The sequence below is a fragment of the Carboxylicivirga marina genome (genome assembly GCF_016612505.1).
Lineage (GTDB): Bacteria > Bacteroidota > Bacteroidia > Bacteroidales > Marinilabiliaceae > Carboxylicivirga > Carboxylicivirga marina.
This window is the reverse complement of sequence record NZ_JAENRR010000027.1, coordinates 1-57,671: the sequence shown is the minus strand read 5'-3', so window position 1 is coordinate 57,671 and position 57,671 is coordinate 1. Positions and strand designations below refer to the sequence as shown.

Sequence of the window (57,671 nt, the reverse complement as noted above, 5' to 3'; positions counted from 1 at the left end):
CTCATACTTATTAAGGATAAAGCCATTAATAGAAGCAATGATCCCCAGCAACAACATAATGCCTGCACTTCCGCGCCATACACGCTCATCTACCACTTTGTATCCTAAATCGTCTTTATACTCACCAAAACTAAAAAATGCCATATCTTATTTATTGTAATTTAGATGCCAAAAATAATAACATTCAATTATTATCAGTGTTAATAGATTGTAAATTTCTTTTCTAAAAAGGCTGATAGTTATTTCTCAAGCACGGATGTCATCGCTCAGAGCGATGACATCCGTTACTTTGAATATATCTTTTTGGTACAAACATATAGTTAGTTTACAAACGTCATGCTGACGATTGGCATTTCCCCATGTTTTCACGCAACGTCATGATGACGATTGAACAAACACGTGCGTTTTACGAATCGTCATCATGATTATTGCCAAAACATTGCCGCGGGGCCATTCGTCATGGTGACGATTGATAAAACGCTGACGTTTCTCCAATCGTCATCATGATCCTACGAAAAACAGTTTTTTCCAGGATCATGGTGATCTGACACAAAATATAATTTGTAAGGATTTAGAGCGATGACATCCATGCTACATCTTAACCAAATCTTTTAACTGACCTTTAATGGTGGAGAGTAAATCATCAATCTCTATTTCTATAATCTGTCCTTTTTTACCACCACTCACAATCATTTTTCCCAACTCTTCTGAGCTTAACTCCAGAAATGTAGGGTATTGCTTTTTCATACCAATCGGCGAGCAGCCCCCCTTGATATAACCGGTGTATTTCAATAGTTCTTTATGAGGTAACATCTCTATCTTTTTCTCGCCTGCTGCCAGGGCTGCCTTTTTCAAATCCAATTCTTTATTTATGGGAATAACAAAGACATACAGTTCATTTTTTACACTTTTGGCAACCAATGTTTTATGCACAAGATTAGTATCACGATTATTCATACGTGCTACGAGCGTACCATCCGTATTTTCTTCGTCGGTAAAATATTGAAATGAGGCGTACTCCACCTTGTTACGGTCGAGAATACGCATGGCGTTGGTCTTTGTTTGTTTTGGCATATCGATTTATTTGCACGCGGATGTCATCGCTTAGAGCGATGACATCCGTTTTAAGCACAAATTTAAGTTTCCTTTTTGTATTTTTGAATCCTCAAAATGAAATTTACATGAGCGGATATCCTCCATTGGCCGAACGCATGCGGCCAACAAATCTGGAACAATATATTGGTCAGAAACACCTGGTTGGTGAAGGTGCTGTACTGCGAAAGATGATTGATCGTAAAGTGATTTCATCCATCATATTATGGGGGCCTCCGGGAGTAGGTAAAACCACACTGGCCAAAATCATTTCTAAGCAGTTGGAGCGACCGTTCTTTGTGCTGTCGGCCATTAATTCGGGAGTGAAAGATGTGCGTGAAGCCATTGAGAAAGCAAGAAAAGCACGCTTTTTCAGTTCGCCCTCTCCCATTTTATTTATCGATGAGATACACCGTTTTAGCAAGTCACAGCAGGATAGCTTATTGGGCGCTGTTGAAGAAGGTGTTATTACCTTGATTGGCGCTACTACTGAGAATCCATCTTTTGAGGTTATTTCGCCTTTATTGTCCCGCTGCCAGGTATATGTATTAAAGTCATTAGAGCAAGAGGATTTACTCGATTTAGTAAATAAAGTACTTTCGACAGACATCTTACTAAAAGAGAAATCAATTGAAATAAAAGAAGATACAGCATTGTTACGCTATTCTGGTGGTGATGCTCGTAAACTATTGAATATACTGGAGCTGGTTACTAATGCCGAAATAAGTAGCGATAAAATTGAGATTACCGATAAGCTGGTGACCACCCATTTGCAGCAGAACCCTGCCCAATACGATAAAAATGGTGAGCTGCACTATGATATCATCTCAGCATTTATCAAATCCATACGTGGAAGCGACCCCGATGCAGCAGTCTACTGGTTAGCCCGAATGGTGGAAGGTGGCGAGGACCCCAAGTTCATTGCCCGCCGACTGATCATTTCGGCCTCAGAAGATATCGGCCTGGCCAACCCAAATGCCTTGTTACTGGCAACCAATTGTTTCGAAGCGATTAAAACAGTTGGCTGGCCCGAGTCGCGCATTATCCTATCGCAAGTCACCATTTATCTGGCCACCAGCCCTAAGAGCAACTCGGCCTATCAGGCTATTAAAGATGCACAGGTAATGGTCAAGCAAACTGGTAATCTACCTGTTCCTCTTCACTTGCGAAATGCTCCTACTAAATTGATGAAGGAATTAAACTATGGCAAAGAATACCTTTATTCACATAGTTATCCCAACAATTTTGTAGAGCAGGATTATATGCCGGATGAATTACAAGACCAACGCATTTATCACCCACAAAACAACCCACAGGAAAGCAAGGTGGATGAACGCATGAAGTTTTTGTGGAAAGACAGGTTTAAGTAAGAAAAGAGATACAAGACAAAAGGTGCAAGTATCAAGATTGATTATTACTTTTGTAAATCAATATAAAACAACGGATTTCGAACTACCGGACTTCGGATTAATTTACGACTATGGATATCAATAAAATACCAAAGATTAAACATACCAATAGCGGCAATTTCTTTTTATTAGCCGGTCCTTGCGCCATCGAAGGTGAAGAAATGGCATTACGCATTGCCGAAAGAGCTGTTGAAATCACTAATAAGCTGGAGATTCCATACATTTTTAAAGGCTCATACCGCAAAGCTAACCGCTCGCGCATTGATTCCTTTAGCGGCATTGGTGATGAAAAAGCATTAAAGATTCTTCGTAAAGTAAGCGAAACATTTGATGTGCCTACTGTAACCGACATACATGCAGCTAATGAAGCAGCCATGGCAGCCGAATATGTTGATGTTTTACAAATACCTGCCTTTTTATGTCGCCAAACAGATTTGTTAGTGGCTGCAGCCAAAACCGGCAAAGTGGTGAATATTAAAAAAGGACAGTTCTTAAGTGCCGAAGCCATGCAATTTGCAGTGAAAAAAGTGCGCGATATGGGTAATGACGAAGTTATTCTAACCGAGCGTGGTAATATGTTTGGCTATCAGGATATGATTGTTGATTATCGGGGTATTCCGACCATGAAACAATTTGATGTACCAGTGGTGTTGGATATTACCCACTCGTTACAACAGCCCAATCAATCAAGTGGCGTAACTGGTGGCAAACCAGAATTAATTGAAACTGTTGCCAGGGCAGGTATTGCAGTTGGAGCCGATGGTTTATTTATCGAGACTCATTTTGACCCGGCTAATGCTAAATCAGATGGTGCCAATATGCTTCAATTGGATTTACTGGAAGGGTTGATGAGCCGCTTGGTAGAAATAAGAAAAGTAGTGAATAAGTTTTAAAGAAAATAAAGCGCCGTGTTAATCGGTGCTTTTTTCTTTTTCACCCTTGGGTAGGTGAATTTTGAATTCGGTGCCTTTGCCAACTTCGCTTTCCACTTCAATAAAGCCACCGTTTTTCTCAACCATATCTTTGGAAAGGTGGAGCCCCAATCCTGTTCCTTTTTCTTCAGCAGTACCAGAAGTGCTGATATAGCCATTAATATCAAATAACACATCCAGTTTCTCTGGTTTGATGCCAATACCCGTATCACGAATGGATAAAACAACAAAATTATCCACCTCAAAGGTTGAACTTCTCACCTCACCATTGGGATTGGAAAATTTTATTCCATTATGTATTAAATTTCTAATCACAAACTTCATCATATCAATATCGGCATACACCACAGCCTGTTGGTTGATATCATTCGACAGATGAATCTTTTTATTTCTAGCCTGTACATCGTAATTTTCTATGGCTTCATCCACCAAATTCTTTGGCCTGAAATACTGTGATTTGACTATCATCTGCCCTAACTGACTTTTGCCCCAAATCAATAAATCATCCAGTAATTTATACACATTTTCACTACTGATTGCTATCTGTTCGATATAAGCTTTAATTTCCTCTTTACTATACAGTTCAAGGTTATTTTTAAGCAGACTGGCAAATCCTAAAATACTATTAAACGGATTTTTAATATCATGAGCAATAATGGAAAACAACTTGTCTTTAGTTGCATTTAACTCCTTCAATTTGAACTCGCGTTCCTTTAGTTGTAATTCAATTTCTTTCTTACTACTTATATCAGTAACAATACCTATTATCTCAATGATTTTTCCATTTACATCCTTTATAGGTGATACATGCAAATCGCCCCAAAATGTACTTCCATCTTTCTTTAAAAATTGACATTCAAGATTGTAATCATTTACCTCACCAACCAGCAGTTGAGAGAAATGTAGCTCAGCTTCGTGCTGCCACATTGGGTGAATCACCTGTAAATGGGTGAATGAATACATATCCTCTTTACTATCAAAACCCAATAGCTTTTGCATTCGCTCATTCACCAACACAAAACGCCCTTTAGGAGTCACAACTCCAATGCCTGCAATGGTGCTGTTTACAACTGCATCAAGTTTATTTCGGTGTTGTATTAATTCAACTTCAGTTTGCTTCAATGGTGTCAAATCCATACCTACCGACTGGTACTCAAAAATATTTCCTGCCGAGTCAACCAAGGCCCTGTCAAGCCAACGCATCCATTTTATTTTGCCACTCTTAAGCACAAGTTGGTGCTCAACCACACTAATTGGGTTATGTACAGTTAAGGATTTTATTGTTCGTTTTGCACGTTCTTTTTCATCATCCGGAAACCAATCAAATATTGAACTCCCTACTAATGCGCTACGCTCAACTTCAAAGGCTTTGCAATATTGCTCGTTGGCATAAATAAGCACTCCATCTTTATCAAAACGGCTAATTAGAGCCGGTGCATCTTCCACTAAGGAAAAATAACGTTCCTCACTGGCCTCAAGCGCTTCAATTGTTTGGCGATAAGGCGATACATCATAAAAGAACAGACAGATATTGTCTTTGCCAAATGGGAAAGAACGATAACGAACGTATTTTCCTAACTCTTTAAAATGAGTCTCAAACGAAGATTTTCGATTTAAAATCAATTGGGATCGACGCTTAGTTATCTCGAATTCTGGTAATATTTCACTTATTTTTAAACCAACAATACCAAGTCGACCAACTACATTACCTGCCGATGGATTGGCCCTCACAATCATAAAATCAAGCACTTCACCCTCAATATTGTACAATGGCTGAAGAATCGCTATACCAATTGGTGAATTATCAAATAATTCATCTAAAAACTGACTATCATGATCTAATTGGACTTCCAACTCACGTTGGCGGGTTATGTCTTCTTTTACAGCAATGTAACCCGTTAATTCATCATTTATAATAACCGGGCTGATGATGGCTTTCTCCCAGATATAAACCCCTGACTTGGTTCTATTCTTGAAAATCCCGCGCCATGTTTCTCCATTTCTTATGGTGGTCCATAAGTTTTCATAGTATTGGGCATCGTGATAATCACTTTTAAACAATCGAGGGTTTTCACCCACTACTTCACTCTGGGTATAACCATACTTTTTCTCAAAGCTTTTATTGGCATACCTTATCGTTCCCCGTTCATCCGTTAATATAACAATGCTTTCAGAAAAGTCCAGCGCTTGAATTAATTCATCCCGTATATCCATTTTCCCCGATTGACTATCTGCAAATAAGTAAAAATGAAAGTAAAACGCAAAAATAAAGTCGATTATGTGATTAACGATTGAATGTTAGCGACACCCTGAAAGAATGCTTACTAAACATGTCAAAACTCACATTCTAATATACGGGATTTTATATATTTGTGTCAGAAGAAACATTTTCACTTTAATATTATTTGATATGATGAAAAAAATATTGGCATTAATGGGAGTTGCAGCAATGTTGCTACAAATATCGCCTGCTAATGCTTGTACCAATGTATTGGTTACTAAAAATGCATCTGTTGATGGCTCTACCTTAATTTCTTATGCCGCTGATTCGCATGACTTATATGGTGAATTATATTTTTGGCCAGCAGCTACATATGAAGCTGGTTCAATGTTAAAAGTATATGAATGGGATACTGGAAAATACTTAGGCGAAATTGAACAAGCTGCTCAAACGTATACCGTTATTGGTAACATGAACGAGCACCAGTTAACGATTGCAGAAACAACTTTTGGTGGGCGATCTGAATTAAGAGATCCAGAAGGATTAATTGATTATGGCAGTTTAATATATATTACACTTCAACGTGCCAAAACAGCTCGTGAAGCCATTAAAACAATGACTGAACTTGTTGAGAATTATGGTTATTACAGCTCAGGTGAATCATTTTCGATTGCTGATGCCAATGAAGTATGGGTAATGGAAATGATTGGAAAAGGTGAAGGTAATAAAGGTGCAGTTTGGGTTGCTGTTAAAATTCCTGATGGATATGTTTCAGCTCATGCTAACCAGGCGCGAATTACCTCTTTCCCATTAAAAGATAAAGAGAATTGCTTGTACTCCGAAGATGTTATCTCATTTGCTCGCGAGAAAGGCTATTTCAATGGTAAAAACAAAAACTTCAGTTTTGCTGATGCTTATGCCCCACTTGACTTTGGTGCAGTTCGTTTTTGTGATGCACGTGTTTGGTCTGCCTTCAATATTATGAACCCGGCTGATATGGGTCAATATGAAGCATATGCTTTAGGTAATTCTACTGAAAGAATGCCTTTATACATTAAGCCTGATCGTAAAATTTCACACCGCGATGTTATGAATATCATGCGTGACCACTATGAGGGTACTGCACTTGATATGACTAAAGATGCCGGAGCTGGTCCATTTAGCAAGCCATACCGTTTCCGTCCATTAACTTGGGAAGTAGATGGCGAGAAATACTTCAACGAACGTGCTATTGGTACGCAGCAAACAGGTTTCTCGTTTGTAGCTCAAATGCGCAGTTGGTTACCAGCTCACATTGGTGGTATTCTTTGGTTTGGGGTTGATGCTGCTGCTACAAGTGTATACATGCCTATGTATGCAGGTATGACGGCTGTTCCTAATTGTGTAGCTCAAGGTAATGGTGATTTATTAAATTACTCAGACAATTCGGCTTTCTGGGCATTTACAACTGTAAGTAATCGTGCATACGGTCGGTATAGCCACATGATTGAAGACATCAAAAAAGTGCAAACTGAGTTGGAAGATAACTTAACTTCATTTACAACAGCTATTGACCAATCGGCCAAAGCCTTATATGACCAAAATCCGGATTTAGCTCGTCAGTTCTTAACTGATTTCTCAATAAATCAGGCTGAATTAGTGACTGAAAGATGGAAGCGATTAGGTGAATTCTTATTAGTAAAATACAATGATGGTAACCTACATGAAGAAGTAGATGGTGAATTCTTGCTTAATGAGCACGGAAATCCAAAGCACGCTAAATTCCCTGGTTATTCTAACGAATACTATAAAACGATTGTTAAAGATACCGGTGATCACCTTAAGATAAGAGAATTGCCTGCTGAAAAGTAGATTTGTGAAACAGAATAATAACTGTACACACTATTGATGATATTTAAAACCTCGCTTTAGCGAGGTTTTTTTGTATTAACCCGAGTTCCCTTGGCTTTGCAAACCTAAGGGAACTCGGGTTATTAAATATTTTAGATAATCGAACTGAAAGGAATGTACCATACAGGAACCAACTACGGGTCTGAAACGGATCAACCTCGCTAAGAGCGTGGTTAAGCCGAAGATGCCTCATAGAAGACCCGATGGAAACCCGAAGAAGACCAATAACTAATCGAAAGAAATCCCGAGAGAAGCTATTAACCTGAGTCTGTATACCTAAAAATTAAACTTAAGGTAGTCTTGATAGTGGTACCCGATTAGCCCAACCAAATAGATTTTTGCCAAGGAGTATATAATTAAAAGAAGCTGCCCTGGTCAGGACAGCTTCTTTATGCATAGTATGTTACGATTAACTATTTCATTAGATAATTCTCATTACGACAAACCTGTAATGACCCCATTGTCGTCAATATCCATTCCTTCAGAAGCAGGAACTGATGGTAAGCCAGGCATACGCATCATTTTGCCTAAAATAGGAATAATAAAGCCAGCGCCTGCCGCTATTTCAAACTCACGAACAGTCACTTTAAACCCTTCTGGTCGTCCAATCAACTTTTCATTGTCAGAAAATGACTTTTGCGTTTTTGCCATACAAATTGGCAATTTATCCAACTCAAGTCCTTCAATCTTTTTAATGTCGGCCAACGCTTGTTTTGAGAAATCAACGCCATCGGCACCATAAATCTCACGCGCAATGGTTTTAATTTTATCTTTTACACCTAGGTTATGATCATACAACTGTTTAAAGTTGTTTTCACCATTTTCTACCTCTTCAACCACTGCCTGAGCCAATGACATGGCTCCGTCGCCTCCCATTGCCCATGCCTGAGTAGCAACGGCCTTTACACCTAATTCGGCACACATCGCTTTTACTAATTCAACCTCTTCTTCGGTATCTGAAATAAAGTTATTGATAGAAACAACCGGATTCAAACCAAACTTTTGCGCATTTTCGATGTGCTTAGCCAGGTTTGCGAATCCAACTTTAACTCTTTCTTTATTTGCTGTATTCAACTCATCCTTGCCAGCTCCTCCGTGGTGACGTAAAGCACGAATTGTAGCTACAATAACCATGGCCTTGGGTTTTAAACCTCCGGCCACACATTTTATATTCAAAAATTTCTCAGCTCCTAAATCGGCTCCAAAACCGGCTTCAGTTACCACATAATCCGATAATGAAAGCCCCATTTTTGTGGCGATAATTGTATTTGTTCCCTGTGCAATATTGGCAAACGGGCCACCATGGATTATAGCCGGATTACCTTCAAGTGTTTGCACCAGGTTTGGCTTTACAGCATCTTTTAATAATAATGCCATCGCACCCTGTGCATTTAAATCGCGGGCATAAACTGGTTTCTTCTCATATGTAAAACCAACAAAGATGTTTCCTAAGCGGCGCTTTAAGTCTGCAATATCATTTGACATACAAAGAATAGCCATAATTTCGGACGCCGCCGTAATATTGAAACCATCCTGACGCGGAATACCATTAGGCGTACCACCCAGACCAACAACAATATCACGAAGTGTGCGGTCATTCATATCAATCACACGTTTCCAGATAACTGTTCGTGGATCAATATTTAAGCTACGCGTTTTACTTTGAATATTATTATCAATTAATGCCGCTAAAAGATTATTAGCCTTTTCGATAGCTGAAAAATCACCTGTAAAATGCAGGTTAATATCTTCCATTGGAACAACCTGAGCATTACCACCTCCGGCAGCTCCTCCTTTTATTCCAAACACAGGGCCTAAAGAAGGCTCACGAAGAACAGCTGTTGCCTGCTTACCAATTTTATTGAGGCCTTCGGTTAATCCAATTGAAATGGTTGTTTTTCCCTCACCAGCGGGTGTAGGTGTAAGGGCTGTTACCAAAATCAGGTTGTTGTCTTCAACTTTATTGTCATCAATTAATTCCAAAGGCAGCTTGGCTTTGTACTTACCGTACATTTCCAAATCATCCTGAGGAATATTAAGTTTTGATGCAATTTTAGAAATGTGCTGCATTTGTGCAGCCTGGGCGATTTCTAAATCACTTTTAACTTCGAGGGTATTGTTCACTGGGTTACACATAAAACTAATATTTTATTACTTGCATAGCCTAACAAAATGCAGGCCATAAAAACAAGTCGCAAAAATAGAAAATTTGATGGAAGTATAATAGGATATTTCTCTCTCCCAGAAACAAATAATTTTATTGTTAGCTATTGACTAATCGCTTATTGACAACCTCCTTAAAAGACTTACCAATTGGAATGTATTTGTCAACATTATCGAGCTTTAGCTGGTTACCATAAAAGGCTGCTATTCGTTCAATATTCACAATGTATGACTTGTGAACACGCATAAAACCATGGCTTTCAAGTTGCTGCTCGAGGTTTCGTAACGATTCTAGTGAAACAATCTTTTCATTTACACAAAAGAAGGTAACATATTCACGTAATCCCTCAATATATAAAATGTCTTTAAACTTTACCCGATAAATTTTGTGGTCGGCCTTAACCATCATAAAGTTTTTGGTTTCAGCCTTTGGTGGAAGTGATTGAAAGTCACTCACTACATTTTTATAAGAAAGCCTATCGCCCACTTTATTAATAGCATGCATAAACCGTTCAAACGAAAATGGTTTAACCAAATAGTCAAGTACATCTAACTTGTAACTCTCAACGGCATACTCCTCATACGCTGTGGTAAATATCACTAAGGGCTTTTTGGTTAATGTTTTCAGAAAATCGATACCGGTGATATCAGGCATTTGGATATCCAGAAACATTAAATCGACTTCTTCCTTTTGAATTACCTCCATCGCATCGAGCGGTGACTTAAAGCTTCCAAGCAATTCTAAATGAGCAAATTTAGCGATGAAACTTTGTAATAATTCCCTTGCTGGAAATTCATCATCAACAATAATACATTTCACTTTCATCAGACCGATATTTTAAGTTGTAGGTTGTACTTCTTTTCATTCATTGCAATGTCCACACTATGCTTTTCAGGATACAGATATTTCAAGCGACGTTTTACATTTTCAACGCCGATACCACTATTTTTATCTGCCGCAACTTTTTTACTGGGCACACTATTAGACACTTCAAAGATGATACTATTTCCTTCAGTGGTCAAAGTCATCGAAATCCAACCGTTTTCTGTGTCCTCAATTTTACTGTGCTTAAAGCTATTTTCAACAAATGGTATAAGCAACATGGGTTCAATCATTTTCATTCGATCGGCCCTATCGATATCCACATGAATATTAGGAATGCCTTCTATTTTAATGCGTTGAAATTCAATAAAATTCTTGATGTAATCTACTTCTTTACCAAGCTTAACTTTTACATCTTCTGACTCATATAAAACATATCTGAGCATGGCCGAAAGTTTAAGCACCATCTCAGGCGTTTTAATAGAATGTAACATCGACAAACTGTAGATATTGTTGAGTGCATTGAATAGAAAATGCGGGTTCATTTGCGACTTGAGAAACTTCATCTCATTCACCAGGTTTTGATTAACCAAACTCAATTCGTGTTGTTTTCGCAACCTTGAATCACTATAAATCCAATAAAGTGTACTTATAAATAACATGGCAATAAACGATGGTACACCCATCATATTCATCCCCAACAATCGCCTTTCTTTTAGTTTTGGATGATTTGGTTTGAAAATCAATTCCTTATTTTCACTCAGAAAGCGATCACTATCGATCATCTGTTCCCACTTTCCATCATCAGGTCTAAATGGCCGATGCTTAGCCCCATTATACCCATTTATACGATGATAAACATATCCTGTAACTAAAAGCGTTATTAAGATACCAATCAGGTATTTGATGTAGGAGCCTTTAGCAATAAACCTTGGCAACAAAAAATATGCATTGATATAAAAAATAATGATACTAGCTATCAACGTACGCAATACAAAAACAATAGCATCTCCGGTATCCATTACAATTAAAGGAAAATACGACAAGAGGAGGCCATAACCAAACCACCATGCGGTATGTACCAATACTTCTTTCCGTTTAACACCTGTCCAATTAATCATGTTACAAAATTACCTGATTTTCCATTATTGAATTTTCTTTTCAATGAATGGATGCTTTTTATCTACCAACGGTAAAAATATCGATTCTTTGAAGGTCAGCTCTAATTTGTAGAGTATTATTAATAGAAGATTGAATAGTTTTCTCTTGCTTACTGCCATTCACCACCTTTGTTTTAGAAATTTTAAAAACACAACAATATGGAACCCAATCGTCCTCCGCCTGATTAAACATCTCTCCAAATTCCAAGTGGATATTTTTTGATTACCCGATAAACGGGTCCTTGCTTTGTTATTATGCTTTCATAAAGAGTAAAAGCATCAACCTTTAAGCTTTCCGTCTTTATCTCCTTCTTCAACTCCCTATTTAGTAATTCCTTTTCTTGCCTTTCTAATTGCTGATGCTTTTTTATTCGTGCTAAAGTTATGTGTGGATGATATGCTTTTTTAATGACGCCTTCTCCTTCAATTGCTTCGCACACTTTACTTTGTAATATATTTAATTGATTCGATTCTTGTACGCCACACCAAATTACTTTTTGACTATAAGAAGTAAATGTTCCCAAACGATTCACAGAAAGCGTAAAAGGCTTAACATTAGCTAAAATTAACCTTTCCACAAGAGTTTCAAGTTTATTCTGCTCAACGTCGCCAATAAACTTAAGCGTTAAATGGAAACTTTGTGTAAAACGAGCCTTCAGAGGATAAAATGGCTTTTGCTGTCCTGTCAGGTGAGCTTTAAGCTCAGAACAATCAATGGCAACAAATAATCTCATACTTCATTCTTATCTTGTTCATCCACTTCCCAATACGGATAATCATATTCTTCATCCGGCCATTCCTTGACAGGCTTTTGCGGTCCTCTTTTTCGATAAAGAATAGCGAGCAGGCCTCCTGCAACAGTCCCCCATAAGTGCGACTCCCACGAATAAGGCACATCCCATTTTAGTGGAAAAATACCCCAAATCATGCCTCCATATAAGAATATGACCATTAATGATATGGCCATGAGAGGTATATAGTTACGAATAAAACCACCAACTATTAAATAAGCTGCCAGACCATATATGACACCGCTGGCCCCAATGTGCCAGGCATCGCGAGCACCTAGCCACACCCATATACCAGTCAATAGGTAGATATAAACAAATACCTTAAAAGAAATACCCCGATAAAAATAGAACAGTGAGGTTCCTAACACAAACAGTGGCACTGCATTAGCAAAAAAGTGTTCCCAATCGGAGTGAATAAGCGGCGCCAAGAGAATGCCTGGCAAACCAATTATAGACAAGGGTTTAATACCCAATTCTACAAATGAAAAACCCTCTAGTGTTTCAATTAGCTTGAGCGAGAACGTAAATAATAGAAAGAAAAATGGTACAACAAGTGCTGTTTTTATCTTCTTCAATTCTATGTCTGATAGCTTTGTCAACCTATTGAATTAAATCTTTTAAAATACTTGTAAATTGAGCAATATCGGCTTCAGTAGTATCAAAGGAAGTCATCCACCTAACTTCACACCGATGCTCGTCCCATACATAAAAGAAGAATTCATTTTGTAGAGGCTCAATTACATCTTTCGGAATAATCGCAAACACCCCGTTTGATTCCACTTCCTGTGTTAATTGAACGTTTTTTATCTTAGACACTTCACTTCCAAGTAATTTAGCCATTTTGTTGGCATGCATGGCATTCTGTAACCATAGTTCACCCTCAAGCAAAGCCATAAATTGTGCTGAAATATATCGCATTTTAGAATGAAGTTGCGTTGACTGCTTACGTATATATTTCACATTTTCTGCGAGTTTGGCATTGGCAAAAACGATGGCTTCTCCAAACATAAGACCATTCTTTGTCCCGCCAAAAGATAACACATCTACACCTGCTTTTATTGAGGTATCGGCTAAAGTACAACCGAGAGCCGCCGCTGCATTGGCGATTCGTGCTCCATCCATGTGTAGATACAAACCAATACTATGTACATAATCGGCAATTATCTTAATTTCATCAATGGAGTATATTGTACCTAACTCGGAGGCTTGCGTAATAGAGATTACTTTAGGTTGAGCATGGTGTTCAAAGCCAAATCCATGCATATATTTTTTGATTTGCTCAACTGTTATCTTTCCATTATTGGTATCAATAGGTAGTAATTTACATCCAGAAAGTTTCTCTGGAGCGCCACATTCATCCACATTAATATGAGCCGTATTGGCACATACAACAGCATTATATGACTGAGCCAGTGCCTGAATGGCTATGACATTAGCTCCGGTTCCATTGTATACAAAAAAGGTTTCTGTTTCTTTGCCAAAATGATTCTTAAAAACTGATTGTGCCTGTTCTGTAATAACATCTCCACCGTAACCAATTGCATGACCAACATTTGCATTGCTAATTGCGTTCATTATTTCGGGATGAACACTTGCATTATTATCACTGGCAAAACCTCTTAGTTGCTTCATTTATTTGTCTTTATTTTTTTTCTATACTTTTTTATCGAAAACTCATATACATCTCGTGAAATGCACCTATAACCTATTTCAGCCTGATCAATAAAGTAAAAATGACCACCCCAACTATGTTTTACAGATAAGAATACCCGACGCTGTTCGCCATAGATAAAAATTGTTCGTTTAATGTTACGATTAGTCAATTCGAACTCCTCAACTGTTTCTCCATGCTCATATTTGCTTTTTAAAGGTGGTGCTCCTGTAATTTCCTCAAAGCTTATAAGTAGTTCTTCATTCGTTGTTTTATCAATGTTACCCAAAGTAGTTTTAACTTCACTTGGTTGGACAATTGCTTTTTTCTCTGCAATTTTTGGAGAAGGTAATTCGTTTACAATCGACTCAGGAATGACACCATCTTCTCGCATTTTATCGATGCGGTATTTAATTTTCATTGAATAATCAATATCATGCTCAAAATCACCAAGCTCACTATCATATCGTATTTTTGCAATTGGATTTCTAAAAAAAACGGTATCAACACCTTCAAAAGTTTTAAATAGCCGAACCGGCATATGGTAAGGCTCGATGGAACCTACCTCTTTTCCTTTCGGCAGTTTAGTTGAAAATTCGATAACCTTAGTGACGTAACCTTCTTTTCGAAATTTAAACAGGTATATTTCATTCCAGTCTAATGAGGTGCTAAAATGACCATGAGCAGTAACATTTATTTGTCGCGATTTTGAGTCATTTTTTAATTCTATAATAACATTACCAAACTGGTAATTGACATCAAGAATTTCACCACTCACGGCATACTGAGCAGTGGCCTGTATAAAAAGCAGAAAGCCAGCTATGCAAAAGCCGGCTCTTAAATATGATTTTGTAATTCTATTCACTTTTTCAGGCAATTGTTATGCCTAAAAGTAAGAAATTAATCATTAAATACTAACAAAGGCGTGGTTGAATGGAACAACATTTTCTTTGCCAGATTAGGGTTAATAATTTTACTAATCAAGTTTCTTCTTCGTCTGGTAAAAGAAAGCATATCGATTGAATTATCGCGCACATAGCTTTCAATACCAACAAATAAATCTTCATGTTCAATAAGGTCACATTTGACTAACTCCTCATTATAATTCGATTTAATATGCTCTTTCAGGCCAGCCATACGTACTTCATCCCATTGCGAATGCTCTTTAGAACTTACATGACCACAAGTTACTTCCATATTGAGTGGGCGAATTAAGAGCTCTAGTTTTTCGAGTGACCGAAAGTCAGCCTCCTGGAAATCTGTTGCATACAGCACCTTTTTCAATCCACCCAACCCAGAATACTCAAAATTCTCAGGAATAGCCAAGACAGGAACTTTTGCAGCTTCCATAACTTCAGCTGTAACACTACCAATAAGATCTGTTGCTTTTCGATCAGCACCTCTCGTACCCATAATAATTACTAATGGACGATACACCTTACTATATTTAACAATCTCATCCTCAGCAATACCTTTAACCAATTCCATTTTAATCGACACCGGATTATCTAGTTGCTCATTTATCTTGTTTAAATAAGCTTTCATCTCCTCCATACCTTCACCTGCCTTTTCTTCCAGTTCCATTGCCATTTCTTCAGTATTAACCTCATAAGCAAAGGTATCTGAGAAAGGCATTGTACTTATTATCGGATTAAAATAAGTGTGAAAAACGGTTAGCTCAGCTTCAAGCTCTTGCGCCCAATCTAAGGCAAATTGTGCAGCTTTTTTGGAATACTCTGAGAAGTCGATAGGTAGTAGTATTCGAGGCGGTATATTTTCCACCTCTACCGGTTCAAGCTCTTCCTGCATCATACTTTCCAGTACAGGCATGGCTTTTTCTAAGTGAATTTCGGATATATTCACTTTTACACCCGTTGAAACAGCTCCCTGAATTAGATTGGTGTTTTCAAGAAAACATTCAATGCCTTCAGCTTCCAGTAATGATTTTAAGATATGAGCCTTTTCGAAGGATAAAACGACTAAAGTGATAATTTTTTCTTCCATGGCTGTAAAGTTTAGATTGTCAGACACGTTTTGAAAAAAGTTAATCCAAAAAGAAGAAAAAATCAACCTTTATTTGCTATTTATTCAGCTTCCAACCCTTGAAACTGAATACACCCCTTTTACGTTTTTAATTTTCTTAATAAGTATCGAAAGACTCTTTGTATTATCAACAAAAACAGTCATGTTTCCTTCGAAAATACCTTCATGCGAATCAATGGACATGGAGCGAATTTTCACCTTCATCTCTTTAGAAATAACTTGAGATATATTTGTGACAATACCAATATCATCTACACCTGTAATTTTTAATGTTGCCTGATAGCTTACATCGGCACCTGATGTCCATTGGGCTTTAACAATTCGGTAACCAAATTTGGTTTTCATATCAACCGCATTGGGGCACGTTTTTCGATGTATTTTGATACCTCCCATTGCCGCTACAAAACCAAAAATATCATCACCAAAAATAGGATTACAACATTTTGCCAGCTTATAGTCTACATTGGTCAGGCTTTTATCAATCATCAAGACATCATCATCGGGCAAACTATCATTAGTCGTAATAAAATTCTCAGCACTACGCTCTTTATCCAGCTCTACATTATCCTCATCCTTTTTTTCTGATTGAATAATGAAATCTTTTATGCGGCTAAAATCGATTTTATCAATAGCAATAGCGCGCATAAAATCCTGAACTGTTTTATAAGCAAAGTACTTAACTAATTGATTAAGTAACTGATCATTTAAATCATATTTCCAGTTCTTTAAGCGCCTCACAAGCATTTCGCGACCTATTTCGGCCTCTTTGTATTCTATATCGCGTAAAGCCTGTTTTAATTTCGATTTAGCTTTGGAAGTAACTACAACATTAAGCCAATCTTGTTTGGGTTCCTGATTGCTGGCTGTCTGAATATCTACATGATCACCATTCTTCAGTGCATACCTGATGGACACGTTTTTATTATTCACCTTTCCACCAACACATTTTTTTCCGACTTCTGAGTGTATTTCAAAAGCAAAATCCAAAACTGTAGCTCCCTTTTTTAATCGACGCAAATCACCTTTAGGTGTAAACACAAATACTTCCTCATCATACAAATCGAGCTTGAAGTCATCGATAAAATCAACAGCATTAAGTTCCGGATTTTCAAGTATTTCTCGCACATTAGACAACCACTCATCCATTCCTTTTTCACCCTTATGGCCTTTATATTTCCAGTGAGCTGCTAATCCTTTTTCGGCCACCTCATTCATACGTTCGGTTCGTATTTGAACTTCCACCCATTTTTTATCAGGCCCTAATACCGTCGTATGTAACGACTCATAACCATTCGATTTTGGAACAGATATCCAATCACGTAAGCGGCTTGGATTGGGTTGATATTTATCCGTCACAACCGAATAAACCTGCCAACATTCAGCCTTCTCTTTACTTAAATCGCTATCTAAGATAACACGGATAGCAAATAAATCATATACATTTTCAAATTCTGTATTTTGCTTTTTAAGTTTATTAAATATGGAATGAATGGTTTTAGTTCGCCCTTTAATCTCAAATTTTAAGCCTTGCTGGCCTAGCTGATGCTCAAGTGGTTCAATAAACTCTTTGATATATTTATCGCGAGCACGTTTGGTTTCATTCAGTTTTCGGGCAATAAAGGAATACATATCCCGATTGGTGAATTTCATCACCAAATCTTCCATCTCCGATTTAATATTATATAAACCCAGGCGATGTGCCATAGGCGCATATAAATATCCAACTTCGCTACTGATTCGTTGCTGATCCTCTTCGTTATACAAAGCAAGACTTCGCATCGTACGAAGGCGATTTGCAATAATTAATAAGACAACACGAATATCTTCTGCAAATGTTAATAGCAGCTTTCTGAAGTTTTCATTTTTGATGGAAGTATTTTTACTGTAAAGTTCTCCTACTTTAACCAGGCCACGTGTGATGATGGCGACTTGTTTCCCAAAACTCTTCTCTACTTCCGCTTCAGTGATTGTTCCATCAAGAACAGCATCATATAATAGAGCGCCAACTACTGCAACGCGACTTAAGCCTAACTCCCTAACAACAATTAAAGCGACCTCAAGAGCTTCTTTAATTTTTAATTCACCAGCCCCATTTCGTGCTATTTCTCCATCATTTAAAGAAGTTATTTTTAACGCTTTTCGAATTAGCTCTATATCTCCATCTTCCATCATCGGTTGGCAAACAGACAATAGCTGTTTGTACGTCAACTTCACCTCTTTTCTTTCGGTATCTGAAATAGCGTTGTTTCTCATTTTCCTTAACGACTTTTAATTAATCATAAGCACGAATGTGTCTGTAAAGTTATAACTTTATCAAAAAAACTGATTACAGACAGACACTAGAAATCATTAAGGTGTGATAACTTAACGCTAAACGTCCATTAACTAACGTTTTTGCTCCACCAAATAAATTGACATATTAATTAAGCTTTTGTACCTTATTAACTTTAATAACCAATAAAATAAAGGCCATGAAGTATACTGGATTATTTTTAGGAGGTTTGTTGACCGGAGCAGCTCTGGGGGCCTCAATTGCGTTACTTTACGCTCCTCAAAAAGGTAGCGAAACTCGTGAACAAGTAAAAGCGAAGCTTAAAGAAATGGAAGCTGAACTTCAGCAACTACGAGAAAAAGTGAAAGTGAAAGGTGGAGAATTGAAGGAAGAAATGAAGGTGAAGATGAATGATTTGGAACAGAAAATTGAAAACCTTATTAAAGAATACAAACAAAACCTTGAACCAACTCATGGAGCCAATTAAGGCCAATCAAACGTATTTAACCTGATATCCCGAAAATTAACTTTTTCGGGGTATTTTCTTAACACACATCATGAAAGAAAAACTATCTGAAGAAATTAATGAAGTTAAAGATGACTTTGAAGAGTACATTAATGCACGCCTTGATCTAACAAAGCTTCATGCTGCCGAAAATCTCTCTCGCTTCTTTTCTGGCATGCTCATTAAAATGGGCTTATTTTATCTATTTTTCTTTGTATTGCTTTTTATCTCTTTAGCAATCGCATTTTGGCTTAACCACATTTTTGAAGGAGAAGGAATTGGCTTTTTCATGGTTGCCAGTTTTTACCTGCTTATTGCCATCATATTTTTTGGCTTACGCAAGGTGCTTATCCAAAAGCCAATCATTCAATCCTTTATTCAATTATTCTTCCCTAAATACACTGATTACGATGAATCTAAGTAGAAACTCATACAACCATATCAAATCATTTGAAGACTTTGAGAATGAAAAGATGAAGCTTTATTATCAAGTCAAACTCTCTGAGAAAAAACTTGAATTAAGGTACATTGAGTTAGCTTCCTTTCTAAATCCTATGCGATTTGTCCCCTTTTTAGTTAGTAGTTGGATAACTCCGCTGGCGCTATCGCTTAAAAATTTGATTATTAATTTCTTCTCGAAAGAGGATAAACAGAATACCAGTAACTCATCAAATGACGAAAAAAGCGAATAAATACAGGAAAATGAAGCCGAAAGTTTTTCATTATTAAGTTATATTCACTATTTTTGCAGCCGATTTACGCAACCTCTTATTGAACGAGGGAGTCACGTAATGTTGCGTGGATAAAGTTTAATCCAATAAAAAATTCCAAAGATGGATTTAATTAAAGTTGCCGAAGCTGCCTTTGAAGGTGGAGTTGAAATGCCTGATTTCGGACCGGGTGATAACATCGCGGTATCGTACAAAATTAAAGAGGGTAACAAAGAACGTATTCAGGTATTTAAAGGCGTTGTTATCCAAATTAAAGGACAGGGAAACAACAAACGCTTTACTGTTAGAAAGATTTCTAACAACGTAGGTGTTGAACGTATTTTCCCATTTAACTCTCCTTTCATTGAAAAAGTTGAGTTACTACGTCAGGGTAAAGTTCGTCGTGCTAAGTTGTTTTACTTACGTGGACTTACTGGTAAAAAAGCTCGTATTAAAGAGAAAAGAAGCTAAACCATTATATAATGGTATTAAAAATCCCGGTTTTCACCGGGATTTTTTTTTGCTTATAATTCTTTCAAAACCTGTTCGCTATACACATCATACAAGGCGAAGTATGACAGCCAGTATGTACTTGTACTTGTTGTTGACATCACTGGCTCAACACTTCTTTTACTCAAGGCCTTGTAACATCCACCTGAATTAATATCAAACAAACTACGGCCAAGTGTATTATCGCCCAAATACCAACTATGAGCTGAAAATGCTAATTTAGCATATCGCGTATTTGAGGTTAGTGCGAATAATTTGGCATAAACTTTTGTTATCAGATATGTATCTGCCGACTCTTGTATAGTGTCTTTCACCTCAATACTCTGTTCCCTACTTCGTCCAATGGCCGTCGGTAGAAAACGAGTATCCACAAATAAGAATCGTTCGATAAAACGCATGGCTCGCTTGACAATTGACAATATCTCATCCTCCTGAAGTAACTCATAGGCACTTAACATACCCAGGAGAACCAAGCCCACCTGTGACTGAATCTCTTTCTCATGCCATTGCCACCCTTGGTATGCATCCGTTGGAAATTGCTTCTTAAGGTTAGCAAGCGCCCCCCTTAATCTATCAATTAAATCCGAATTACTTTGGTCGTTCTTTAACACCTCAGATACACCTAAAAGCACCAAAGCACTTGCGTCATTTGAATTAAAATCATTTTCATTAAACAATTGCAACATCATACTGTAGGCTACATCTTTAATACCTTCCTCCTTACAGGATGAATAGACAACACCCAAAGACCAAACAGCATAGGCTAAATCGATTTCTTGCCCAACGCCAATCACTTGTCCTTCATAGCTTAATGAGCTCCCCCATCCTCCATCATCTTTTCTCATTAGTTTAATCAGCCCCAGCAATTGTTGTATGACACATACATGCTGTTGATCATGCTTAAACTTATTAACCTTAGCAAAAACCTGCAAGGCCATTGCATTACCTCGTAAGGTGTACCCTGATTTAAAATCAGGCACACCAAATAATGACTCTTCAATAAATCCAGCATTAGCCCTTAAGGATAATAATTGTTGCAAATTAAGCTCTGGCATGTCAGCCGGATAAAACAAACTCTCTTTAACTTCAACATCAAACGATGATGATGAGCTATTAATAATTTCTCTTACTCTTTTAATAAGAACAGACCAGGAGTTTTGTGCACCATAAAGTGATGCATTAGCCCTAAATAGTTGCACTTCACTATTATTTCGAAGTACCTGCAGCAACTCGGAAGATAATTCGCTAATGGATTTAAATGCAAATAAACTCCCTTTTTGATCATCAAGTAACTCTTTTGCATACCAACTAGGTGTTGATATAACGGCAGTGCCACTTCCTACCGCGATACTTAAAAAAGCATCTTCCAATTTTTTGTCATTAATATTGGAAGAAACATAGGCATCAGCAGAATTAAACAATTGCCCTATATCACCTCCAACATTCTCATAATCAATGATAGTCAATTGATCTTTAACACCTCGCTGCGCAGATAATCGTTTCAGCACCTTCTTATACTCTCGAGTATTTGAATCGGGTGTGCTTGTGTTTACGATTATCAAACCCACGTTTGAATACGTTTTTTGTATCGAGGGCAAAGCATTAATTATGGTTTCAAAACCACTACTTGGGCACATATCACCACATGCCATAATTACCTTTTCAGAATTTACCCCAATGGCCTTTTCTCGTTCGATAAGCGATAAGGGTTCAAACATAGAAACACCGTAATCCGTTCTGAATATTTTATCGCGACTAACTTTATAATAGTGTTCCAAAAATTCGATGGCCAATTGACTAAAAGCCAGAACAGCCATGGATTTATTTGCCAGATAATTCGTTATGCGTTTTTCACGTTCCTGTGGCTCACTTGATACAAAATGAAAAATACTGAGAAGGGGTATTTGAACCTGTGAGACCAGTGATAAAATAAAATCGCCATCTGCGCCTCCAAAGCCATCAGGATGAAACTGTAAAATACAGGCATCGTATTTATTAATGGTGCTTACAGCCTCTTGATAATCATCTAAAACATACTTATCAAAAGTGCACAATCCACCGTCAACTTCTTCTCCAAATGATATTAAATCAACTTTCTCACCGTCCTCTGCCAAATGTTTTAAGCATGAAAACAGTTGAGTTGTGTATAAATTTACACTTCGATATTCAGGTGATGATGGTGCTACAATAAGTATATTCATCTCAATTTAGTTTTCAATTATCTTTCCCCTTTGAACTAACTTTAACACTAATTAAAAGCTTATGGAATGAAAATAAAAATTGATTCCATTAACGTCACTAATTCGTTTGTAAACGTATATATGAGCAAGGTTTGATTAAAATCCCTTCAAGAAATTATTCAATAATTTCTCTCCTTCTTTCTTTAAATCCTTCTCTACTTGCTTACGTGCTTTATCTAATCCAAAACTCAATTGAGGCTCCTGAACCGTACCTTTCACCAAAACATCCACTATTAAGTCATCGCCCGAAGTTGGTATGCTAAAACCAAATGAACCCGCCATCTTTGCTACTTCTTTGCGGCTTACAGGCATGGTAATTTTATAATTAATACTTTGATCAATCCCTTGAGTGCCCTGCACTTCAACCACTTTACCTCCAACTTTTGTTTTGAATGGCTTAACTATGACATTTCCTTTATCAAGAATAAAATTGATGTTTAAATCTTCAGCTTTCATCGATTTATAACTATCATTTTTAAGGGTAGAAGCCAAAGTGTTTTGTATTTTAGAGTTTGAAACTTCAACACTTTTCGAACGAAGCCATCCTCCCCCATTTATTGTTGACATTACCGGTTTGGCATTTTTTGCCAGAACGCTGTAATAGCTAAACTTAGGTGAAACTTTCCCCTCCGTATTTTTGGCCAGTGGCAATAATGAATCAACCATACTAAATGAATGTGCGGCCACATTTAAGTCCAGGTTACTACCTTCAATATTAAAATCCACATATGGCTTACTCATAGATGCTGTATTGTATTGTCCGTTCATCGTCATCGCTCCATCGAGTAGATTCATGTTGAGTCCATTAAGTTTAACAACTCCGTTTTTCATGGTCACCTTCCCCTTAGCCTGATAAATATTGAGCTTGTCATATACCAGTCTGTCAACTTTTGAGTTAAATACAAAGTCCAGATTCTTTGGCACCTCCACGACCTCTATTGGCGTTTCTCCCTCTACTGTTCCTTCTTCAGTAGAAGCCATTGCCAAAAATTCGTTTGTATTAATCAGTGCTGAGTGATGACTCAAACTGCCCTTTAATGTTCCATCCTTCAGTAAGTAAGCCAGGTAATTGTTTACCATACCACTAAGCTTAAAGTCACTTTTACCAATGATACAATCAAATGACTCCAGTTTAATCGAACGTGGATTAACAGTCATTTTGGAGTTTTTGATAAGAATACCCTGTGGCAAATCAGTACTCTGGTAATAAAAATCTTTTAACATCAATTTACCCGAAGCATTAAAGTCTTCATACTTCTCATTTTCTATTAGGGCATAATTGCCATCAATGACAAAATCAGTTTCAATAAGCCCCATTATATCGAAGCTATCCAACGGAATGGCATTTGCTAACGAGTGCAAATCAATGCGTCCTATTGCCTTCCCTTTAAATGTCGGATTCGAAACAGGCTTAATAACACTAAAAGATGCATCAAATGGATTCTCTGCCACTTTAAAATGAAATTTCTCCAAGTTTGTGAGGGTATTATCAGCACTACCGCCTTTATTTTCAACCAAAAGTTGAATATTTATCTCTTCTATGGATTCGGGCAAATCAGGATATTGTATCGCCCCATTTTCGACTGCTAAATCTAAATTAAAAGCAGGCAGATGCTCCTCATCAATATAATCTCCTTTTACAGCAGCTTTAAGATGCATCGAACCCTTCGTTTGTAATCCATCAAAGTCTTTTAAGAACTCCTCGGGCACTAATGCTAATAGAGATTTAAAATCGGTTTTTGTTGTTCCCATGGCCAAATCAAGTCCATAAGCTTCGTCTTTAACAGCAACTGTACCGTCCAATTGTAATGTAAGACCATTTACCATCAACTCGTTATCCAAAAAGCTAAAAATCATTTTCTCTAAATCAACACCAATACCGGCATCCAATTTAAGTGAAGCACCATTGATGTAATTTATTCCATCATAATTCACAAGTAAATGTTCTATTCCTGCATCTAACATCAGGTTCGTCTGTACTTCTGACATATCTCCAGATAAATCCATGTTAAAACCATTGATAGTCGAAGCAACATTCATCGAATGATCAACATAAGTGATGTTGGCATTATCAATAATGAAAGACTCTAAAACGATTTTAAACTCAGAAGATTCAGATTCATTTTCTACTTCAGTCTCCTCCTCAGTACTTATTGTAATATCCCAATTAGCCATTGAGTCAGGTAGCACAATGGCATTTAACCTTAAGTCAGATAATAAAACTGATTTAACAGCTAATTCTCCTGAAAGCGCTCCCATTAATCCAACTTCCGTTGAAAAATTTCCTAAATAGAGCAAAGTATCCTTTTCGAAAGGTGCTTTTCCAACAACCGATAAACCATCCATTCCCATGCTTATATTTGGAAAATCTTTTAGAAGAGACAATGAAAATTTATTGTAATTGACCTGAGCGTTCACATTCTCATTAATCTGCTTTTTAACCACACTCTCTATTTTACCTTTAAATAAAATAGGAAGCAACACTAACAAAACCATTATGCCAAGCACTACACTACCGGCTATTTTAAGAAACTTCTTCATCCTTCAGCTTTATTTTTATAATGTGATGATAACAAAGTTAGCAAAACCTTGTAATCACAATATGTAGTTTTCATAAAAGACCATAAAACAGCTAAACTGCTCGTTCATTTTTATATTTTTGTACATCTCGATAAAAGCTTTGCTAATGAAATTAAATATTGCACTTGCCCTCATGTTGATGGGAACCACACAGTGGCTGAATTCACAAATTAGAGCCGATTGGGAAGGCGGCGTACCCGAAGGATGTACAACAATAACCGTTGGTAAAGACGCCAGCTTTGACGGTTCCGTGATGACTTCTCACACAGATGATAGTCACAGAACCCGTTCGTGGATGAATATTACTCCGCCACAAAAACATGGGCGACGAGATAAGGCAACCATGTATTCGCGTGAAAAGGATGATTCGCGTAAAATGCCAGCCTACAAGCACACCCCAGTTGGTGAAATACCTCAAGTAAGGCATACATATGGCTTTATAAACTCGGCATATCCTTGTATGAACACCAAACAGTTAGCCATTGGTGAATCAACCTTTGGTGGTCGCGAATCATTGGTTTCGGAAGAAGGTTTAATTGATTGCCAACGACTTATACAACTCATGCTTGAGCGCTGCACAACAGCACGTCAGGCTATTAAAATGGCCGATGAACTGACTAAAGAATATGGTTACCGCGATTGGGGAGAATGCCTGACGATTGCCGATAAAAATGAAGTTTGGCATCTGGAGATGGTTGGCCCGGGAAAAGGAAAAGTTGGTGCTATTTGGGTAGCACAACGCGTTCCTGACAAGCATGTTAGCGTAAATGCGAACGCTGCACGCATATTGGAAGTAGACACAACCGATACCAAAAACTTTATGTATTCAGACAATCTGTTTGAACTAGCCAAAGACAGTGCCTGGTGGAATCCTGAAGAAGATAAATTTCGCTTTGCTTATGCGTATGCTCCTGAAGGACGCGAATCAATGGCGGCACGACGACGCGAATGGCGCACATTAAGTATGATGGCCCCTTCGCTGGATTTAGATCCCGAAGCTACAGACTATCCTTTTTCGGTTAAACCAGACGAAAAGGTTACGCTTCATAAAATGATTGAAGTGTTTAAAGATTATTATGAGCATACACCATATGATATGGTTGGCCATTTAAAGAAAGTAACCGAAGAGGGCGACACCATTCCTCATCCATACGCCAATCCTTTTATGCCGTATGATAAATATGACCTCCATAATATTGAAGGCGGATGGGGTAAATTAGGTGAACGTACCATTGCACGCTGGTACACCATGTATGGTACCATCACTCAAAGCCGTGACTGGTTACCAGATGAAATTGGTGGGTTGGTATGGATGGCACAAGATAACATTGCTACATCTGTCTATATTCCGATTTATTGCAGCGTATCAGATCTACCTGCTTCATATAAAGCTCCTGGCCGAAATGGCTTTAATCGTAATTCTGCCTGGTGGGCCTTTAATCGCATGAGTACATTGGCCAGCCTTCGGTGGAATGATGCACGCCACGATGTAGATAAGGTTTTTCTACCACTTCAGGAAGAGATATTTGACCAACAACGTGACATTGAACTTGCGGCTATGAGCATGGGACGAAAGCAAACAATAGCACACCTTACCCGCTATACCATTAAATGGGGCAATCGCGTTGTTAATGAGGCATGGAAGCTTGGCGATGATTTATGGACAAAATACGATGAGAAGTTTTAACCGCTAGATATAATAAAATAGTAAAGGCTGCTTTCATAAAGCAGCCTTTTTTTTGTATTTTGTAAATATGTGAGCTATTGAATGATAACTTTTCGAATAGCTAATTTTCCATCAACTTCCAGCCTTAGAAAGTACATACCTTGATTAAATCCACTGGCAATCATCTCATTTCTAATTACACTTCCACCTACTTTAATAAGCTTTGAATAAACCACCTTTCCTGTCACATCAATAAGGCTTATCGTTACCTGCCTGAAAATTTCATTACCCAACACTTCAACCGTTAAGTTATCCTTAGCCGGAATTGGGTATACTTTAATTTTTAAAGGCGTAGAAAGTTCATCATCAATATCAGTTGGGGCATCCATGGTGTGCATGCCCAGATTAGAAATAGTACCCTTGCTGTTACTCTCCCAATCATTTTCATTAAAGGTAGTGGATGGACTATTAACATATGATTTACGAACTAATGTAACATCTTCTCCCCAAAAAGAGGAATTATTAAAAGTACCAATTGCATCAATATAAGTTCCATTCTTAAACAGCCCAATCGGATCATTGCCATTAAAACCTAAGGCCCATGAATCAGTTAATAAATCAGCTATAGATTTAATGGCAGTTGAAGAACCTGAATTACAAACCACATACACATCGCCATTGTCAATACTCCCCGACAACACCAACTCATCTGTCCATAGTCCTCCTCCATTTATCTGCTTTTTAATTGAATAATTTGATAAATCTACCTCACTACCGGTAAAGTTGGATATTTCAAGCACTTTATCTGAGGCAGCTCCTTCTATGTATTCCGAAAAGAATAAATCATCGGCTCCACCCCCACTCCAAAGCAATGCTGCACTAACTACATTGCTTTCAGCACTATTCCCATCTCCATTGAACGCAATTACGTAATAGTAATAATTTGCACTTCCAACTACAGAATGGTCTTCAAATTGCAAGACATCTACTCCCAGCGTACCAAGTTCAAAAAAATTAATATTATCAGTCGATCGATATACCTTATAACCTGTTTCGTTGTCAACATTGGTCCACGAGATAGTAATCTCTGTTTCACTAGATTGGATAGACACTGTTGGCACTAATGGTCCTGAAGTATAATTGATAAAAGCTCTTTCAACGAGTTCAGGATAGTCGACATATGGATTCCTGTTACCTTGAAAGGTTTCAATATCATCGTTTCGAGAAATTTCGGCCGCATCAACTGGGTCGCTCAAGTGCCATTGGTATAAAGTATTTAAATTACCGACCGAAGAAATATCACCAACAGTAGAAGCATACATAGTATAAAAATAAAAAATAGCCCTGGCACAGTTTCCTTTATGATCTTCGCGAGGTTCAAATCTTGAACCTGTTGATTCACTATAATAATCAATGTTACTAGATGGTTTTGATGACTGTGAGTTCGAACCATACATCCACCGAGTAGTATGGTCATCATTTATCTCGGAAAATGGATTGTTTGAACGCTCTGAATTCCAACTACCATAGGTTGGAAATAAATGGTGAATATCAGATCTCATTGGCTCTGCTTCGCCAAAAAAACTTTGTGGCACCGTATGTTCACAATTAACCGGATCCGGGTTTGTACTTGTATTTGTTGATTGCCAAGATTTCTCATAACCAGAATATACACAAGTTATGGTGTTATTGTCATTGTCTATACTTTGATACATCTTTTGACGAGCCAATGAATAACCCAGTTCACTATGCTTGCCACTATACCAATTTGATTTCAACCACTGCTTTAACGCCTCACCATTAAGGGTCGTTGGAGGTTCCTGAGCTAATGAGTTTAGCCCAGACAAAAGCAATACCAAGCACAGTACTACCGATACTCGTAAAAACGTTCTCATGAAATCATCCTTAATAGATTAAATTTAGTTTTAAAAAACAAAAGCTACATAAACATGTAGCTTTCGTTTATTTAACTTGTATTCTTTGTTATCCTTCAATAGCCTCTAGTGTGATTTCCCACATTTCGGCCTGACCATTGTATACTTTGTAATGAACTTTGTATACATCTCCAGCCACAACATCAAAGTTAGCTTTCAAGATGGTAGAAATTTTCTCAATTCTAACTTCTTCTGATTCTTCACCCTTACCTTCACGTACATCGAAGTTTTTATATTGTCCATTGCCTACCAATGCGTAATCGTCATCTGTTAAAGTGTATTCAACTTCATGAGCCTTGTCTACTTTAACGAATTTAAGTGGCAACATAAACTTCCAGTAACTTTGAGTATAATCAGGTGAAACCACCTTGTATGCAACAGTTCCGCTTACCGGCATTACACTTTTTAATTCAGACCAACCTTCATCTCCTAACTGACACACAACATATCTATCAAAATAGTTACGATAAACAAAACAAGTATAGTTTCCAGCACCTTTACCAGATTCTATTGAAAATGTAACTATTTTCTCTTGCGCTTCTTCGATACTATAAAAATTATTGTAATTGCCATTACCCAGTGACTCGTAATCTGCATCAACTAACTCATATGAATCGTCGCCTTCGTAATCTAAAACATCAACTGTATTATCATCGTTTACTCGCAAATAACGAGATTGAGCCGATTGATAGAAGTTATACTTTACAGTTTGTTGTGTTCCAACAGCCACTTTCTCGTACTTATACTTTTCATTTAAGAAAATAGGTATTGCATACTCTGCCGCATCTTCATCATCAAAATTAGGGTAATACTGACCCATTTCGGTGTAATCATCACTTTCTAGTTCGTAGGCATTATCCTCGTCAACAAATGGTTTCTCATAATAATTATAAGTTACCATCATTTCAGTCGTATTTGGCGCTGTGAATCTCTTGTTTAAAATTTCTGGTAAGAAATCTTGTGGCTCAGCATACTTTGAGAAATTTTTATATTGCCTCACGCCCTCATCGCTTGATAACTCATAATCAGCATCAGTTAATACATGTGCTTCAGGAGCTTTTTCAAATTGAGCAAAGAATACTGCCTCTTCCTTTTCAGCCATTAGTTCTTTATCCATATCTGCATGGATATCTTCCATTGGATCACAAGCTGTTGCAAACAATCCTAACAGGGCTAATGTATATAATACAAAGTTTTTCATGTTCTTAAAATATTGTTGTTTGAATGCTAATGATTAAAAGTTAATTTTTAAACCTGTTGCCCAAGTTGTTCCAAAACCATAATACACAAGAGCTGACTCTGCTGTATGGTCAGCACCATCTTCAGCATCAATAATGTAATCTACATTAAGCAAATTATTAACATTACCATATATACTTGCATCAAGGCTACCTATTTTAAATCCATAGCGGAAATTTAAATCGAGTATGGTAGCATCAGGTAATTGCCAAGAATCACTTGTGTCATTTGCATCAGTTCTGTTAACTGGATTAAAATCGGCAAAGTTTTTACCATAATGATTAATATCAAAACCAAGCTTTAATTTTGGCAATACTTCATAATTGACACCAACTGCAGCCGTTAATTGAGCAGCATTACCTACATGTACATCTTTCAAATAAGCTTTATATTCTCCAATTACATTTTGGTCATCGTCTAACAATGTAAAGTCAACATCATCCTGCCATATCCACTCACCCAATGAGAACATACCATGGACATCCATTTTATTTATTGGTTTCCATGTAACTTCTAATTCAACACCTGTATGTAAGGCATTCAAACCAGGAATGTTAGCTGCAAAATCATCACCACTGTTAGGATCATAGAAAGTTCTAACCAAACCTTTATCTAACCAGTTAGTGTAATATGCCCCAAACTTAACATTCAATCGACGACTCGTATAACCATAACCTAAATCAAAAGATAAAACACGTTCGTATTTAGCATCTTTATTTACTTCATTAGTGTAGTTTAGGTAGGCAGTTCTAAAGAAAGGCGAACGCGTAAAATAACCTCCATTTAGGTATACATTATTCTTTTCATTGATATTGTAGTTAAATCCCCCTTTAACACTCCAAGGTGTAAAACCTAAACTCTCAGATTCCTGATTATCTGGCGTGTAGTTAAAGTAGTCGATTCGAGTGTAATTTTTGTGCGAAATGGTTGCAGTTAAAAATGCAGAATATTGCTCAGTCGTATATTCTACCTGACCAAATAACCCAGCCCATTTAACTATACCATCATTGTGGTATGAATATCTATCACCCTCAACAAGAGGTGTATTATCTGGACGATTTACATTATTATCATCTAAAAAGTACTGTCCTCCCAATAAGTCAGTAATTTCTTTGTAATGTTCTCCAACATAATATCGGCCGTCAAATCCACCTGTTATTTTCATATTACCTACCGTTTTTGTTAAAGTAGATAGTACACCATACCAATTATGCTGGTTTACACTTAGACCTTCAACCACATTTGATGTGCCACTTGCAACATTATCTGCAATTGTTGTATCAAAATCACGATACCCATCTGGTCCTACAGCTACATCGCCATCTCCATCCATTCGACGTCCACCGCCCTGAGAGAAAGAAGCATACAGAGCTGTTGATAACATCATAGTCTCATTAATATTCCAATAGTGATTTAACGACATTTGAGGCTTATGGTATTCATTATATCCATAACCTGCACCATACCACTTACCATCCCTAACTCCTACATTAGGATTGTAACGTTTTCCATCACGATGATTACGTAGTGTTTCGATTGATGATTTCCATCCGCGTTGATTGTGCCATTGTGGAGCACCAAAAGCGGTGAATGAAATTCGATGATCATCGTTTATAATTTTAGATACATTCAAGAAATAACTGTATGCATCAAAACTTGTTCCTTTTATATATCCATCTCCCTGGGTACGAGCTCCAGAAACAGTAACGGCCCAATTATTATCTAGCAGACCTGTTGAAGCCGTAAAAGATTGTTTGACACGGCCATCATTACCGATACCAACATAAGCTGAGCCTCCTTTTTCAGCTTCTGTAGCAATTGTTATAATATTTTTAGTACCACCTACAGAAGAAAGTGCTAAACGAGATGCACCCAAACCACGCTGTACCTGAACTGAGTGTAAAACATCATTTAGTCCAGCCCAGTTAGACCAATAAACTTTTCCGCTTTCCATATCATTAACTGGAACACCGTTAATAAGTACACCAATATTATTGGAGTCAAACCCACGAAGTGTAATACGGGAATCACCAAATCCACCACCTCCTTTAGTGGCATATACTGATGGTGTTGATTTTAACAATTCAGGAAATTCTTGCGATCCCATCTTTTCCTCAATAAGCTGAGGCTTTATGTTAGATAGAGCGACTGGAGTTTCTCTATCCCTTGCTATTGCAGAAACAACAAGCACCTCATTAATACCAACAGTATTTGGAGCCAAGGCTATAACTCCAAGGTCTTTCGTTTGTCCATCACCAACCATTATTTCTTTGGTTTGGTTGATGTAACCCAAATATGAAAATTGAAGGGTGTTGGTTTGTGCCGGTACATCCAAAGTGTATGAACCGTCAATCATTGTAATTGTACCGATACTAGTTCCTTCGACAACAATTGCGGCTCCAATAAGCGCCTCATTTGTATCTGCATCGATAAGTTTACCTGTCACTTTTCCTTGTGCAAAAAGCGCTGTAACATTTAATAACATTAAAGAACAGCACACGGCTGTTAATACATGTTTTTTCATTTTGATGTGTTTGGTTAGTAATATATACTGTCTGCCAATTATTAATACTTATTTATTTTGCTGCAAAGATGAACAACTAGACCATTAGGTCGGTTTTCTAAATGTTAAAATTCTGTTAATTCTTCAAAATAGACTAAGAAAACCCCAATAAGTAATTAACATTTTTTAATAAGTTATCAACAGGGCAAAAACCTAACCAACAACACATCAAACTCAACACCACAGCACAGCGCTATTTCACAACAGATGATTGCTTTTGCGCAACACCATCCCAATACATATCAAAAGCAGCGTCGAACTCATCAGCAAAGCATTTCAATGGCTTTGGAAGTGACAGAAAATAATTAGCGGTAGCACGAGTAAAAGCAAAATCAAAGAAGGCGATCATATCTGTTTTGTATGCTTTCAATATCCCCATATTTACTTTTTGCATAATAAATCGTCGTGGTCCCTCTTTGGTATCCTCCACTAACTCAAAATGCAACTTCATATACGGGCTCGATTCAAAAATATTGATATAATAAAACTTAACAGGATGAGTAATGAACCACTTGACAATACGACTAAACACTTGCTTTGTATTTTCTTTTTGATCTTCATTCAAAATATTCACACATTGCTCTTCAACTTCAAACATGAGTTGCTTATAAATTTCAATAATCAGTTGCTCCTTGTTGGTTATGTGGTGATAAAGCGTTCCTTTTGCTATTCCCACTCGCTCAATTAGTTCGTTTACAGATGCTGCAAATCCTTTTTCTACGAACAATTCCATGGCACCCTGATATATAACCTGCTTCTTACTCATTTCTTCGATGTATTATCCTGCGAAATTAAGAGAAAATTACTTACATAAAAAAAAGGGAATCCAAAATGAATTCCCTCCTCATATATCAATTAGATGTACTTACTTATCAAGTTCTTTCCAGGCCAAAGCACTAGCTCCCACAATAGCAGCATCACCGGCATCAAGATTAGATGGTAGTAATTTTATCTTATTCTTGAATATTGGTAACAAGTGCGCTTCCATACTTGCCTTAGTTGGCTTAATAATAAAATCTCCAGCAGCTAAAGGTCCACCAAACAAGAAGATTGCTTCGGGACTTAAGTGATGAATCGTATCAGCAATACCTTGACCTAGATGATGACCTGTTAATTCAAATACTTCCAGCGCCACTTTATCACCAGCGACTGCTGCATCATAAATCATCTTAGAAGTTAAATCGTTATAGGTATGGTTAGCCAATGGACTATCTGTTGCATTGTATTTAGCCAACAGCTCAAAAGCCGTACGCTTCATTCCTGGCGCCGAGCAGTAGGCCTCTAAATGTCCTTTAGCACCGCATCCACATAAACGACCATCTGGCACTAATGTAGTGTGACCACACTCTCCGGCAAAACCATCATGACCATAAACCAAATCACCATTAACCACTACTCCACTACCTACTCCTGTTCCCAAGGTATACATCACGAAGTTTTTCATATCCTTAGCACCACCATAAATCATTTCACCAATTGCAGCAGCATTTGCATCATTCGTTAATGCAATAGCATCCATTTCCGGAAACTTCTCTTTTAAGAGCTTAACAACGTGTACCACACCTTCGAAAGATAAATTTGGAGCAAATTCAATGGTTCCATTATAATAATTTCCATTGGGTGCACCAACACCAATACCGACAATTTCAATATCTTCATTCGTCAGCTTCACATTGGTTATCATTTTATTGATAGCATCTGATAAATCCTGAATATAAACAGCCACATTACCATGAGATGGTGTTGATATTCCACCTTTTGATAGTACATGCCCCATTTCATCAACTATTCCAATGGCAGTATTTGTTCCGCCTATATCTACACCTACAGCTACTTTTTTCATCTGACTAGTTTTTAGTTAAAATATTCATTAAACAACCATGACTTCCTGTATAACAAGAAGTCATGGTGTTAAATATCGTTATCATTTAATTATTCAACTGGAATATCTGTATTCACGTTTTTACAACCAGCAAGAGCATACCACAACAAATAAACCAATGCAGCTACAATTACCCAGTATGATGCCATATAGCTAACTGTAATATCAGCAACAGCACCCTGAATCAATGGAAGTACTCCACCACCAACTACCATTACCATAAAAATACCTGATCCCATCTCAGTGTATTTACCAATTCCTTCTACAGCAAGGTTAAAAATTCCACCCCACATAATAGAAGTACATAAACCACAAAGTGCAAATAACATTACAGCTAGAGGTACAGTTTGCATACCAAAACTTAAATCAGACATAAACACAGGCATTCCTACAGAAATACTTGACGGAAGGAAAATACCAAGACCGACTAAAACAATACCCAAAGTACTAACAAAAGTCAACTGTGCTTTAGCTGAGAATTTACTTCCAAGAATACCACCAGTTAAGCGACCTATTAACATTAGGAACCAATATGTACCTACTACCGAGCCCGCTGCTGCAGGATCAATACCCATACCTGCAGCTCCGTCAGCTGCATCTTTTGCTGCTGTTAAGAACAGGTTAATGAAGTTTGGAATACCTACCTCAATACCTACATATAAGAAAATTGCAACTGTTCCTAAAACGAAGTGACGGAATGACATTGCACTGAACTTCTCTTTCTTTTTCTCAGTTTCAACTCCACGGTTATGAGGCTCAGGAATTGCGACAATTGCTAATACTATAAAAGCAGCAACAAAAATACCAATGGCAATTAATAATGCCGGAACAGCATTTTTCATGGTAGCTCTGGCTAAATCACCAATTAGGTAACCCCCAAGAATAGGAACTATAGTAGCAGCCATAGAGTTTAATGAACCACCAAATTGAATTAACTGGTTTCCTTTTTTACCTCCACCACCTAAAGTGTTTAGCATAGGATTAACAACAGTATTCAACATACACATTGAGAAACCTGAAATCAATGCTCCGGTAAGATAAACAGAAAAGATTGGTGTGAAATTATCGCCAATTTCATATGGCATTAATCCGGAAATCAACTGAACGCCTACACCAAAAATACCAAGTGCAATTGCTGTTAAGGCTGTAAATTTATAACCTTTTTTCTTCAACAGAATCCCTGAAGGCAAACCTAATAGCAAATAAGCCAAGAAGTTAGCGAAGTTTCCTAATTGCGACATCCAGTTAAGAATACCTTCTTGATTTTTGGCAATTACACCCATTGGGTTTGACAACCCAGTAACAAATGAAATCATTGCAAATAGAAAGAACATCATTACTATTGGCAACACCTTGTTGTTTTTACTCGACATAATTTAAATTGTTAATTCCAGAAGGCAAGCTAAGCTCTCCTCCCTTTGTTTTTAGTTTGTGTATAAATTTATAAATGTGTGTTTCATTTCATTTCCAAAGTAGTATTCTACAATTGTAAGCGACTACATACACTTAAAACAAAACGGTAAGCAAGATAATATTAAAAGTACAATTTCGACATCTAAACAATAAAAATGACCTAATAAAAATCAGATTTAAATAACCAGGTCATTAAAGAGCATAAAAAAAAAACCACCATCAATAAAATGACAGTGGCTTTGTTAAGATTTATCTTTTATAAATTATCTTCTTACTGTGGTAACTTCAATCTCAAAAATATGTGGTTGAAACTGATTGTCGGCAATTGTAGATGGCAAAACAACCTTTGCCTTACCAAACAATCGCATGTGCATAATTGCTTCGTTAACACCCGGAAAAACATTTGAACCAGCAACAGGAGCACCTCCAACGGGATAAGTTGTGAAGCTAAATGGCGTGATTGAATATTCATTACTTTCCAATAACACTTCAACGGTCGTCTCTTCATTTGTTATTGTATCCGTGTCGATAAAAATTTGGTAACGATTATATCTAAAACCTACAGTTTTATACGCACCAATGGAGTCTCCTTCACCAATGTGCGTATGATACATCATCATTCCCGACTCATATCGATGGTCAACCGTATCAACAGTTACTGCCGTGGTTGAATCTAATCGACTTAGACCGTTTTCCATTTCTTCGTTGTAATAACGCTCTAATAATGCCTGCTCTTGTTCCAGTGCCTCTTTAGCATTAAAATAATTGTTATTGGTTTCGCATGATGCAAACCCAACCGACAATACAAATACAGCTAATATAGTTTGGTTGAATACTTTTCTCTTATTCATTGTTTGTTGTTTTGTCTTTTCGACTAAAGCACAAAGAAAATCATTTTTGTGCAATCTTCAAATCATTTTGAATGTTCCGCCACTGGATGTATTATCTCTACCACTTCAATGTCCATCATCAATATGGCTAATTTTGGTATTTTATTATCATCACCAGCCAAACCATGAGCCAGGTATGGAGGAAGAATAAGCTTTGCAATAGCTCCTTGACCTAGCACTTGTACAAATTGCTCTAACCCGGCTTCAACCTGAGCTTTGCCAACGGTAAAATTCATTAAGCCTTCGGTGGCAGATGAATAACAAATCGTTCCATCAAGCAATCGTGTGGTATAGGCCAACACAACACCATCCCCAATACGAATAGAGTCTGCATTTGAAGGTGTTGTAATTTGATAATAATACCCGGTTTCAGATTTTTGCATATCCAAACCATTATCCTCGATGTACTTTTGAATCACCTCCTGTTCAGTATTCACCATCTGCCGGTTCATCTCGAGGAGCATGTCTTTAGTTACGCGCTTTCGTTGCTGTGCTTTTTCTTTGCAGTTTACAAAACCAAACAATAGAAAAGTACAGATTACGATATATTTAATTGTAATTATTGACTTCACAGAACTCTTTTAATACAGTTTTAAAACGCTCTACCGTCTCATCCAATTTTAACTTCGACTCACCACCGGCTGCATTAAAATGACCTCCCCCATTAAAATAAGTTTCACTAAATTTATTTGCCGGAAACCCACCACGAGAGCGAAAGGAGATTTTCACAATATCCTTCTTCTCAGTAAACATAGCTGAGAGATTAACGCCTTCAATCCACAAAGCCTGATTAACAAACCCTTCGGTATCCCCTGGCTTGAAATTAAATCGTTTCAACTCATCCTGACTTAAAGATATAAAAGCAGCTCTCTGCTCTGGTATACGCTCCATTTTTTCGCCGAGCGCATGCCCCAGTAAACGCATACGATCAAATGAGTTATTATGAAATATCATGTGATGAATATGCTCTTTATCAATACCCATGCGCAATAAATCAGCCACAATCAGGTATGTTTCGGGTCGGCTCGAATTATAGTTTAATGAGCCAGTATCAGTCATAATACCTGCATAAATACATTCGGCAGCCTCTTTAGTTATATTCTTTTTAAAACCTGCTTCATTTAATACATGAAACAATAACTCACAAGTTGATGATGCTTCGGGTACACTAATCTGAATATTGGCCGTATTAGCCTCCGGGAATGGATGATGATCAATCATGATTCGAGGTGTTTCATCCTCCTTAAAAACATTCCCCATTAATTTGATGCGAGATAAAGCATTAAAATCGACAAATATCACCAGTTCACAATCTTTAATTAATTGAGATGCTTTTTTAATATTCTTGTCATAAATCAACACATCCTCAACACCATGCATCCAATTTAAAAAATCAGGAAATTCATTTGGCGAAATGACAGTCGCGTCCTTCCCCATGTTTTTTAAAGTATTATAAAGTCCTAAAGAAGAACCTAATGCATCTCCATCAGGGTTATTATGTGGAACAATTACTACTTTTTGGCTGTTGTTTATGTTGGTCTTGAATAATTCTATTTGTGACTTGTCTTTTATATTCATTTGCATCTTTTATTGATTTTACAAAGATATAATTTTAAGAGACTAAAAATTTTGTAATTTAGGATTTATAATTTTTTACCTTACACTAAATAATCAGTTAAGTATGGAAGGATATAAAACACTTACCATGATTAAGCCGGGAGCTGTAAAAAACAGGCATATCGGCGCTATTTTAAATATGATAGAAGAAGCTGGATTTCGTATCTCAGCCATTAAATCATTGAAATTATCCAAAGAAGACGCAGAAACGTTTTATGAAGAACATAAGGGCCGACCATTTTTCCCCGATTTGGTTGATTTTATGTCATCTGGCCCGATTGTGGCAGCTATTCTTATTAAAGAAAATGCGGTTGCTGATTTTAGAAAATTAATAGGTAGTACCGATCCGGCAGAAGCTGAAGAAGGAACCATACGTAAGTTATTTGCCGCCAGCAAAGCTCATAATGCGATTCATGGTTCAGACAGTAATGAAAGTGCCGACAGAGAGAGCCATTTCTTTTTTAGCGATAAAGAATTATTAGAGAAACATCCTTAATATTGAAAACCTGTTGAATGATAGGTTTAACGAATTGATAAAATATAAAAAGTGGTCTTTGCATATAGCATAGAGCACTTTTTTCGTTACCATCATTTATTAGACATCAGCGAAAAACGATATCCTTCACAATGTTTTCACCTATCGCCTGGTTGAGATTGATTATAATTTTATCCTTCCACATCATTAGCTCATTTCTTAATACCGATGAAGTCATCTCTACAAACAAAATTCCATCTTTGATATATATCCGATGAGTTGCACGAGCCACCGATGCACCCAGAACTTTTTCCCAGTAATTAACAGCACGACTTTCGAGCAATCCTTTATTTAAGCCTTGTTGCTTAAGTGCCTCTTTAATAATTGAGCTTATGGCTTGCGTTTTTTTTCGTCTCATTCTTCCTCCCCTTCTATCAATACTTGTCCGCCTGCAACGTCAAATACTTTATAATCTTTTCCTGTTCGCTTAACAATATCAACCAGGTAAGCTTTATTGGTATCCGTGATGAAAATCTGATTAAAAACATCCTCCGAAACCAATTGCAGTAAACGATTACTGCGCGCATCATCTAGTTTATCGAAAATATCATCTAACAATAAGATGGGCTTTATCCCATTGTGTTTTTGTATAAATTCGTACTGAGCCAACTTAAGCGCTATCAAAAAAGTTTTCTTCTGTCCTTGCGAAGCTATTTTCTTAATGGAATAACCTCCAAGCAATAATTCTAAATCATCTTTATGAACGCCACGGGTAGTATAGCCTAAAATGGTATCTTTACTTCGTACCTCAAGCAGTTGTCTCTTTAAATCACCCTCATGCAAGTGTGATTTGTAGTTTAAGGCAATCTCTTCCTTTCCATCGGATATATATGCATAGTATTTCTGAAATACCGGCACCAGTTCTTTAATAAAGTCAATACGCTTATTATAAATACGATTGGCCAACTGCTCCAACTGCTCATCCCATAAATCAAGCATTGAATAATCACGCGCTCCACTTTCTTTTAACTGCTTAAGTGTGGCATTACGTTGCATCAAAGAGCGATTGTATCGCATTAAATCATCTAAGAAAGGCTTATCATACTGTGAGATAACACCATCGATGTATTTTCGTCGTTGCTCACTCCCCTCATTAATTAATTGCTCATCGGCTGGCGATATCATTACCAATGGTAACAAACCAATGTGGTTAGCTAGTTTACTATATTCTTTCTTGTTACGTTTAAAGTGCTTCTTCTGCGACTTCTTTAACCCACAATAGATATGTTCATCTTCATCCTGACGCTCGTATTGCCCTTGCACCACAAAAAACTCTTGCTCGTGAGTTATATTCTGGCTGTCAATGGAGTTGAAATAGCTTTTACAAAACGATAGGTAATACAGGGCATCAAGCACATTGGTTTTCCCAGCACCATTCTCACCTACAAGGCAATTTATACCAGGCGAAAAGTCAATTTCGGCCTGTTGAATATTTTTAAAATTGATCAAATTAAGATGCCTGATGTGCATGTGAATAGGTTTTGTGCAAAAGTAGTTAACCAACCGCGATTGTTCAAATTATAGAGTCCAATATTTCTCTCACAAACACCAAGAAGAACTTAGCAAAGTCAATCTATATTTTCCTAGAACAGAAGCTCGTTATAAATATATTTATCAACAAGCTATAAAAAGTAATAATCCACCTTTTGTTTTTATAGTAAAACGATTACTTTTGGCATTCGAATAAAAATTTACTTAAAATGTCAAAAGAGAAACATACGCCTCAAGACGATAGCTTCGAAAATGTGGAGAGCGCATTGAGTAAGACGGAGCACTTTATTGAAGAGAACCAGAATAGACTAACCATCATTGCTTTAGTAATAATAGTTATAGTAGCAGGTTATTGGGGAACAAAGAAATTCTATTTTATGCCACTTGAAAAAGAGGCTCAGGAAACTATCTTTTATGCTCAGCAGCACTTTGAGAAAGATTCATTCAACTTAGCTTTGAATGGAGACGGATTAAACGCTGGATTCCTTGATATTATTGAAGACTACGGTTCAACAAATGCAGGTAACTTAGCTGTTTATTATGCAGGTATTTCTAATCTTCATTTAGGCAATTATGCTGAGGCTGTTGATTACTTAAAAGGTTTTTCGACAAGCGAAGAGATGATTGCTGCTACAGCTGCCGGTGCATTGGGAGATGCCTATTCGGAATTAGGACAAAATGACGATGCAATTGCTCAATACAAAGATGCTGCATCATATGACAATACATTAACAGCACCTACCTATTTAATGAAATTAGGTGTAATGTATGAAGCAAAAGCGGATTACAAAGCTGCTGTTGAAGCATACAAAAAAATCAAAGACCAGTACAGCACTTCTGCTGAGGCTCGTCAGGTTGATAAATATTTGACTCGCGCAGAATTACAATTGAAGTAATTTGAACTAAAATATTTGAAAGAGGTTGTCTATTTAGGCAACCTCTTTTATTTTTGCACAAAACATAAAACAATGGCAACAAGTCTTAAGAACCTATCGGATTATAATATAGAAGATGTTCCTTCGGCCGCTGAAATGAAATTCGGCATTGTGGTATCGGAGTGGAACACTGAGATTACTGAGGCACTTTATAAAGGTGCATATGATACACTAATCAAACATGGTGCATCGGAAGATAACATTATAAAGAAATATGTACCAGGTAGCTTCGAGTTAACCGCAGGTGCAAAGTATATTGCTGAAATGACAAATGTTGATGCTGTTATTTGCCTGGGTTGTGTTATTCAGGGTGACACACCACATTTTGACTTTGTTTGTCATGGTGTAACGCAAGGTATCACACAATTAAACGTACAGTATCCTATTCCATTTATTTTTGGATTGCTAACAACCTTGAACCAGCAACAAGCACTTGACCGTTGCGGTGGTAAACATGGCAACAAAGGCGATGAAGGCGCTATAACTGCCATCAAGATGGTGCACTTAAACAAATCACTGACAGACTAGTAAAGTATTTCTAAAATAGTTACTGAAGCCCGGTTGAAGCCGGGCTTTGTTTTTACTCATATTAACCTGACATTTTCAGTCGAAAATCTGTCAAATTCATTAAACCTTGTCACTTTTTCTCAAAAAGTTCTGGTTTTTTCTCAGAACATTCTACGCTTTTAACAAACTTGCCTAAAAAATCTGCAGGCTGTTTTATAAAATTATCAAAAACATGTCGGAATATCTGAGAACAACATGGCTCGACGCCACATCCATCTCAGTATTTTATAAACTTTCGACAAAAAAACAGAGGCATTTGTACCGAAACTGTAGAATAACAATATCAATTCTACTTCGATTTGAGTGATTATTTAGTAGCTCTAATGCATTAATCAGAAAGTCATTGGTCATATTCAACTTAGCGCCAAAAAATACAAGAATTAGAAGTATAAGTGCATCGACTTTAAAGAGTGACATTGCATGTTTAATAAAAAAAAGCGAACAGCTAAATGCCTATTCATTGGTTCTTCAAAAATCATTTCCACATTTATCACTACTTTTGATTTTAAAGCAAATCGTTCATGTCAGAATTGAAAATATATCGTGCTTCGGCCGGCTCTGGAAAAACCTACACCTTATCAGGCGAATTTATTAAGCTCCTGTTTCAGGAACCTCATAGTTATAAAAGCATTCTGGCGGTGACTTTTACTAATAAGGCTACCTCGGAGATGAAAAATCGAATTCTGGAGAATTTGTTTGCTTTGGCCACTACACCAAAACCTGATTACCTGGATGATTTGATGAAGATTCATGATAAACCAGAGGCTTATATTCGTAAAGTTGCCAAAAGCCTATTGATTAATATCCTGAATGATTTCTCTAAATTCTCCATCAACACTATTGACAGTTTCTTTCAAAAGGTGATTAGATCATTTGCCTACGAAGCTAACCTGCCGGCCAACTTTAAAGTCGAACTGGATTCTGACCGCATTTTATCTCAAGCCGTTGATAACCTTTTACGCGAATTGGAGCTAAAAGGCAATGAAGACTTAAAAGAATGGCTGATCAAACACACGCTTTCAAAAATTGAAGAAGGAAAAGACTGGAATATTGCCCAGGAACTCAACACGCTTGGTCGTGAAGTGTTTAAAGAAGAATTCCAGAGTCTTGAACCTGAAGTCTTAAGTAAACTGCGTGATAAAAAGCTACTAAATAGTTATCGCTATCAATTAAAACAAATAGTTGATGCTTTTGAAGAGACAACTCAGAAAGCGGCTCAAAGCGGACTTGATGCATTAAAATCATTTGGCGTTAACTGGAATGTTTTGCAAGGTAAATCGCGTTCCCCTCTTAAAAAATTGGAGAAAATAGTTAACGCATCAAAAGCGGCAGACTATTTGGAAATAAGCAAGCTAAATGGACTTGCTAACAATCCGGAATTGTGCTTTCACAGTAAAAATTCCGAATCGGATAATAGTATCATTGTCGATTGCTTTAATGGTGGCCTTAATGAAGCCTTGGTTCAGCTATCCACAATCTTTAATGAGCAAAAAACGAACTACTTTACAGCACGAGCTATCTTATCAAACCTTAATGCCCTGGGAATTACCACCGATATTGCACTTAAGGTAAACGAGCTCGCACGTAACGAAAACCTATTCTTACTAGCTGATGCCAACCGCTTATTACAACAAATAATTGACGAGAACGACACCCCTTTTATTTACGAAAAAACCGGAACACGTTTTCAACACTATATGATCGATGAGTTTCAGGATACATCGAAACTGCAGTGGAACAACTTTAAACCTTTATTACAAAACAGCGTGAGCAATGGCAATATGGCCATGATTGTGGGCGATGTTAAGCAAAGTATATACCGCTGGCGAAACTCTGACTGGAAATTATTAAGTGACCAGGTCAATATTGACTTTACAAGTCATGGCATCAATCCACAAACGCTTGACACCAACTGGCGAAGCACAGAGAATGTCATAACCTTCAATAATATTGTGTTTGCCAATGCCTCTCGCATGCTTCAAACCGAATTTATTAATTCATCAAAGGAAGCTATTGCCGAAGAGGCTATTCCAGAAGATTTACAACGGAAAATAAGTATTGCCTATGACGATACAATTCAAAAGGTAGCACCTAAATCAACTGACTCAGGTGGCTTTATTCATGTTGGTTTTAAGGAAGGTAAAAACGCTGAATTCAGAAATAACGCAACTCAGGCTGCGGTAGTTCAAATTGAACGTTTATTGAAAGAAGGTTACGACTATCAAGATATCTGTATTCTTGTACGCCGAAAAAGTGAAGGTCAGGAAATAACAGAAGCTTTGCTCTCAGGTTCATGTTCACCAACTGAACAGAAGCATCCGGTTATTTCCAATGAAACTTTATTATTAAGCAGTTCACCGGCTGTTAACTTGATTATTCAGCAAATAAAACACATTCAAGAACCAGACAATGAAGTTTTTGAGGCTTTCATAAAGCTTTACAGTCACTTTTACCAAACCAATGCCTTTGATGAGGCCATTCAATGCGATACAGCCATTTTACATCACAAAAATGCGACTCAACTCGAATCATTATCATCAAAACTTCTTGAATTAAAAGGACAACCGCTTTTTGAAATGTGCGAAGCATTAGTACGGCAATTGCCTGATGACTTGCATCAAAATCAATTTGTATTTCTGCAAGGATTACTGGATGCGGTGCGTGACTATGTCACTAACTACTCAGTTAACGTTCATGATTTTATCAATTGGTGGGATGATAAAGGCCAGGGAACATCTATTTCAGTGCCGGAAGGACAAAATGCGATTAACGTTATGACGATTCATAAATCCAAAGGACTGGAGTTTAAAGCCGTAATTATCCCCTATTGCAATTGGAATATTGACGACAAGGGTCGTGGCAGTTTTATCTGGAGTCAACCAAAAGTTGAACCATTTAATAAGCTGGAGCTATTACCAGTCAACTACTCCGACACTTTACTTCATTCAATTTTTGTTGATGAATATCTGACTGAACGCTTACATCAGTTCGTTGATAACCTGAACCTCCTTTATGTGGCCTTAACTCGCGCAGAAGAGAGTCTGGTTATTTTTGCCGAACAACCGGCTAAAACCGGTGGATTAAAAAATGTATCGCATCTGCTTTATCGTTTAATCAATCAGTTTAACATGCTTTCGGGCATGGACGAAAAAGTGATTGAGCAACTCATTGATGGCTGGAATGAGGAAGAAAAGTATTTTGAATATGGCTTCACTCCTCAACAAAAACCAAAAGAAGCATCTAACAACCAAGCAACTGAACAATTCAAGACGACAGAATATGGCTCTCGCATCAAAATACATCCCGAAAGCACCGCAATGAGTTCACCTGACAGCTTGAAACACCTCAGACATGGTAAATTAATGCACCGTCTTTTTGAATTAATAATCTATGCTGATGATGTTGATACAGCTATTACCAAACTGGTTTTAAACGGACAATTAAAAACATCAGAAAAAGAAAGCCTGAAAACTTTCATCGAATCCAAGATTAATCAGGAACAAGTTAAAGAATGGTTCAATGCTGAGAACAAAGTCATTAATGAAGGCACTATAATGGTTTCAACGGGTACCTATCGCCCCGATCGCGTCATTATTACTAAAGGTAAAGTGATTATTGTAGACTATAAATTTGGAGAACTTAAGCAGGAGAAACATGCGTTACAGGTAAAGCGCTACATGGATTTGCTTAGCAAAATGGGTTATTCAAATATTGAAGGGTATCTGTGGTACCTGCGAGAGGAAGATGAAATTATTGATGTAACTGACCAGGCTGTTCAGGGAAGCTTGTTCTAAACTCCTAATGACTTTCAAAGGAGCTAATAAAAGTGCATGGTGAACAAAGCACCATGCACTCGAAAAGTATTTATTCTACTATAATTTCATCAACAAATAACCACGAAGGACTACCAGAGCCACTATGCCATTGTGGTATTTCTCCCTGATTAACTACCGTCACTTTTATATAACGAGCAGTTGTACCCGAAATATCCACATTAAAATCCATCACCAATGATTCACTTTGCAGCGGAATACTATTTATGGTCGAACCTGAATCAACAAATTGCTTCCCATCCAATGAGGTTTGAACCTTAATTTCCTGTGGTAAAAATATCCATGAACCGGTTTCGTGTAAACAGCCTGTCACCACTTTCGATAATTCCTTTACCTCATTTAAGTCAATAACAACCTCCAGATTGTTTCCCTGAAAACCTTGCCAATTACCATCGCTAAAGTTGCGACTTCCACGAAGGCTGTTTACCAAGGTAATTTCACTATCACCTTTATATCTATCATGCGGTGAATATTTATACTCGAGTGATTTAGCAGTAGCTTTGTGAATATCAAAATTCACACCTGAAGTAATGCCCACTTTAGCACCATCGACAAAAGTAGACGCTTTTATTTCTACCGAACTATCAATGTGTATGGCCTTATCGTATTTGTTTGCCGTAACACTTGGCTCCGAACCATCTGTTGAATAATAGATTTCGGTACCAGGCATTTCTGTAAACAATTGCAATCCAATTGTTTTAGCTTTTTCATCAAAAATACTTTCAAACTGAACAGTATACATACTTTTGGCATAATTCAAGCCCATTACATCGTATGATAGAGTCATTGCTTTTAATCGCTGACTAAAGCTATCCCAATCTCGACTTTGTTCTGATGTCCATAATACTTCGGCCATTGCAGCCATACGTGGAAAAGTCATGTATTGCATATGTGCCTTATCGGGTACTTTCTCGGTCCACAAATTCCCTTGTCCACCAAGGATAAACCTTGCGTTTTCTTCACTCAACTCAGCCGGAATCGGGTCAAACTCATATACTTTCTTCAATGGAATAAATCCATTAAAAGCAACCGGTTCTGTATCAATAGGTCCTTGATAATAATCAAAATAACAATGCGATGTTGGCGACATAATTACATTATGACCACTATTGGCTGCTTCAATACCTCCTTTAAAACCACGCCAGCTCATCACTGTGGCATTAGGTGCCAGACCGCCTTCTAATATTTCGTCCCAACCAATTAGCGTGCGATTATTAGCACTTAAGAACTGCTCTACTCTTGTAATAAAATAGCTCTGTAATGCATGTTCATCCGCCAGCTTTTCTTCCTTTATTCGCGCCTGACATTTTGAACACTTCTCCCATTCAGCCTTGTTGGCCTCATCACCTCCAATATGGATATATTTGGAAGGAAAAAGTGCCATCACCTCTGTAAGGATGTCTTCAATAAAGGAGAATGTATCATCATTACCAGCACAATAAATATCGGTAATTGGCCACAAACCTCCAGGCATTACATTAAACGGACCTCCTGTACATGAGTATTCAGGGTAAGCAGCTAATGATGATGTGGTGTGCCCTGGCATTTCAATTTCAGGTACAACCGTCACAAATCGTTTTTTGGCATAAGCCACCACTTCTTTAATATCTTCCTGCGTATAAAAACCGCCATAAGTAGCTTTTTCACCAGGTTTCATAGGTGGACGGGAATCCCATGGTAAATCTTCACGATCAACTCGCCACGCTCCTACCTCTGTAAGTTTTGGATACTTTTTAATTTCAATACGCCAGCCCTGATCATCTACCAAATGCCAATGAAATACATTGATTTTATGAAAAGCTAAATAATCAATCATCTCTTTAACCTCATCCTTCGTAAAAAAGTGGCGTGAAACATCAAGCATCATACCGCGCCATTTAAACTGTGGATTATCTTGTATAGAAACATTAGCAATTGAGTAATTAAATTTCTTTTTATCAGACTCAGATAATATATCATTAGGACATAATTGTAAGAAAGTCTGAAGCGCATAAAAAACACCTCTGCTATTAGCTGCTTCAATACTTACGCCATTAGACTGAACATCTAATTTGTATTCTTCTTCGTTTAGTTGATGGTTATAACTAACCGAGATAGCATTATTAACAACTCCTCCCTCTTTAATAGAAAGCGGATGCCCCCCATGATGTTCTACCTTCTCAACAAATACCTCAACACCTGGCCGTAAAGACTGTTCTTCGATTACGATTGGGGTTTGCTCACTAAATATGAAGGAACCAGAATTATAATTAATCTGATTAGGAAATGGAATCAATGGTGTTTCTTTAGTTTCTGACTGATGACATGCACTAAATAAAACGATTGCTCCAATAAGGTAAGTTAATTTATAAAAACCCATTATTTGCTTTTTAGTATTCATTGTAAAAATCACTAAAAACAAATTTATGAGAAACAGAAGGGTGTTCAATATAGGTGCCAGCGTGTTCAATCAAATGCTAGCAAGCAGATTATAAGAAGGCTCAAAATTAAAATTAACAGACAATTAATAAATGACTTGCGGGCGTCTACGAGATGATGCTGCCCAAGTATTATCCATTTCAAACAAATTATACTCTGGCCATTCCTTTATTGGTTTAATTCCACGGTCCATCACACGAGAAATATCATTGGCCAATGCTGGGCCTTTCCAACTTCCTGTATTAAAGAGGACCACATAAGAGATACCATCATCTTTACGAGCCATAAGCGCCGAAGTACCAGCTAATGTACCAGTTCTATACCATGTATTTGAGCGAATACGTCGCCATCCTAATGGTCCGTAATTGTTTTCATCTTTACTCACCATGCTTTGAACACTCTCTGCTGACAGATAATCGGGATAAGTATCTAAACCGTCTATGGCCAGTAGTAACTTCATAAGATCGGTAGATGAAGCAATCCATCCACCTGCAGCTCCAAGCGCGTACATATCGTTTCCACCGTACGTTCTCAATACTTCTGTGGTATCACCCTGATGATCACTGACATAAAAAGTGGGTGTTGGCTCATAATATTTCACTTCTAACTCAGCTCTTTCATTCAGGTAACTTCCTCCTATACGCATATCGAAAATGCCTAAAGGATAAAGCAAATTGGTTTGAATGTACTTTTCGTAATCCATGCCAGACACTTTAGAAATCACCTCTCCTAAAATCATGTAACCTAAATTTGAATAATAGGTTGTCTGACCAGGTGTAAAGTGCAAACGCTTATTTAATACAAAACGAATGATATCATCTTTGGTAACGGGCAAAGGCTTATGAAGTGATCGGGCTACAATGGTTGGCATAAACATTTGATCGCCCCACCTTGTTGTCCATCCACCGCTATGCTCAAGTAGATTGCGAACCGTAATTTGCTCGACACGTTTGTCGCGATATGATAGATAAATCGAATCATTAAGAATTCCATCACTACCAAACACCTTTGAATCAAGAGACAAACTACCTTGCTCCTGCAAACGCATAACACCAGCAGCAGTAATTAGCTTTGAGATACTGGCAATCCGAAATAAGTGATGAGATTCAACTGCCTGTCCAGACTCTTTATCAGAATTACCAAATCCTTTAGCATAAACCAGTTTACCATCTTTTGCTACTGCAACCGAGGCTCCAACCAGCATCTCACGACGCATAAAACGCTCTATCTGCTTTTCAAGGTGCTCAAACTCCTTATTGTCTGATAAAAAGTCAGGAACCTGGAATGAACTCATCTCTATACCCTGCGGATTAAAATCACTACCAAATGATTCCGATACAGGATTAACCATCGAAGTGCTTATCCATATAGTACTGGTAATGGCAATTGTCGCTAGGGATTTATATATAAACTTCATTTAAATAATCTAAGTCGATACAAAAGTAATGGTTTCATCTTAGCAATGAAACCATTGAATAATAAATTCTTTTGTTCTTTTCCTTATCCCCTTATTTATTGAAATGGTTTAATGCTGCAACCGATCGCTTTTGTTATGGCCGGCTGTGCTGCCTTGCCAGCCTTTACTGACGAAATCGCATCTTCTAAATACTTTACCTGCACCTGCGAAGCCTCTTGCGGACTATCGTCAATTGCACCTATATAAGCAATTTCAAAACCTTTTCCAGTATTATTTAATAGAAATACATGAGGGGTTTTAGTTGCACCGTAAGCCTTGTAAACGCCTTCATTATCGAGTAAATATGGGAATTTATAGCCTTTTTTCACCATGTGCGAAAAACCATCAGTAGCATACTTAACCGAATCATTAGGATTAATGGCTACAACAGGAAATTTCTGTGGTGCATATGTTTTATGAAGGAGGTTAATTCGCTCTTCATAGAACTTAGCATAAGGGCAATGATTACAAGTGAAAACAACAATTACACCTTCCTGATCATTGTAATCAGATAAAGCTACTTTTTGATAATCGGTATTTGTCAATTTAAAATCAGGTGCAATATCGCCCACCTTTAACTGTGCCTGAATAATGTTTACCCCAATAAATAAAACGGCAAATAGGAATACTTTTTGCATGATTGTGTTTTTATTGATTTATACTTCTTATTAATTCGTGTAATTGTGGCAAGGTCATTTCACCTTCGTGAAACACCTTTTTGTTTTGATGATACACAACAGTAGCAGGTATAGCGCCAGACCAACTCTCTTCAATCTGTTCAATCCAATCATTTGGGTTGCGCTCATCTAAAAGAATGACTTCTTGCTGAATTTTCTTTTTCTCTAAAAACGGAAGGAGCTGCTTTTCCTTTTGCGATTTAAAATCAAGGCTAACTAAAAGAACTTTAACATTCCTATCTGAATCGTTTAATTCAGGAGCCGCAAAAATTGGTAATTCTTCAACACATGGTGGACACCAGGTTGCCCAAAAATTAACAACATATAATGTATCTGTATTCTCATTAACTCGACTTAATAGTTGCTTAATGGTAATCTCTTCAACATTTTGTGCCTTTAAACTATTAAATGCACATAATCCAACTATCAGCAATAGGGTACATATCCGTTTCATAATTATTGAAACAGGATGAAATGAAAATGGTTCTTTTACTTTTTGTTAACGTCTTGTTAAGAGGTAGTACCAAGTGGCATATCGACTGATTAACAGCAAACACAAAGGATATACCATAGCAGGCAGATATTGCGGGATAAGCCAAAAAAATAAAAGTGGAATGGTTGCACCAATAATTAGGAACAATAGATAATACTGAAAAGGTTTAGAACGATAAAACCACGACGCAAAAAAGGCCACAAAAACATTAAATGGAATGGCCCACAACATGTTAAAATTCTCACCCGTAACACTATGACGCGATAAGAACCACAAGAAAAATATTAAGCACCCAACTACTCCTGTAAGCAAAAAGAATAATCGATTCAAAATAAGCAGTGGTCGTTTTCTTTTAATTTCTACATACGCCACTAATGCCGATAAGACAAAAAGTAACCAAAAAAATTGTGATGGTGTAATACTGTTGTCGTCTGCTGGTTTATCAAATGATAAAACCGTTTTAACGTCGCCCAATAAGGCTTCTGAATTACTGCTCTTGGTTGCCCCACTTAAATGCTTCATCAAGTAATCGGGCAAAAACATTTGATTGTGTTGATTGGCATCGTAATCAGTTTTCATACCCAAAATAAGATCTAAACCATCGGCAATCCAAGGTTTATCTTCGTCATAAATATGAAGCATCTCACGATATGTGTATGTATCAACAGATTTTGTATCATAAACTAATTCATCATCAATGCTGTCTTCAAAAATATCACGTATGCGAGTAGCACAGTTATCAAATAAAAAATCGTATCGATAAAGGCGATTTTCAGGCTGCAAGTTTGTTAATAAAGCACTGTACAGTTTCTGTTTTTGCAGTGGTGTCAAGTTGATTTTCTGTTCCCACACACCCCTCTTCTCGTAATGATAATTTCTTATAAATGTGCGGTAATGCCCCATACTTAACATGTAATTAAGGTTACCATTGGCAAACTTGAGATAGAAATTAGGTGTATCAAAATCAAATGTGCCGTAATTAAATACCCAATCAAAACCACTAATAGGATCGTTAACTCTAATGGCACTATGCCCAAACAAGGAATAAAGCTCATCACCTGCTTCACATGTTAACAATGAAATTTCTGCTTCTTCTGATAATTTAGTTTGCCCGTTCATCACGAAAGGAACAATGGCAAATAATAAAACAGCTATATAGTAGCGCATGATTGATTTTTTTTTCGAAGATAGAAAATATTAGCTTTCAATATTGATGTGTAAATATCAAATATTAGCTTTCACCATTATCTTTGTTGTAAACATGCTTTTATGAGTAGTACAAAAGACCAAATCATCGCTCTAATTGATAGCCAATGGGCTGGCGAAACATTCAAAGAACTGGCAAAAGAGTTTTATCAATCGTCTGAGAAAATTAAGCTTCTGTTAGAATTGAATGAACACCCTAAAAACAAAATTGCCTGGCGAACTGCCTACCTATTGGATTTATCACATGATTTAAATCAAAACGTTTTAGATGAACACCTTGAGTTAATTATGCAACGAACACCCAAACTTACCAATCAAAGTATTAAACGGCATTATATGCGCATCCTTTCGCAGCACGACTTAAGTGAAATGGCGGATGGAAATTTTCTTGATTGCTGTTTTGAGTCATTGCAAACAGAGGAAACACCAATTGCCGTAAAAGCGCACTGCATGCAAATCATATATGATTTAACAAAACCCTATCCGGAACTAATCCCAGAATTAAAAGCAGTGCTTGAAAACCTCTTACCCTACGGCAGCAAAGGTGAAATTAATAGAGCAAGAAAAATACTGTCGAAAATAAAATAATCAGAAGACACATGTGATAACTTGTGCGCCAATTAATTCGATGTTTCTTCCTTGTTAAAAAGCTTCTCCTCCCATTTCTTAGCAAAATCAGTTAAGAACGGGATGGAAATACCAATAATAAATCTCCACCTGTTCCAACGAATATCTGTTTGAGCTCCCGTTTCTAACAAGCCATTCCCACCACTTGGAGGAAAGCTAATAGGGCGTTCTAATGTATATTTTGTTGTTGAATAAGTTGCACCAAAAGTAATATCCACACGTTTTAGGTGTAACTCCACTCCTCCACCAAAATGATTGATATCCGAATTGAAGGTTGAAGAATATGAAACCGCCCGAAAACCTGAATCATCATTTAATCCTGCCACAGCCGCTGAAAAATCGGTAGAGTAACTGAGGTACCCGACAATTTCATCACTTAAAACAAAGTTATAACCGATTCCAAAGTTTAACACCGGATTTAATTCATCAATCAAATAAGCCTGATAAACTTCACCGGTACTTTGTCCTTCAAAAGGAACACCACTCATTAATGTATACTCTTTAACAGGTCCAAAATATTCTGCACTGGCATGTAATGACCCCCTTTTTAATTTAATACCCAATCCTCCGGCTATAGAAAATGGTGTTTTATAGGTCGTTTCGAGCTTTCGCTGACCATTTAATTCATAAACCGGATTGGAATCGTAAATCCCAGTATACACTCTCTCGTAAAGAAATGCACCATCACCCGATAAGGAAACTGTTGGTGTTGTAATAGTCACTCCCCATGACACAGGATTTAGATGCCAGGCCAAACCAATTTTCCATAGTAAACCCATATGCGAAAACTGATAACTGTTATGATTACTGAATGTTTCAACATCCTCAGATTCGGTATACACTTTTATCTGCATTTCATCAGCTGCTTGCTGCTTTCTAATGGTTAAAAAGTTGGTAACTCCTATACTAAATCTATCATTCGGACCGTATGCCCAGCTCAAACCAAGCCACTCTTCATTAAATTTTTTCTGTAAAATAACATCCCCACTAAAGTGCTCCTCACCGGGTATAGATGGCAAAACATTCCCATAAGCACTATTGCTTTCGATGATATTAATATCCATTCGACGACGCCCGAGAAAAGAATAAGCAAATGATTGCTTATCTAATCCTTTTATGCGGTAGGTACCGGCCAGCAAGCTAGGTGCTCCCCCAAAAGCGGATTGTTTTTGCGGCGATGTTCGTTCGGTATCGGTGGTGGTTTCAAACTTATATGAGCTATACTGATAAACCTTACCGCTTATTAAAAACGCATTATCCTCAATGAAGCTTAAGCGCGCCGGATTGTAATAAACAGCACCTAAATCCTCTACACTTCCAAACACTGAATTACTCAACAACATTGAACTTGTGCCGTATTGTTCAGTCCAGTAATGTGCATCTTGCGATTTAGCCACCACGGCAACTAACACTGTAATCACTAAAAATCCAACTCGCATAATGTGTTTTAAAGATAATAACATCAAATTATGCAATTAATTCGACAAAAGACAGGGCACATACAATACATCGGAAATAAACTTGCGAATCATCGCCTTTTCTTACTTTTGCATTCTAATTAGAAATCAGATGATGTCAAAACAGGCACAAAATGTAAAAGAGCTGGAATTCGAAGGAATACCTAAATTACTTTGGAAATACTTTCTGCCAGCATTTGCAGGTGTCATAATCAATTCATTATACAATATTGTTGATCGCATTTTTATTGGCCATGGCGTAGGTGCTGCAGCTCTATCTGGTTTAAGTGCTGTTTTTCCCATAATGATCATTATGATGGCCTTTGGCATGCTCATTGGCATGGGTGCAGGTGTAAGGGTATCGCTTAATTTGGGAAAAAAAGATTTCAAAAGGGCTGAAAAGGTACTGGGCAATGCTTTTCTTTTAATGGTAGTCGTCGCTTTATTTATAATGGCATTGGGGTTTGCAATCAAAGATCCGTTGTTGCATTTCTTTGGAGTTAACAATCAAACATTTGATTATGCCAACGAATACCTGAACATCATACTATTCGGTTCTGTATTTAATATTGTCGGCTATTCATTAAACAACCTGATACGTTCGGAAGGCAGTGCCAAGGTGGCCATGATATCGATGGTCATTAGTGCTGGTTTAAACCTTATTCTGGATCCTATCTTTATTTTCACCCTGGATATGGGCGTTGCAGGTGCCGCTTATGCTACTGTTATATCGCAATTTGTTCTGATGATATGGGTGATAATTCACTTCAGAAGTAAGCGTTCGGTCATCAGATTACGCATGAATAATTTTAAGCTCAAAAAAGACATTGTCTGGTACATCCTTTCCATTGGTTTTGCACCATTCTCAATGCAGTTGGCCTCCAGCCTGGTTTTTGGTACGTTTAACCTTCAATTGGTCAAATATGGAGGCGATTTGGCGGTAGGTGCCATGGGGGTTATCATGAGTGTAGCCATGCTGTTGGTCATGACAATTATTGCCATCAATATGGCGGCACAGCCAATTATCGGTTTTAATTATGGTGCCAAAGATTATAAACGTGTCAAGCAAACTTTAGTTATAAGCCTGATATTTGCGACAATTGTATCCTTTATTGGTTTTGGTTTAAGCGAACTATTCCCTCGAACGATAGTAAAGGCTTTTAATAACGACAGTAAAGAATTACTGGATATTGGAACCAGAGGATTGCGATTATTCCTTCTGGCTCTTCCATTGGTTGGCTTTCAAATTATTACAGGTAACTATTTTCAATCAACAGGAAAAGCAGGTTTATCAGCTCTTCTGTCATTATTGCGGCAAGTTATTGTGTTGATGCCGGTTTTAATTATTTTACCAAAGCAGTTAGGCCTTGATGGTGTTTGGCTGGCCGGACCAATTGCTGATACCGTTTCAGCTGTTATCACTTCATTTTTCTTAGTAAGAGAGTTAAAGCGTTTAAACAGAGCTATTGACTATCAACAACAAAAAAGCTGACCACCATTAGGCAGCCAGCTTTTGATATATAATTGTTTTGGTTTAGAAGTGTAACTAGTTATTCAGTTTTTCAATGTTCTTTTGAATCTTTTTAATGGCTGATTCAATTGACTTTTCAGGCTCAATAACATTGTAAGCCCCCCAGAAATCAGCATCGGCAAACCCCATCTCCGTATCACTCATCACGATATTAGATTTCATGCGTTCAACACCTCTAAATGTCTTTGAGTCTGTTTTTTCCCAATCGGTAACCGCCATTTCAATACCAGTGTGGTAATACGTATTAAAGAATCGCTTCTTCCAATTTACTTTAAAGGTAATTTCGCCTCTCGAATAACCATAAATCCATTTTCCATTTTGTTCACGATAAGTTACCAAATATGAAGCTTTGGTCGGATATACTTCAGCCCCTGGCGGCTTGCGTTTAATAAACATTTCGCCAACCGCTTTTTTATCTTCGGTATTGATACTGTACGAAGCACTTACAATGGCCATAGTTTCAGAGTCGATGTATAAACTACCATAGAATAATGGTTCTTCTATCCAGTCTTTTTGTTTAAAGTTTAATACATAAAGTATACGGTCATCCTGGCGCGTAATATTACCTATTGTAAAGTCGTATTCCTTAAGTACATCGTATTTAAGAATCATATACGGACTCTTCATAATATCAAGCATCAGTGTTGAATACGGGCCTCCCTGCAATTTAAACACCAATGTATCAAGCTTACTATAATCAACGCTTTTGCGTCCTTTTAATAGTTTTACGGCATCATTTTTATGATTGGTATAACCTTGTTTGTACACCTCGACAACAGCTTCTGATAATGAGGCATAAGCTCGACGCTTACGAATAGTTTCGCGATAGAAAGCCGTCATCATATTTTCATCCTGTGAATAATTGTCTTTGCGATGATTTAAAACCGCCTCAATGAGCAAATCAGGATCCTTGGGAAACACAGTAATCGCATCTAATGACACTGTAAGTACCGATAACTTAATCTTGTTCTTATCGCTTTTTAAAGAGGCCACTGGTAATGCCTTTTGTTCGTAACCTATGTAAGAAACAATCAGGTTTTTGGCCAATAAATCATTGGGCACCTTAAGAATAAAACTACCCTCAGAGTTAGTTACCGTGGCAATGTTGGTTCCTTCAACGGCTACATTGGCAAATACCAAATCGTCACCATTGCTTGCATCCACTACCTTACCTTTCACTTCTTTGTATGTACCTTCTTGAAGTACCAACTTTTTCTTTCTGGCGTTTCCATTTGCCATTATTGAGCTTGATAAAAGAATACCCACAAAGAGAATCATAAAGTAGCGAGCATTTTGTACGAAAGTTTGTTTTGTTGCTTTCATGATATTTAGGTTTAACTGTTTGTTAATCGCTTGTCATCATAAGGACAACGCAACATTTGTTTTCCCCTATCGAAATTTCATTTTTTTTTCGAATTGATACGTTTTATTTTTTAAATTGGCCGTCGAAATTTTTAAACACAATACAATTAAACCATGAATAAAATATCATTAACTCTGTTGACACTAAGCCTTCTGTTGGTGTCGGCAATGAATGTTTTAGGACAAAAAGATCGTGCCGATATTGATGATAAATACAAATGGAATTTCACTGACTTGTATGAAAGTGATGCTGCCTGGTCATCTGCCAAAGATAAATTAGCTGCCGATATGAATAAAGTGACTGATTTTAAAGGTCAGCTTGGTGAGTCGGCTACCAACTTATTGAATTATATGCAATTCTCTGATGAGCTTATGAAAAAAGTTTATCAGCTTTATATTTATGCCTCGTTGAAATCAGATGTTGACTTACGTGATGCCGAAAACATGGCTCGTGTGAAAGAAATCCGTCAGGTATTTATCGAGTATGGCCAAAAAGCATCATTTGTTACGCCCGAATTGGCAGCCATCCCAGAAACCACCATGAAACAATTTATCGCTGAAGAACCTAAACTAGAGATATATAAGATGGGTTTAATGGATGTATATCGAATGAAGATGCATACTTTATCGGAACTTGAAGAAGCAGTAATGGCTAAAACCGGTATGATTACAGGAACAGCTAACTCAACATTCAGCGTTTTTAGCAATGCCGAAATGCCACGGGTAAAAGCAAGCATTGATGGTGAAGAAAAGGAATTGACACCCAATGTCGTTTAGTTAAGAATAATGATTATTTACTAACAAATAGCAATGATAACTCATTGTTATTCTGTATATTTAAGACGCAGGAAGTCAGAATAACTTTACTGATTTTCGATTAGAAATCA

The 57,671-nt window shown here is 37.3% G+C and carries 47 protein-coding genes (1 of these 47 running past the window's edge); 15 read left to right on the top strand and 32 right to left on the bottom strand.

What is annotated here, in order from left to right; all coding sequences use genetic code 11:
• Together JIV24_RS12375 and ybaK are read right to left on the bottom strand one after the other, a co-directional pair.
• Positions 1–144 carry the beginning of a DUF4395 domain-containing protein gene (locus JIV24_RS12375; RefSeq protein WP_200465358.1) on the bottom strand. 393 nt of this gene lie to the left of the window's left edge, so 144 of the gene's 537 nt are visible here — the first part of the coding sequence; its start codon is at positions 142–144; the stop codon falls past the left edge of the window.
• A 447-nt stretch (positions 145–591) separates the two neighbouring features.
• Positions 592–1,074, bottom strand: coding sequence for a Cys-tRNA(Pro) deacylase (gene ybaK / locus JIV24_RS12370; RefSeq protein WP_200465357.1), 483 nt, complete (start codon positions 1,072–1,074; stop codon positions 592–594).
• Positions 1,075–1,181: 107 nt separating this feature from the next.
• On the opposite strand from ybaK, the gene JIV24_RS12365 reads away from it, so the two are divergent.
• Both JIV24_RS12365 and kdsA read left to right on the top strand, forming a co-directional pair.
• Positions 1,182–2,462: a replication-associated recombination protein A gene (locus JIV24_RS12365; RefSeq protein ID WP_200465356.1), complete on the top strand. Its 1,281-nt coding sequence runs from the start codon at positions 1,182–1,184 to the stop codon at positions 2,460–2,462.
• Between the two features lie 110 nt (positions 2,463–2,572).
• Complete coding sequence (kdsA, locus tag JIV24_RS12360) at positions 2,573–3,394, top strand: 3-deoxy-8-phosphooctulonate synthase (RefSeq protein ID WP_200465355.1); 822 nt, start codon at positions 2,573–2,575, stop codon at positions 3,392–3,394.
• An 18-nt stretch (positions 3,395–3,412) separates the two neighbouring features.
• Here kdsA and JIV24_RS12355 read toward each other — a convergent pair whose 3' ends face one another.
• The gene (locus JIV24_RS12355; protein WP_200465354.1) at positions 3,413–5,647 is read right to left on the bottom strand and encodes a PAS domain-containing protein; all 2,235 of its coding nucleotides are present in this window, start codon (positions 5,645–5,647) and stop codon (positions 3,413–3,415) included.
• Positions 5,648–5,843: 196 nt separating this feature from the next.
• Here JIV24_RS12355 and JIV24_RS12350 point away from each other — a divergent pair, with 196 nt between their 5' ends.
• The gene (locus tag JIV24_RS12350) at positions 5,844–7,505 is read left to right on the top strand and encodes a dipeptidase (protein ID WP_234445816.1); all 1,662 of its coding nucleotides are present in this window, start codon (positions 5,844–5,846) and stop codon (positions 7,503–7,505) included.
• A 474-nt stretch (positions 7,506–7,979) separates the two neighbouring features.
• Here JIV24_RS12350 and JIV24_RS12345 read toward each other — a convergent pair whose 3' ends face one another.
• From JIV24_RS12345 to JIV24_RS12305, 9 genes are all read right to left on the bottom strand, one after another.
• A complete protein-coding gene (locus JIV24_RS12345; protein ID WP_200465353.1) occupies positions 7,980–9,680 on the bottom strand; it encodes a formate--tetrahydrofolate ligase in 1,701 nt (566 codons plus the stop codon).
• Positions 9,681–9,807: 127 nt separating this feature from the next.
• Complete coding sequence (locus JIV24_RS12340; RefSeq protein WP_200465352.1) at positions 9,808–10,533, bottom strand: LytR/AlgR family response regulator transcription factor; 726 nt, start codon at positions 10,531–10,533, stop codon at positions 9,808–9,810.
• Positions 10,533–11,651, bottom strand: a complete 1,119-nt coding sequence (locus JIV24_RS12335; protein ID WP_200465351.1) for a sensor histidine kinase — start codon at positions 11,649–11,651, stop codon at positions 10,533–10,535. The genes JIV24_RS12340 and JIV24_RS12335 overlap by 1 nt, the downstream gene beginning before the upstream one ends.
• A 224-nt stretch (positions 11,652–11,875) precedes the next feature.
• A complete protein-coding gene (thpR, locus tag JIV24_RS12330) occupies positions 11,876–12,424 on the bottom strand; it encodes an RNA 2',3'-cyclic phosphodiesterase (RefSeq protein ID WP_200465350.1) in 549 nt (182 codons plus the stop codon).
• Positions 12,421–13,080 (bottom strand): rhomboid family intramembrane serine protease, encoded by a 660-nt coding sequence (locus tag JIV24_RS12325; protein WP_200465349.1) that lies wholly within the window; start codon positions 13,078–13,080, stop codon positions 12,421–12,423. The genes thpR and JIV24_RS12325 overlap by 4 nt, the downstream gene beginning before the upstream one ends.
• A gap of 1 nt (position 13,081) precedes the next feature.
• Positions 13,082–14,113 (bottom strand): threonine aldolase family protein, encoded by a 1,032-nt coding sequence (locus JIV24_RS12320; RefSeq protein WP_200465348.1) that lies wholly within the window; start codon positions 14,111–14,113, stop codon positions 13,082–13,084.
• Positions 14,110–14,997, bottom strand: coding sequence for a hypothetical protein (locus tag JIV24_RS12315; protein WP_200465347.1), 888 nt, complete (start codon positions 14,995–14,997; stop codon positions 14,110–14,112). Before JIV24_RS12315 ends, JIV24_RS12320 begins: the two co-directional genes overlap by 4 nt.
• 35 nt (positions 14,998–15,032) lie before the next feature.
• Positions 15,033–16,136 (bottom strand): universal stress protein, encoded by a 1,104-nt coding sequence (locus JIV24_RS12310; protein WP_200465346.1) that lies wholly within the window; start codon positions 16,134–16,136, stop codon positions 15,033–15,035.
• 84 nt (positions 16,137–16,220) lie between these two features.
• A complete protein-coding gene (locus JIV24_RS12305) occupies positions 16,221–18,428 on the bottom strand; it encodes a RelA/SpoT family protein (RefSeq protein ID WP_200465345.1) in 2,208 nt (735 codons plus the stop codon).
• Between the two features lie 218 nt (positions 18,429–18,646).
• Between JIV24_RS12305 and JIV24_RS12300 the strand changes: the two genes are divergently transcribed.
• The 4 genes from JIV24_RS12300 (at position 18,647) to rplS (ending at position 20,133) form a co-directional block, all read left to right on the top strand.
• Positions 18,647–18,934 (top strand): YtxH domain-containing protein, encoded by a 288-nt coding sequence (locus tag JIV24_RS12300; protein WP_200465344.1) that lies wholly within the window; start codon positions 18,647–18,649, stop codon positions 18,932–18,934.
• 70 nt (positions 18,935–19,004) lie between these two features.
• Entirely contained in the window at positions 19,005–19,376 is a 372-nt protein-coding gene (locus JIV24_RS12295; RefSeq protein ID WP_200465343.1) for a phage holin family protein, read from the top strand.
• On the top strand, positions 19,363–19,644 hold the full coding sequence (locus tag JIV24_RS12290) for a hypothetical protein (RefSeq protein ID WP_200465342.1): 282 nt from the start codon (positions 19,363–19,365) through the stop codon (positions 19,642–19,644). The genes JIV24_RS12295 and JIV24_RS12290 overlap by 14 nt, the downstream gene beginning before the upstream one ends.
• Positions 19,645–19,785: 141 nt before the next feature.
• Complete coding sequence (gene rplS, locus JIV24_RS12285; RefSeq protein WP_200465341.1) at positions 19,786–20,133, top strand: 50S ribosomal protein L19; 348 nt, start codon at positions 19,786–19,788, stop codon at positions 20,131–20,133.
• A gap of 53 nt (positions 20,134–20,186) precedes the next feature.
• On the opposite strand, the gene JIV24_RS12280 is transcribed toward rplS, so the two are convergent.
• Together JIV24_RS12280 and JIV24_RS12275 are read right to left on the bottom strand one after the other, a co-directional pair.
• A complete protein-coding gene (locus tag JIV24_RS12280) occupies positions 20,187–22,373 on the bottom strand; it encodes a glycosyltransferase (protein ID WP_200465340.1) in 2,187 nt (728 codons plus the stop codon).
• Positions 22,374–22,508: 135 nt separating this feature from the next.
• Entirely contained in the window at positions 22,509–24,953 is a 2,445-nt protein-coding gene (locus tag JIV24_RS12275; protein WP_200465339.1) for an AsmA family protein, read from the bottom strand.
• Between the two features lie 145 nt (positions 24,954–25,098).
• Between JIV24_RS12275 and JIV24_RS12270 the strand changes: the two genes are divergently transcribed.
• Positions 25,099–26,679 (top strand): dipeptidase, encoded by a 1,581-nt coding sequence (locus JIV24_RS12270; RefSeq protein ID WP_200465338.1) that lies wholly within the window; start codon positions 25,099–25,101, stop codon positions 26,677–26,679.
• A 74-nt stretch (positions 26,680–26,753) separates the two neighbouring features.
• Here JIV24_RS12270 and JIV24_RS12265 read toward each other — a convergent pair whose 3' ends face one another.
• The 9 genes from JIV24_RS12265 to JIV24_RS12225 all read right to left on the bottom strand — a co-directional run bounded on the left by JIV24_RS12265 (position 26,754) and on the right by JIV24_RS12225 (position 38,163).
• Positions 26,754–28,553: an endonuclease gene (locus JIV24_RS12265; protein WP_200465337.1), complete on the bottom strand. Its 1,800-nt coding sequence runs from the start codon at positions 28,551–28,553 to the stop codon at positions 26,754–26,756.
• Between the two features lie 88 nt (positions 28,554–28,641).
• Positions 28,642–29,793 (bottom strand): hypothetical protein, encoded by a 1,152-nt coding sequence (locus JIV24_RS12260; protein WP_200465336.1) that lies wholly within the window; start codon positions 29,791–29,793, stop codon positions 28,642–28,644.
• Positions 29,794–29,826: 33 nt separating this feature from the next.
• The gene (locus JIV24_RS12255; protein ID WP_234445815.1) at positions 29,827–32,355 is read right to left on the bottom strand and encodes a TonB-dependent receptor; all 2,529 of its coding nucleotides are present in this window, start codon (positions 32,353–32,355) and stop codon (positions 29,827–29,829) included.
• Positions 32,356–32,587: 232 nt separating this feature from the next.
• Complete coding sequence (locus JIV24_RS12250; protein ID WP_200465335.1) at positions 32,588–33,160, bottom strand: TetR/AcrR family transcriptional regulator; 573 nt, start codon at positions 33,158–33,160, stop codon at positions 32,588–32,590.
• A 99-nt stretch (positions 33,161–33,259) separates the two neighbouring features.
• The gene (locus JIV24_RS12245; protein WP_200465334.1) at positions 33,260–34,237 is read right to left on the bottom strand and encodes an ROK family protein; all 978 of its coding nucleotides are present in this window, start codon (positions 34,235–34,237) and stop codon (positions 33,260–33,262) included.
• 89 nt (positions 34,238–34,326) lie between these two features.
• Positions 34,327–35,649, bottom strand: a complete 1,323-nt coding sequence (locus JIV24_RS12240) for an MFS transporter (RefSeq protein ID WP_200465333.1) — start codon at positions 35,647–35,649, stop codon at positions 34,327–34,329.
• 303 nt (positions 35,650–35,952) lie between these two features.
• Positions 35,953–36,540, bottom strand: a complete 588-nt coding sequence (locus JIV24_RS12235; protein WP_200465332.1) for an FKBP-type peptidyl-prolyl cis-trans isomerase — start codon at positions 36,538–36,540, stop codon at positions 35,953–35,955.
• Between the two features lie 62 nt (positions 36,541–36,602).
• Positions 36,603–37,151, bottom strand: coding sequence for an FKBP-type peptidyl-prolyl cis-trans isomerase (locus tag JIV24_RS12230; RefSeq protein WP_200465331.1), 549 nt, complete (start codon positions 37,149–37,151; stop codon positions 36,603–36,605).
• A complete protein-coding gene (locus JIV24_RS12225; protein WP_200465330.1) occupies positions 37,129–38,163 on the bottom strand; it encodes a DHH family phosphoesterase in 1,035 nt (344 codons plus the stop codon). The genes JIV24_RS12230 and JIV24_RS12225 overlap by 23 nt, the downstream gene beginning before the upstream one ends.
• A gap of 97 nt (positions 38,164–38,260) precedes the next feature.
• On the opposite strand from JIV24_RS12225, the gene ndk reads away from it, so the two are divergent.
• Positions 38,261–38,692, top strand: coding sequence for a nucleoside-diphosphate kinase (ndk, locus tag JIV24_RS12220; RefSeq protein ID WP_200465329.1), 432 nt, complete (start codon positions 38,261–38,263; stop codon positions 38,690–38,692).
• 106 nt (positions 38,693–38,798) lie between these two features.
• On the opposite strand, the gene JIV24_RS12215 is transcribed toward ndk, so the two are convergent.
• Complete coding sequence (locus JIV24_RS12215) at positions 38,799–39,089, bottom strand: DUF721 domain-containing protein (RefSeq protein ID WP_200465328.1); 291 nt, start codon at positions 39,087–39,089, stop codon at positions 38,799–38,801.
• Positions 39,086–40,201, bottom strand: coding sequence for a DNA replication/repair protein RecF (gene recF / locus JIV24_RS12210; protein WP_200465327.1), 1,116 nt, complete (start codon positions 40,199–40,201; stop codon positions 39,086–39,088). The genes JIV24_RS12215 and recF overlap by 4 nt, the downstream gene beginning before the upstream one ends.
• Before the next feature lie 230 nt (positions 40,202–40,431).
• On the opposite strand from recF, the gene JIV24_RS12205 reads away from it, so the two are divergent.
• The 3 genes from JIV24_RS12205 to JIV24_RS12195 all read left to right on the top strand — a co-directional run bounded on the left by JIV24_RS12205 (position 40,432) and on the right by JIV24_RS12195 (position 45,518).
• Positions 40,432–41,118: a tetratricopeptide repeat protein gene (locus tag JIV24_RS12205; protein WP_200465326.1), complete on the top strand. Its 687-nt coding sequence runs from the start codon at positions 40,432–40,434 to the stop codon at positions 41,116–41,118.
• A 72-nt stretch (positions 41,119–41,190) separates the two neighbouring features.
• Positions 41,191–41,685: a 6,7-dimethyl-8-ribityllumazine synthase gene (ribH, locus tag JIV24_RS12200; RefSeq protein ID WP_200465325.1), complete on the top strand. Its 495-nt coding sequence runs from the start codon at positions 41,191–41,193 to the stop codon at positions 41,683–41,685.
• A 560-nt stretch (positions 41,686–42,245) separates the two neighbouring features.
• Positions 42,246–45,518: a UvrD-helicase domain-containing protein gene (locus tag JIV24_RS12195; protein WP_200465324.1), complete on the top strand. Its 3,273-nt coding sequence runs from the start codon at positions 42,246–42,248 to the stop codon at positions 45,516–45,518.
• A 70-nt stretch (positions 45,519–45,588) separates the two neighbouring features.
• Here the strand turns inward: JIV24_RS12195 and JIV24_RS12190 are convergent, their stop codons facing one another.
• The 5 genes from JIV24_RS12190 to JIV24_RS12170 form a co-directional block, all read right to left on the bottom strand.
• On the bottom strand, positions 45,589–47,916 hold the full coding sequence (locus JIV24_RS12190; RefSeq protein WP_200465323.1) for a glycoside hydrolase family 20 protein: 2,328 nt from the start codon (positions 47,914–47,916) through the stop codon (positions 45,589–45,591).
• A gap of 144 nt (positions 47,917–48,060) precedes the next feature.
• Complete coding sequence (locus JIV24_RS12185; protein ID WP_200465322.1) at positions 48,061–49,392, bottom strand: serine hydrolase domain-containing protein; 1,332 nt, start codon at positions 49,390–49,392, stop codon at positions 48,061–48,063.
• Positions 49,393–49,487: 95 nt separating this feature from the next.
• A complete protein-coding gene (locus JIV24_RS12180) occupies positions 49,488–50,069 on the bottom strand; it encodes a thioredoxin family protein (RefSeq protein ID WP_200465321.1) in 582 nt (193 codons plus the stop codon).
• A gap of 10 nt (positions 50,070–50,079) precedes the next feature.
• On the bottom strand, positions 50,080–50,562 hold the full coding sequence (locus JIV24_RS12175) for a TlpA family protein disulfide reductase (protein WP_200465320.1): 483 nt from the start codon (positions 50,560–50,562) through the stop codon (positions 50,080–50,082).
• 45 nt (positions 50,563–50,607) lie between these two features.
• A complete protein-coding gene (locus JIV24_RS12170) occupies positions 50,608–51,768 on the bottom strand; it encodes an Lnb N-terminal periplasmic domain-containing protein (RefSeq protein ID WP_200465319.1) in 1,161 nt (386 codons plus the stop codon).
• Between the two features lie 102 nt (positions 51,769–51,870).
• Here JIV24_RS12170 and JIV24_RS12165 point away from each other — a divergent pair, with 102 nt between their 5' ends.
• A complete protein-coding gene (locus JIV24_RS12165) occupies positions 51,871–52,395 on the top strand; it encodes a hypothetical protein (RefSeq protein ID WP_200465318.1) in 525 nt (174 codons plus the stop codon).
• A 32-nt stretch (positions 52,396–52,427) separates the two neighbouring features.
• On the opposite strand, the gene JIV24_RS12160 is transcribed toward JIV24_RS12165, so the two are convergent.
• Complete coding sequence (locus JIV24_RS12160; protein ID WP_234445814.1) at positions 52,428–53,873, bottom strand: hypothetical protein; 1,446 nt, start codon at positions 53,871–53,873, stop codon at positions 52,428–52,430.
• A gap of 130 nt (positions 53,874–54,003) precedes the next feature.
• On the opposite strand from JIV24_RS12160, the gene JIV24_RS12155 reads away from it, so the two are divergent.
• Positions 54,004–55,383, top strand: a complete 1,380-nt coding sequence (locus tag JIV24_RS12155; protein WP_234445813.1) for an MATE family efflux transporter — start codon at positions 54,004–54,006, stop codon at positions 55,381–55,383.
• Positions 55,384–55,437: 54 nt separating this feature from the next.
• Here the strand turns inward: JIV24_RS12155 and JIV24_RS12150 are convergent, their stop codons facing one another.
• Complete coding sequence (locus JIV24_RS12150; RefSeq protein ID WP_200465316.1) at positions 55,438–56,745, bottom strand: carboxypeptidase-like regulatory domain-containing protein; 1,308 nt, start codon at positions 56,743–56,745, stop codon at positions 55,438–55,440.
• Positions 56,746–56,898: 153 nt separating this feature from the next.
• On the opposite strand from JIV24_RS12150, the gene JIV24_RS12145 reads away from it, so the two are divergent.
• Positions 56,899–57,561, top strand: coding sequence for a gluzincin family metallopeptidase (locus tag JIV24_RS12145; RefSeq protein ID WP_200465315.1), 663 nt, complete (start codon positions 56,899–56,901; stop codon positions 57,559–57,561).
• Positions 57,562–57,671: the final 110 nt, after the last annotated feature.

Coding starts and splice junctions, on each gene's coding strand:
- ybaK (WP_200465357.1), bottom strand. CDS start 1,074: ATGCCAAAACAAACAAAGACCAACGCCATGCGTATTCTCGACCGTAAC.
- JIV24_RS12365 (WP_200465356.1), top strand. CDS start 1,182: ATGAGCGGATATCCTCCATTGGCCGAACGCATGCGGCCAACAAATCTG.
- kdsA (WP_200465355.1), top strand. CDS start 2,573: ATGGATATCAATAAAATACCAAAGATTAAACATACCAATAGCGGCAAT.
- JIV24_RS12355 (WP_200465354.1), bottom strand. CDS start 5,647: ATGGATATACGGGATGAATTAATTCAAGCGCTGGACTTTTCTGAAAGC.
- JIV24_RS12350 (WP_234445816.1), top strand. CDS start 5,844: ATGATGAAAAAAATATTGGCATTAATGGGAGTTGCAGCAATGTTGCTA.
- JIV24_RS12345 (WP_200465353.1), bottom strand. CDS start 9,680: ATGTGTAACCCAGTGAACAATACCCTCGAAGTTAAAAGTGATTTAGAA.
- JIV24_RS12340 (WP_200465352.1), bottom strand. CDS start 10,533: ATGAAAGTGAAATGTATTATTGTTGATGATGAATTTCCAGCAAGGGAA.
- JIV24_RS12335 (WP_200465351.1), bottom strand. CDS start 11,651: ATGATTAATTGGACAGGTGTTAAACGGAAAGAAGTATTGGTACATACC.
- thpR (WP_200465350.1), bottom strand. CDS start 12,424: ATGAGATTATTTGTTGCCATTGATTGTTCTGAGCTTAAAGCTCACCTG.
- JIV24_RS12320 (WP_200465348.1), bottom strand. CDS start 14,113: ATGAAGCAACTAAGAGGTTTTGCCAGTGATAATAATGCAAGTGTTCAT.
- JIV24_RS12310 (WP_200465346.1), bottom strand. CDS start 16,136: ATGGAAGAAAAAATTATCACTTTAGTCGTTTTATCCTTCGAAAAGGCT.
- JIV24_RS12305 (WP_200465345.1), bottom strand. CDS start 18,428: ATGAGAAACAACGCTATTTCAGATACCGAAAGAAAAGAGGTGAAGTTG.
- JIV24_RS12300 (WP_200465344.1), top strand. CDS start 18,647: ATGAAGTATACTGGATTATTTTTAGGAGGTTTGTTGACCGGAGCAGCT.
- JIV24_RS12295 (WP_200465343.1), top strand. CDS start 19,005: ATGAAAGAAAAACTATCTGAAGAAATTAATGAAGTTAAAGATGACTTT.
- JIV24_RS12290 (WP_200465342.1), top strand. CDS start 19,363: ATGAATCTAAGTAGAAACTCATACAACCATATCAAATCATTTGAAGAC.
- rplS (WP_200465341.1), top strand. CDS start 19,786: ATGGATTTAATTAAAGTTGCCGAAGCTGCCTTTGAAGGTGGAGTTGAA.
- JIV24_RS12280 (WP_200465340.1), bottom strand. CDS start 22,373: ATGAATATACTTATTGTAGCACCATCATCACCTGAATATCGAAGTGTA.
- JIV24_RS12275 (WP_200465339.1), bottom strand. CDS start 24,953: ATGAAGAAGTTTCTTAAAATAGCCGGTAGTGTAGTGCTTGGCATAATG.
- JIV24_RS12270 (WP_200465338.1), top strand. CDS start 25,099: ATGAAATTAAATATTGCACTTGCCCTCATGTTGATGGGAACCACACAG.
- JIV24_RS12265 (WP_200465337.1), bottom strand. CDS start 28,553: ATGAGAACGTTTTTACGAGTATCGGTAGTACTGTGCTTGGTATTGCTT.
- JIV24_RS12260 (WP_200465336.1), bottom strand. CDS start 29,793: ATGAAAAACTTTGTATTATATACATTAGCCCTGTTAGGATTGTTTGCA.
- JIV24_RS12255 (WP_234445815.1), bottom strand. CDS start 32,355: ATGAAAAAACATGTATTAACAGCCGTGTGCTGTTCTTTAATGTTATTA.
- JIV24_RS12250 (WP_200465335.1), bottom strand. CDS start 33,160: ATGAGTAAGAAGCAGGTTATATATCAGGGTGCCATGGAATTGTTCGTA.
- JIV24_RS12245 (WP_200465334.1), bottom strand. CDS start 34,237: ATGAAAAAAGTAGCTGTAGGTGTAGATATAGGCGGAACAAATACTGCC.
- JIV24_RS12240 (WP_200465333.1), bottom strand. CDS start 35,649: ATGTCGAGTAAAAACAACAAGGTGTTGCCAATAGTAATGATGTTCTTT.
- JIV24_RS12235 (WP_200465332.1), bottom strand. CDS start 36,540: ATGAATAAGAGAAAAGTATTCAACCAAACTATATTAGCTGTATTTGTA.
- JIV24_RS12225 (WP_200465330.1), bottom strand. CDS start 38,163: ATGCAAATGAATATAAAAGACAAGTCACAAATAGAATTATTCAAGACC.
- ndk (WP_200465329.1), top strand. CDS start 38,261: ATGGAAGGATATAAAACACTTACCATGATTAAGCCGGGAGCTGTAAAA.
- JIV24_RS12215 (WP_200465328.1), bottom strand. CDS start 39,089: ATGAGACGAAAAAAAACGCAAGCCATAAGCTCAATTATTAAAGAGGCA.
- recF (WP_200465327.1), bottom strand. CDS start 40,201: ATGCACATCAGGCATCTTAATTTGATCAATTTTAAAAATATTCAACAG.
- JIV24_RS12205 (WP_200465326.1), top strand. CDS start 40,432: ATGTCAAAAGAGAAACATACGCCTCAAGACGATAGCTTCGAAAATGTG.
- ribH (WP_200465325.1), top strand. CDS start 41,191: ATGGCAACAAGTCTTAAGAACCTATCGGATTATAATATAGAAGATGTT.
- JIV24_RS12195 (WP_200465324.1), top strand. CDS start 42,246: ATGTCAGAATTGAAAATATATCGTGCTTCGGCCGGCTCTGGAAAAACC.
- JIV24_RS12190 (WP_200465323.1), bottom strand. CDS start 47,916: ATGGGTTTTTATAAATTAACTTACCTTATTGGAGCAATCGTTTTATTT.
- JIV24_RS12185 (WP_200465322.1), bottom strand. CDS start 49,392: ATGAAGTTTATATATAAATCCCTAGCGACAATTGCCATTACCAGTACT.
- JIV24_RS12180 (WP_200465321.1), bottom strand. CDS start 50,069: ATGCAAAAAGTATTCCTATTTGCCGTTTTATTTATTGGGGTAAACATT.
- JIV24_RS12175 (WP_200465320.1), bottom strand. CDS start 50,562: ATGAAACGGATATGTACCCTATTGCTGATAGTTGGATTATGTGCATTT.
- JIV24_RS12170 (WP_200465319.1), bottom strand. CDS start 51,768: ATGCGCTACTATATAGCTGTTTTATTATTTGCCATTGTTCCTTTCGTG.
- JIV24_RS12165 (WP_200465318.1), top strand. CDS start 51,871: ATGAGTAGTACAAAAGACCAAATCATCGCTCTAATTGATAGCCAATGG.
- JIV24_RS12160 (WP_234445814.1), bottom strand. CDS start 53,873: ATGCGAGTTGGATTTTTAGTGATTACAGTGTTAGTTGCCGTGGTGGCT.
- JIV24_RS12155 (WP_234445813.1), top strand. CDS start 54,004: ATGATGTCAAAACAGGCACAAAATGTAAAAGAGCTGGAATTCGAAGGA.
- JIV24_RS12150 (WP_200465316.1), bottom strand. CDS start 56,745: ATGAAAGCAACAAAACAAACTTTCGTACAAAATGCTCGCTACTTTATG.
- JIV24_RS12145 (WP_200465315.1), top strand. CDS start 56,899: ATGAATAAAATATCATTAACTCTGTTGACACTAAGCCTTCTGTTGGTG.